The sequence below is a fragment of the Dysgonomonas sp. GY75 genome, from assembly GCF_015234155.1.
Lineage (GTDB): Bacteria > Bacteroidota > Bacteroidia > Bacteroidales > Dysgonomonadaceae > Dysgonomonas > Dysgonomonas gadei.
In genome coordinates this window covers 1-57671 of the sequence record NZ_JADCLQ010000068.1, presented here as the reverse complement: position 1 = coordinate 57671, position 57671 = coordinate 1, and the positions used below count along the sequence as shown (strand labels likewise).

At 39.8% G+C, this 57671-nt stretch carries 51 protein-coding genes (1 of these 51 running past the window's edge); 18 read left to right on the top strand and 33 right to left on the bottom strand.

All coding sequences use genetic code 11. From position 1 onward, the window contains the following. Positions 1–525, top strand: the end of a protein-coding gene (locus IR083_RS24335; RefSeq protein ID WP_006800427.1) for a TlpA disulfide reductase family protein. It extends 585 nt beyond the left edge of the window; 525 of the gene's 1110 nt are visible here — the last part of the coding sequence; its start codon lies off the left edge, out of view; the stop codon is at positions 523–525. Between the two features lie 46 nt (positions 526–571). Here IR083_RS24335 and IR083_RS24330 read toward each other — a convergent pair whose 3' ends face one another. The 7 genes from IR083_RS24330 to IR083_RS24300 all read right to left on the bottom strand — a co-directional run bounded on the left by IR083_RS24330 (position 572) and on the right by IR083_RS24300 (position 6161). Then, positions 572–1132 carry a GyrI-like domain-containing protein gene (locus tag IR083_RS24330; protein ID WP_006800426.1) on the bottom strand — a complete coding sequence of 187 codons (561 nt, stop codon included), beginning with the start codon at positions 1130–1132 and terminating at the stop codon, positions 572–574. Positions 1133–1139: 7 nt separating this feature from the next. Next, on the bottom strand, positions 1140–1562 hold the full coding sequence (locus IR083_RS24325) for a hypothetical protein (RefSeq protein ID WP_006800425.1): 423 nt from the start codon (positions 1560–1562) through the stop codon (positions 1140–1142). Between the two features lie 12 nt (positions 1563–1574). After that, entirely contained in the window at positions 1575–2819 is a 1245-nt protein-coding gene (locus IR083_RS24320; protein ID WP_006800424.1) for an AAA family ATPase, read from the bottom strand. Between the two features lie 99 nt (positions 2820–2918). Then, positions 2919–4673 carry an aspartate--tRNA ligase gene (gene aspS / locus IR083_RS24315; RefSeq protein WP_006800423.1) on the bottom strand — a complete coding sequence of 585 codons (1755 nt, stop codon included), beginning with the start codon at positions 4671–4673 and terminating at the stop codon, positions 2919–2921. A 95-nt stretch (positions 4674–4768) separates the two neighbouring features. Continuing rightward, positions 4769–5059: a putative quinol monooxygenase gene (locus IR083_RS24310; protein WP_006800422.1), complete on the bottom strand. Its 291-nt coding sequence runs from the start codon at positions 5057–5059 to the stop codon at positions 4769–4771. Positions 5060–5211: 152 nt separating this feature from the next. After that, a complete protein-coding gene (locus IR083_RS24305; RefSeq protein WP_006800421.1) occupies positions 5212–5628 on the bottom strand; it encodes a putative quinol monooxygenase in 417 nt (138 codons plus the stop codon). A gap of 20 nt (positions 5629–5648) precedes the next feature. Continuing rightward, positions 5649–6161 carry a hypothetical protein gene (locus tag IR083_RS24300; protein ID WP_006800420.1) on the bottom strand — a complete coding sequence of 171 codons (513 nt, stop codon included), beginning with the start codon at positions 6159–6161 and terminating at the stop codon, positions 5649–5651. Between the two features lie 193 nt (positions 6162–6354). Between IR083_RS24300 and IR083_RS24295 the strand changes: the two genes are divergently transcribed. Together IR083_RS24295 and IR083_RS24290 are read left to right on the top strand one after the other, a co-directional pair. After that, positions 6355–7020 carry an MIP family channel protein gene (locus IR083_RS24295; RefSeq protein ID WP_006800419.1) on the top strand — a complete coding sequence of 222 codons (666 nt, stop codon included), beginning with the start codon at positions 6355–6357 and terminating at the stop codon, positions 7018–7020. A gap of 271 nt (positions 7021–7291) precedes the next feature. After that, complete coding sequence (locus IR083_RS24290; protein WP_006800418.1) at positions 7292–7882, top strand: sigma-70 family RNA polymerase sigma factor; 591 nt, start codon at positions 7292–7294, stop codon at positions 7880–7882. A 122-nt stretch (positions 7883–8004) separates the two neighbouring features. On the opposite strand, the gene IR083_RS24285 is transcribed toward IR083_RS24290, so the two are convergent. Then, positions 8005–8958 (bottom strand): aldo/keto reductase, encoded by a 954-nt coding sequence (locus IR083_RS24285; protein WP_006800417.1) that lies wholly within the window; start codon positions 8956–8958, stop codon positions 8005–8007. Positions 8959–9151: 193 nt separating this feature from the next. Here IR083_RS24285 and IR083_RS24280 point away from each other — a divergent pair, with 193 nt between their 5' ends. Further along, entirely contained in the window at positions 9152–9850 is a 699-nt protein-coding gene (locus IR083_RS24280) for a carbonic anhydrase (RefSeq protein WP_006800416.1), read from the top strand. Between the two features lie 124 nt (positions 9851–9974). Continuing rightward, a complete protein-coding gene (locus tag IR083_RS24275) occupies positions 9975–12332 on the top strand; it encodes an ATP-dependent helicase (RefSeq protein WP_194226236.1) in 2358 nt (785 codons plus the stop codon). Between the two features lie 73 nt (positions 12333–12405). On the opposite strand, the gene IR083_RS24270 is transcribed toward IR083_RS24275, so the two are convergent. Both IR083_RS24270 and IR083_RS24265 read right to left on the bottom strand, forming a co-directional pair. Beyond that, positions 12406–13608 carry a DUF6348 family protein gene (locus IR083_RS24270; protein WP_194226235.1) on the bottom strand — a complete coding sequence of 401 codons (1203 nt, stop codon included), beginning with the start codon at positions 13606–13608 and terminating at the stop codon, positions 12406–12408. Between the two features lie 4 nt (positions 13609–13612). Next, positions 13613–14056: a hypothetical protein gene (locus IR083_RS24265; RefSeq protein ID WP_006800413.1), complete on the bottom strand. Its 444-nt coding sequence runs from the start codon at positions 14054–14056 to the stop codon at positions 13613–13615. A 429-nt stretch (positions 14057–14485) separates the two neighbouring features. Here IR083_RS24265 and IR083_RS24260 point away from each other — a divergent pair, with 429 nt between their 5' ends. Together IR083_RS24260 and IR083_RS24255 are read left to right on the top strand one after the other, a co-directional pair. Beyond that, positions 14486–15991, top strand: a complete 1506-nt coding sequence (locus IR083_RS24260) for a hypothetical protein (protein ID WP_194226234.1) — start codon at positions 14486–14488, stop codon at positions 15989–15991. 95 nt (positions 15992–16086) lie between these two features. Continuing rightward, positions 16087–17679: an OmpP1/FadL family transporter gene (locus tag IR083_RS24255; RefSeq protein ID WP_006800411.1), complete on the top strand. Its 1593-nt coding sequence runs from the start codon at positions 16087–16089 to the stop codon at positions 17677–17679. Positions 17680–17756: 77 nt separating this feature from the next. Here the strand turns inward: IR083_RS24255 and IR083_RS24250 are convergent, their stop codons facing one another. From IR083_RS24250 to IR083_RS24210, 9 genes are all read right to left on the bottom strand, one after another. Next, positions 17757–18710: an N-acetylornithine carbamoyltransferase gene (locus IR083_RS24250; protein ID WP_194226233.1), complete on the bottom strand. Its 954-nt coding sequence runs from the start codon at positions 18708–18710 to the stop codon at positions 17757–17759. After that, positions 18710–19609 carry an acyltransferase family protein gene (locus IR083_RS24245; protein ID WP_194226232.1) on the bottom strand — a complete coding sequence of 300 codons (900 nt, stop codon included), beginning with the start codon at positions 19607–19609 and terminating at the stop codon, positions 18710–18712. The genes IR083_RS24250 and IR083_RS24245 overlap by 1 nt, the downstream gene beginning before the upstream one ends. Before the next feature lie 2 nt (positions 19610–19611). After that, positions 19612–20526 carry an acyltransferase gene (locus tag IR083_RS24240; protein WP_194226231.1) on the bottom strand — a complete coding sequence of 305 codons (915 nt, stop codon included), beginning with the start codon at positions 20524–20526 and terminating at the stop codon, positions 19612–19614. Then, positions 20526–20711 carry a hypothetical protein gene (locus tag IR083_RS24235; RefSeq protein WP_194226230.1) on the bottom strand — a complete coding sequence of 62 codons (186 nt, stop codon included), beginning with the start codon at positions 20709–20711 and terminating at the stop codon, positions 20526–20528. Before IR083_RS24235 ends, IR083_RS24240 begins: the two co-directional genes overlap by 1 nt. Next, a complete protein-coding gene (locus IR083_RS24230) occupies positions 20711–21961 on the bottom strand; it encodes a glutamate-5-semialdehyde dehydrogenase (protein ID WP_194226229.1) in 1251 nt (416 codons plus the stop codon). The genes IR083_RS24235 and IR083_RS24230 overlap by 1 nt, the downstream gene beginning before the upstream one ends. 2 nt (positions 21962–21963) lie before the next feature. Then, positions 21964–23040: a glutamate 5-kinase gene (proB, locus tag IR083_RS24225; RefSeq protein ID WP_006800405.1), complete on the bottom strand. Its 1077-nt coding sequence runs from the start codon at positions 23038–23040 to the stop codon at positions 21964–21966. Between the two features lie 212 nt (positions 23041–23252). Next, positions 23253–23771: a ribosome maturation factor RimM gene (rimM, locus tag IR083_RS24220; protein ID WP_006800404.1), complete on the bottom strand. Its 519-nt coding sequence runs from the start codon at positions 23769–23771 to the stop codon at positions 23253–23255. Positions 23772–23809: 38 nt separating this feature from the next. Further along, positions 23810–24421, bottom strand: a complete 612-nt coding sequence (locus IR083_RS24215) for a DUF4290 domain-containing protein (RefSeq protein ID WP_006800403.1) — start codon at positions 24419–24421, stop codon at positions 23810–23812. A gap of 345 nt (positions 24422–24766) precedes the next feature. Further along, the gene (locus IR083_RS24210) at positions 24767–26497 is read right to left on the bottom strand and encodes a S41 family peptidase (protein WP_194226228.1); all 1731 of its coding nucleotides are present in this window, start codon (positions 26495–26497) and stop codon (positions 24767–24769) included. A 337-nt stretch (positions 26498–26834) separates the two neighbouring features. Between IR083_RS24210 and rfbA the strand changes: the two genes are divergently transcribed. From rfbA to IR083_RS24185, 5 genes are all read left to right on the top strand, one after another. After that, the gene (gene rfbA, locus IR083_RS24205; RefSeq protein ID WP_194226227.1) at positions 26835–27698 is read left to right on the top strand and encodes a glucose-1-phosphate thymidylyltransferase RfbA; all 864 of its coding nucleotides are present in this window, start codon (positions 26835–26837) and stop codon (positions 27696–27698) included. Between the two features lie 14 nt (positions 27699–27712). Further along, positions 27713–28261, top strand: coding sequence for a dTDP-4-dehydrorhamnose 3,5-epimerase (gene rfbC, locus IR083_RS24200; RefSeq protein ID WP_194226226.1), 549 nt, complete (start codon positions 27713–27715; stop codon positions 28259–28261). Positions 28262–28271: 10 nt separating this feature from the next. Continuing rightward, entirely contained in the window at positions 28272–29063 is a 792-nt protein-coding gene (locus IR083_RS24195; RefSeq protein ID WP_006800398.1) for a glycoside hydrolase family 25 protein, read from the top strand. Positions 29064–29083: 20 nt separating this feature from the next. Continuing rightward, positions 29084–30085, top strand: coding sequence for a S41 family peptidase (locus tag IR083_RS24190; protein ID WP_194226225.1), 1002 nt, complete (start codon positions 29084–29086; stop codon positions 30083–30085). A gap of 937 nt (positions 30086–31022) precedes the next feature. Further along, complete coding sequence (locus IR083_RS24185; RefSeq protein WP_194226224.1) at positions 31023–33311, top strand: NADP-dependent malic enzyme; 2289 nt, start codon at positions 31023–31025, stop codon at positions 33309–33311. A 59-nt stretch (positions 33312–33370) separates the two neighbouring features. Here IR083_RS24185 and IR083_RS24180 read toward each other — a convergent pair whose 3' ends face one another. Genes IR083_RS24180 through IR083_RS24155 form a run of 6 tightly spaced genes read right to left on the bottom strand, consistent with a single transcriptional unit; the run spans position 33371 to position 39652 of the window. Then, on the bottom strand, positions 33371–34738 hold the full coding sequence (locus IR083_RS24180; protein WP_006800392.1) for a DUF58 domain-containing protein: 1368 nt from the start codon (positions 34736–34738) through the stop codon (positions 33371–33373). Beyond that, positions 34702–35676: an AAA family ATPase gene (locus tag IR083_RS24175; protein ID WP_194226223.1), complete on the bottom strand. Its 975-nt coding sequence runs from the start codon at positions 35674–35676 to the stop codon at positions 34702–34704. The genes IR083_RS24180 and IR083_RS24175 overlap by 37 nt, the downstream gene beginning before the upstream one ends. Before the next feature lie 10 nt (positions 35677–35686). After that, on the bottom strand, positions 35687–37066 hold the full coding sequence (locus IR083_RS24170; protein ID WP_194226222.1) for a DUF4350 domain-containing protein: 1380 nt from the start codon (positions 37064–37066) through the stop codon (positions 35687–35689). Beyond that, positions 37056–37805, bottom strand: a complete 750-nt coding sequence (locus IR083_RS24165) for a hypothetical protein (RefSeq protein ID WP_317174795.1) — start codon at positions 37803–37805, stop codon at positions 37056–37058. The genes IR083_RS24170 and IR083_RS24165 overlap by 11 nt, the downstream gene beginning before the upstream one ends. A 10-nt stretch (positions 37806–37815) precedes the next feature. Then, a complete protein-coding gene (locus IR083_RS24160; protein ID WP_006800388.1) occupies positions 37816–38703 on the bottom strand; it encodes a hypothetical protein in 888 nt (295 codons plus the stop codon). After that, entirely contained in the window at positions 38690–39652 is a 963-nt protein-coding gene (locus IR083_RS24155) for a stage II sporulation protein M (RefSeq protein WP_006800387.1), read from the bottom strand. The genes IR083_RS24160 and IR083_RS24155 overlap by 14 nt, the downstream gene beginning before the upstream one ends. A gap of 211 nt (positions 39653–39863) precedes the next feature. On the opposite strand from IR083_RS24155, the gene IR083_RS24150 reads away from it, so the two are divergent. After that, on the top strand, positions 39864–40613 hold the full coding sequence (locus IR083_RS24150; RefSeq protein ID WP_194226221.1) for an RDD family protein: 750 nt from the start codon (positions 39864–39866) through the stop codon (positions 40611–40613). A 63-nt stretch (positions 40614–40676) separates the two neighbouring features. Here the strand turns inward: IR083_RS24150 and IR083_RS24145 are convergent, their stop codons facing one another. The 4 genes from IR083_RS24145 to IR083_RS24130 all read right to left on the bottom strand — a co-directional run bounded on the left by IR083_RS24145 (position 40677) and on the right by IR083_RS24130 (position 45848). Further along, the gene (locus IR083_RS24145; protein WP_006800385.1) at positions 40677–40874 is read right to left on the bottom strand and encodes a hypothetical protein; all 198 of its coding nucleotides are present in this window, start codon (positions 40872–40874) and stop codon (positions 40677–40679) included. 94 nt (positions 40875–40968) lie between these two features. Next, a complete protein-coding gene (locus tag IR083_RS24140) occupies positions 40969–42510 on the bottom strand; it encodes a polysaccharide deacetylase family protein (protein WP_194226220.1) in 1542 nt (513 codons plus the stop codon). A gap of 16 nt (positions 42511–42526) precedes the next feature. Next, positions 42527–43786, bottom strand: a complete 1260-nt coding sequence (locus IR083_RS24135) for a glycosyltransferase (RefSeq protein WP_006800383.1) — start codon at positions 43784–43786, stop codon at positions 42527–42529. 94 nt (positions 43787–43880) lie between these two features. After that, positions 43881–45848, bottom strand: a complete 1968-nt coding sequence (locus IR083_RS24130) for a glycogen debranching enzyme N-terminal domain-containing protein (RefSeq protein ID WP_194226219.1) — start codon at positions 45846–45848, stop codon at positions 43881–43883. Between the two features lie 468 nt (positions 45849–46316). Here IR083_RS24130 and lgt point away from each other — a divergent pair, with 468 nt between their 5' ends. Beyond that, positions 46317–47372, top strand: a complete 1056-nt coding sequence (gene lgt / locus IR083_RS24125; protein ID WP_044216408.1) for a prolipoprotein diacylglyceryl transferase — start codon at positions 46317–46319, stop codon at positions 47370–47372. Between the two features lie 80 nt (positions 47373–47452). Then, positions 47453–48655: an FprA family A-type flavoprotein gene (locus IR083_RS24120; protein ID WP_006800380.1), complete on the top strand. Its 1203-nt coding sequence runs from the start codon at positions 47453–47455 to the stop codon at positions 48653–48655. A gap of 60 nt (positions 48656–48715) precedes the next feature. On the opposite strand, the gene IR083_RS24115 is transcribed toward IR083_RS24120, so the two are convergent. After that, complete coding sequence (locus tag IR083_RS24115; RefSeq protein WP_006800379.1) at positions 48716–50362, bottom strand: sulfatase-like hydrolase/transferase; 1647 nt, start codon at positions 50360–50362, stop codon at positions 48716–48718. A gap of 223 nt (positions 50363–50585) precedes the next feature. Between IR083_RS24115 and IR083_RS24110 the strand changes: the two genes are divergently transcribed. Both IR083_RS24110 and IR083_RS24105 read left to right on the top strand, forming a co-directional pair. Next, on the top strand, positions 50586–51662 hold the full coding sequence (locus tag IR083_RS24110; RefSeq protein WP_194226218.1) for a magnesium and cobalt transport protein CorA: 1077 nt from the start codon (positions 50586–50588) through the stop codon (positions 51660–51662). 68 nt (positions 51663–51730) lie between these two features. Continuing rightward, the gene (locus tag IR083_RS24105) at positions 51731–52891 is read left to right on the top strand and encodes a tetratricopeptide repeat protein (RefSeq protein ID WP_194226217.1); all 1161 of its coding nucleotides are present in this window, start codon (positions 51731–51733) and stop codon (positions 52889–52891) included. 23 nt (positions 52892–52914) lie between these two features. Here IR083_RS24105 and IR083_RS24100 read toward each other — a convergent pair whose 3' ends face one another. Then, positions 52915–54330, bottom strand: a complete 1416-nt coding sequence (locus tag IR083_RS24100; RefSeq protein WP_194226216.1) for a DHA2 family efflux MFS transporter permease subunit — start codon at positions 54328–54330, stop codon at positions 52915–52917. A gap of 63 nt (positions 54331–54393) precedes the next feature. Then, positions 54394–54867: a carboxypeptidase regulatory-like domain-containing protein gene (locus tag IR083_RS24095; RefSeq protein WP_194226215.1), complete on the bottom strand. Its 474-nt coding sequence runs from the start codon at positions 54865–54867 to the stop codon at positions 54394–54396. 804 nt (positions 54868–55671) lie between these two features. On the opposite strand from IR083_RS24095, the gene IR083_RS24090 reads away from it, so the two are divergent. Beyond that, entirely contained in the window at positions 55672–57006 is a 1335-nt protein-coding gene (locus IR083_RS24090; RefSeq protein WP_006800374.1) for a deoxyguanosinetriphosphate triphosphohydrolase, read from the top strand. Positions 57007–57204: 198 nt separating this feature from the next. On the opposite strand, the gene IR083_RS24085 is transcribed toward IR083_RS24090, so the two are convergent. Further along, entirely contained in the window at positions 57205–57657 is a 453-nt protein-coding gene (locus tag IR083_RS24085) for an RpiB/LacA/LacB family sugar-phosphate isomerase (RefSeq protein WP_194226239.1), read from the bottom strand. Between the last annotated feature and the right edge of the window lie 14 nt (positions 57658–57671).

Below are 57671 nucleotides of genomic sequence, written 5' to 3'. Positions count from 1 at the left end.
ACAGGTCAGATAGATACTGCTGTTGCCAAATTAAGTAAAGATATTGCTTCCTTGGAAATGGTGAAGAAAATTGTAGGAACAAATGATGCTCTGAAAAAGACTGCTGAAGGTCAGAAATTTAGTGACTTTACAATAGTGCAGCCTGATGGCACAAAAGTATCACTGTCGGATTATGCAGGAAAAGGCAAATGTATATTGGTAGACTTCTGGGCGAGTTGGTGTGGCCCTTGTAGGGGAGAAACTCCGAATATGAAAGAAATATACAAAAAATATAAAGGGGATAAATTCGAGATCGTAGGTGTTGCCGTATGGGATAAGCCGGAAGATACGCAAAAGGCTATTGTAGAAGATAAAGTAGAATGGCCGCAGATAATAAATGCGCAGGAGATACCGACCAAAATGTATGGTGTAAGAGGTATACCTCATATAATACTTATCGGTCCCGACGGAACGATATTGGCCCGTGACCTGCGGGGCGATTATATGAAGAGCAGGGTAGCCCGGGAGTTGGACAAGAAAAATTGATCGAATATAAAAAGAGGAGTACTTGCGTGTACTCCTCTTTTCACTTCTATTTCGATACAGATTGCCTGTATATAATTACTTTAGCCGGTACATCATATATTTCTATCACAGGTCCATCTGCTTTATAATCGGTCGTTTCGATGTATTTGGTCATTGCCGGATATACTTTCATTATTCCTACCATTGTCGATATCATTCCTTTATTGGGGAATTCTCCGACTATATAGTCGCTTTTAGGTAGCGTTTTAACTTTAAATCTGCTTGAGAGTACCACCATCTGCATACTGTCAAGAGGTGTATCGAGTATACAACCTATTTCCGAGCGTAGTTTACTCTTTTCTACTTGTTGAGGATTGTCATAATACATGCCTGCACCCTTTGTTGTTTCTATTTTATAATCGTTGAGCAACGCATAATAAATGCTGTCCATTACTACCGGGCTTTGACTGTAATCTCCTGTAACATTTTCATAGACGAATACTTCCCCGCCTGTTTCTTTTTCTTCAAAGTTTACAGTTCTGAATCCACCATAATAAGCATAAACAGCAGTCAGAAGGATGATTATTCCGATTACGAGAGCTAGTAAGATCTTGACGAGCTTTTTCATAGATGTTTTATAAAGTATGAGAGCCTGGTGAGCTTTTCATAATAAGTTCAGCATTGTATTTTTTCTTATAACTTTTCGCTATATTTTGAATTTGAGTGGAAGACATTGGAGTACGGACAGATATGATGAAACAATATTTCTTCTGTTGTCTCATATCTTTGCTTAATCTTGGAATAGTCGCTTCTATTTGTTCCAACGCTCTGTTTATATCATGTCCTTTCAATTCTACGAAATACTCCGTATTTTCATCGACTTTTATCAAAAGATAGTCACATCGGGGTCTCTCATCTGTAATTTGACAACCATCAACAGTTATTTTATTTATTTCTATCCTGTTTTTATTTTCGAATACTATTTTGCTTTTCTGCTCTTCCAGTACAATCAAAGGATAGCTTATTAATTCAGAACACTCACATTTTATATCTTCCATTCTGACAGCCTTTTATTCTTCACCAAACTCTAAATCAACAAGTTTTCCAAATTCCTCTGCTATTTCGTTGGATGCATCATCCAGCATATTCTGAGAAACAAGGTTGGTTTCTTCATTTATCAATACTTCCTTCTTCCCATCTTTGATGGAATAAGCAATAAAGTTTTCTATATCCAGAACTTCTTCTTTCGGTATAATTTTATATACTTTTTCTGCTAATTCAGGTTTTTCCTTGATGATATTGCCTGCTTCCAGCAGGTTATTGAAAGCTGCAAGGATATAAGGCGAATGAGTAGTGATGAATAGTTGTTTGTTTATGAGTATATTAAAAAGTCGAGACAATACTTGAACAATTTGTTTTTGTGCCACTGGATATAAATGTGTTTCCGGTTCTTCTATATATAATACAGGATCCTTAGGTTCTTTATTTGAAGGAAAAAATAGTGTTTGGATAAACATCAATAAAGGAAACGTTTCTTGTTGTCCAGAAGAAGCGTTTAATAGTGAGATTTTCCTTTTGTCTTTCTGAACTAGATAGTCAATTTGATTATCTCTAATGTAAATGCCTTTTAATATTTCTGAACAAAGTTTACTTAGCTTATTGTGAGTCCTGAAAATATCACTTGATTTATTAAATACTACTTTTGCTTGTTCATAATTAGCTCCAAATTCGATAATAAATGGATCAATTGTATTATTACTTTGCAAAAGAGCAAAAATATTAGATTGTATGTTAGAAAAGAAACTTCTTCCTGCTGGTATAAAGTACTGTTTGCTTTGTAATACTGATTTATATTTTACTTTTTCTTTTAGTTCTCTAAGGTTTCTAGCAGTTGAGAAATTTATCATTTGTGGATCCAAATTATTTTCCAATATCTCAGTTAGAGATTCTATTATTTCTCTTATGTCTTTCGAAAATTTCACTTCAATATACCAATCTTTTGCTTTTCTGGAGCTAGAAATAATAATAAATGATTTGTCTAAAATATATTTTATTGTAAAGTTTTTATTACTCCATGATTCTACGGGAAAGTAACTATAAAAAAGATCATTATACCTATCTATGAGTTCACTTGGCATATGTATTCTATCAAATTTATATAAATCATTCAAATACGACTTAAAATAATATGCCAACTTCACCACCACACTTTTTCCCGCCGCCTGTGGCCCTATAAAAATATTTATAGGTTTAAAATCGAATTCGATATGCTCAAATCCTGCAAAGTTTTTTATAATGAGTTTTTCTTTCACCATTTCATTAAACTATTTGTTATCAAAGATAAAGTTTTTCTCTAAAAATAACGCCTTAACCGGAAAAGTTAAGGCGTTATATCTTTTATTATCTATTTGATATTATTTCTTTATCTCCACCTTCAGATTCAATTCATCCAATTGTTCCTGTTCAAGGACAGCTGGTGCGTCGATCATAACATCACGCCCCGAATTGTTTTTAGGGAATGCAATACAGTCGCGGATACTGTCCAGACCTGCGAAAAGGGATACTAAACGGTCAAGGCCAAATGCCAGACCTGCATGCGGAGGCGCTCCGTATTTAAATGCATTCATCAGGAAGCCGAACTGAGCTTGCGCCTTTTCTTCGGTAAACCCGAGTACATGGAACATCTTATTCTGCAACTGGCTGTTGTGGATACGAACCGAACCACCACCAACTTCAACACCGTTGATCACCATGTCGTATGCATTGGCACGTACAGCTCCCGGATCTGATTCCAGCATGGGAATATCCTCTTCCTTCGGACTCGTAAACGGATGGTGCTTCGCAAAGAAGCGTCCCAGTTCTTCGTCCTTTTCCAACAAAGGGAAATCGATAACCCAAAGGCAATTGAATTTATTTTTATCGCGGAGTCCCAATTGATCTCCGACTTCAAGACGGAGTTCGCATAGCTGTTTCTGCGCCTTTTCTGTTTCACCGCATATGATAAGGATAAGGTCTCCCGGTTCTGCCTGACAACGTTCCGCCCATTTTTTCAGGTCTTCGGCTGTATAGAATTTGTCTACAGACGATTTCAGAGAGCCATCGGCTTCATAACGTACATATACAAGTCCCTTTGCACCGATTTGCGGGCGTTTTACATAGTCGGTAAGCGCATCCAGTTGTTTGCGGGTGTATGATACCGCACCTTTGGCACAGATAGCTCCTACATATTCGCATGAATCGAATACAACGAAATCTTTACCTGTAGTCAGGTCTTTAATTTCCACGAATTCCATCCCGAAACGAGTATCCGGCTTATCCGAACCGTAATATTTCATCGCGTGGGCATAGGTCATACGCGGAAAGTCGGGTATGTCTATACCTTTTACCTTCTTGAACAGGTGCTTGGTCAGCCCTTCAAACATATTCAACACGTCTTCCTGACTGACATACGACATTTCACAGTCTATCTGGGTGAATTCCGGCTGACGGTCGGCGCGAAGGTCTTCGTCGCGGAAACATTTCACAATCTGGAAATAACGGTCAAATCCAGATACCATCAGCAATTGCTTGAATAGCTGAGGGGATTGTGGCAGGGCATAAAATTCTCCCGGATTCATACGTGATGGCACAACAAAGTCGCGCGCTCCTTCTGGCGTAGAACCGATCAATACCGGAGTTTCCACTTCTATGAACTGGCGTTCATCCAAAAAACGGCGTGTTTCGAAAGCAATTTTGTGGCGCAGTTCCAGATTTTTGCGTACAGGAGTACGGCGTAAGTCCAGATAGCGGTATTTCATGCGCAGGTCTTCACCTCCGTCGGTTTCGTCTTCGATAGTGAAAGGCGGAACTTCCGATGTATTCAATATAACCAGCTTGTTGACTATGATTTCTATCTCGCCGGTCGGTATATTCATATTCTTGCTCGAACGTTCCTGTACTGTACCTGTTACCTGTAATACATATTCGCGCCCGAACTTATTCGATTGTTCATACAAATCTGCGTTTACATCTTTGCTGAATGCCAACTGGGTAATTCCATAGCGGTCGCGGAGATCGACAAAGGTCATTCCGCCACCAAGTTTACGCACTTTTTGTACCCATCCCGCAAGGGTTACTTCTTTATTTACATCAGCAAGAGTCAGTTCTCCGCAAGTATGATTTCTGTACATTTTTTTAATATTTGATTTCAGGTTTCAAGATTTCAGGTTTCAAGATACTAACGTTATCTTGAGATTTTGAACTCATGAGATTTTGAAATAGTATTTTAATATATTTTCTTTATTACGTCCACAGTCAGGCTATCCACTTTACCTTCTATTGCAGTTACAAATGCTTTAAAATGCGCACTTGCGTTGTGTTCGTCGATGGCTGCCTGCGATTTCCATACTTCGAGGATTGTGTATTTCAATGGGTTTTGGCAATCCTGATGCAAATCGTAAGATACATTTCCTGTTTCTTTACGGGTTTCATCTACTACGGTATGGAATACCTTTTCCAACTCTTCCTGATATGCAGCTTTTACTACAATAACGGCAACAATTTTCAGTTCCATCATAACCTTATCGTTTTATATTATTTGAGGTTACAAAAGTATGTATTTTATTTGTGTTTTACAGATTGCTCGTATATAAAAACATCATTCTTTAAAGATAAAAGTCCCGGACAAATAATGCAGGGACTTTTACCTTTTTTGATAGGATGTATATTCTAATATACGAGTTTCATTTTTATTACTTCTTTCTTTACAACCATATCTTTCGATGCTTTCTGGTATGTTTTGAAGTGGTCGGTATTACCGTGAAAGTCGATGGCGGCCTGTGATTCCCATTCTTCGAGAATAATAAACCGTGTAGAATCGCTGGTATCCTGGTGTACGTTGTAGGAAATACAACCGTCTTCTTCCTGACTGCCTTGTACTACAGCCTGGAATATAGGAAGTATATCTTTTATAGCCTCAGGCTTAACAGTTATGATAGCAGCTATCTTTAGTTCGTCGCCGGTTCTTTCTTCGGCCTCCAAGCCTGTTTTTATAATGATGGTGTCATCCTGTGCCGTTTCTGCTTTTTTGCTGCAACTAACGATGCATAGTAACCCGAATAATACGGCGAATACAATTTTTTTCATGATTTCCTTTTTTTGTATAATTATTTCTTATTTAGTTTTTTATTTATTTCGGTTTCGAGTTTCCCTTTTTCCATCAATTTCTCATATTTCTCTATATTACCATCTTTTTTGAGATAACCCCTGTTCTTTCTGTAAAAGGTGATAACTGTTTCTACTCCCGCCTTTGTTCCTTGCACCACATCTTCCGAATAGTCATTATCCAGCGAATATTTAGTCCATCCGGCAGTGAAAGGCATTACCAACTCAGGATTGATTTTGATGAAATTCATCATAAAGTCGGCATCTATTTTTAAATGTACATCCGGTGTTCCGGTGAGCCATGCCATAAGAAACGCATTTGCTTCCTGCCGTTTGTTTGCATCTTTACCCAAAGGTGTTTGCAGGAGCCAGTCTATCGTCTCTTTTATCTGAGGCTCATAAGTCTTATAAGACTCCTTGTTTTCAAGTTTATAGTTCTTTGGGACATTATAGTCCTGCCCGGATACATATATACAGATAAAAAAGGCCAAAGATGAAAACAATAACTTCTTCATATGTGTTAGATTTAATGTTTATTAATTGAGTGTTACAAATATAGGGAATGATAGCAATAATGGAAATGGAAGAACTAAAAAAGTGTTGGCCTTTTTATCTTTTATCCGATTTTATATTTAACTTCGCCATATCCTATATAGTTAACACAAAATTACACAAGTAGCACAAATGTTTAATTAAAATAGAAATTCAATGAAAAAGTATTTAGCAGAAATGATCGGAACTATGGTTCTGGTGCTTATGGGTTGTGGTGCTGCAGTATTTGCAGGAGCCGGACAACCGTTTGCTTCGGTCGGTACACTTGGTGTAGCATTTGCATTCGGATTGGCAGTATTGGCTATGGTTTATACCATCGGTAAAATTTCGGGTTGTCATATCAATCCGGCAATCACTCTGGGCCTGTTGTTATCTAAAAAAATATCAGCTAAAGATGCGGGCTTGTATATGATCTTTCAGGTAATAGGCGCTATTATCGGTTCAGCAATATTATATGTACTGGCAAAGGATTCCGGTTCAACAACCACTTTTACCGGAGCTAACGGCTATACTGATCTGCTACCTGCATTTGTAGCTGAAACAGTCTTTACCTTTATCTTCGTATTGGTTGTTTTGGGTGTTACATCTAAAGGTGCCAACAATCAGTTTGCCGGTGTTGCTATCGGTTTGGCTTTGGTTTTGGTGCATATCGTATGTATCCCTATTACTGGTACATCAGTTAATCCGGCACGTAGTATCGGTCCTGCTATTTTTCAGGGAGGAGAAGCTTTATCGCAACTATGGCTATTTATTGTTGCTCCGTTCTTAGGTGCTGCAATTTCGGCTGTAGTATGGAAAGTTATCGATACAGAACAAGAATAAGCATATATTATTATATATAGCATAGAGTTTCCGAAAACCTGGAAGCTCTATTGCTTTAAAAGATTTTATATCTTTTAGTAAACCAATAGGTTTATATATAAAATTAAGCAAAATCACATCACACTGTTAAATAATCTTTTAGATATTGTCAATTCCATAAATTTGTCTTTTATTTGCATCATTAACGCAAGATTATTAAAAAAAACCTCTAAAAACTTTTTGCCTATAGAATAAACATTACTCTTTTTATAACTTTAAAATATAAGAGATAATGGATACATTAATAACCATGACCGACGAACAATTGGTCACCGATTATTCTAATGGTAACAATCAGGCATTTGATATCCTACTGTCACGACACAAAATCAGTGTCTTCAACTATATCTATTTCACTGTGCGCAACAGGGAACTGGCAGAAGATATCTTTCAGGAAACTTTCATCAAGGCTATTGTAACGATTAAACAAGGCCGCTATACCGAGACAGGAAAATTTCGTGCCTGGATATCCCGCATCGCCCACAATCTTATTATAGACCATTTTCGTCAGGAAAAGAATGAGAATACAATTTCTAATGACGAGGCCCCGGTCGATTTGTTGAACAATCCGTTGCTGTGTGATGGTACGATAGAGGACGAGATAATCCGTATGCAGATTACATCGGATATCCGTAAGCTAATCTCGTACCTGCCCGATAGCCAGCGCGAAGTATTGGAAATGCGCTATTATCAGGATTTGAGTTTTAAGGAAATAGCAGACCATACAGGCGTCAGTATCAATACAGCCCTGGGACGTATGCGTTATGCTATACTCAATATACGCCGCATGGCAGATGAAAATAACATCGTGCTGACGATGTAAATATAACTGATAATTGTATTGATTCTTAATGGAATAGTAAATAGGTCTGAGACCTTATTGTAGTTTTTAAGTTATAAGGATTGAAAGTGGATAAGCATCCCTGTGGTTAGGATGCTTATTTTTTATGCCAGAATCATTTCTATCAGAGCCAGTTCTTCACCTGTGAAATGTGAATTATCCTTTGCTTTCAGATTATCTTTCAGCTGATTCAATGAACTTGTACCTATTATGACAGATGTTACATGCTTGTTGTGCAGCAGCCATGCCAGAGCCATTTCGGCAAGTGTTTGACCACGTTGACCGGCAAGGTCGTTCAGCGCCTTCACTTTCTTTATCACCTCAGGTGTAATTTCACTCTCTTGCAGGAAGCCGTGACTCTTGTGAGCACGAGAATCTTCAGGAATGCCGTTCAGGTATTTATTCGTGAGTACGCCCTGAGCCAGTGGAGAGAAAGCAATGAAGCCCACCCCGTATTTCTCGTTGATGTCCATATGCTCAATTTCAGGTTCGCGCACGAGCATGCTGTATTTGTCCTGATAGATAAGGCAGGGCACATGTTGCGATTTCAGAATATTGTATGCCTGAATCAGTTTTTCGGGAGGATACTTTGATATGCCTACATATAATGCCTTCCCCTGACGTACAATATCCACCAGAGCCTGCATGGTCTCTTCCACAGGGGTTTGAGGATCATAGCGGTGCGAATAGAATATATCGAAATATTCCAGACCTGTACGTTTCAGGCTTTGGTCTATACTGGCCATGATGTATTTGCGGGAACCACCATCTCCGTAAGGCCCGTCCCACATAAGATGACCTGCCTTGGATGAAATAATGAGTTCGTCGCGATGACCTTTCAATTCTTTAGCCAGTATCTTGCCAAAGTTAGTTTCGGCACTACCCGGAGGTGGTCCGTAGTTATTAGCCAAGTCGAAATGTGTAATGCCACTCTCGAAAGCGTGTAAAATCATGGATGTAGCCATTTCGAAGCTATCCACATCCCCGAAGTTATGCCACAAGCCTAATGAAATTTCGGGTAATTGTAACCCGCTGTTTCCACAAAAATTGTATTTCATGATAAATCGTTAATTTGTTGCTGATAAAGTTAATTGAAATTTTGTTTAACATAAATAGGAAATCATATTATTATTTACAGTAATATTCCCTTTGCATTATTTAACATTATTGTACTATAAAATATATTCAAGAAAGAACCTGAAACTGATTCTTTCTCTACTTTTGTCCGATTTTTTTTTAATAACAACTATAATGAAAACAAGCTACTTATCTAAGCACTTTCTGCTGATGGCTATTCTTAGCTTATCTGCAGCTATTTCTTATGCACAAGATCAAAAGCCGGAGGAATCTTTGAATGCGCTCAAAGACGGGAATAAACGCTTTTGCTCAGGTCAGTTATTGCACACTCATCAGGATTTAAGCAGAATAGACGAACTCAAAACGGGACAGAAGCCTTTCGCGATCGTAGTTAGTTGCTCTGATTCGCGTGTGACACCCGAAATTGTTTTTGATCAAGGGTTGGGAGATATATTCTCTATCCGAACAGCCGGGAATGTAATGGCCGATTATGAAGAAGGTAGCATCGAATATGCAGCCGAACATCTCGGTACAAAGCTGATTGTAGTGATGGGACATACAAGCTGCGGGGCTGTAAAAGCATTCATGGATATAAAACACAGCCATGAAAACCACGATGCCCATCATACCGGGAAACTTGGGCATATCGAGTCCATTATCAAAAAACTGGATAGCGAAGAAGAGGAAGATGAAGTTTTCAAGACCGAAGGCGATGTTTACAACCGGGCCATCATAGCTAATGTGATACACGGAGTAAAGCAACTGAGAAAATCAGAACCATTCCTCAAAGAAATGCATGAAGATGGTGATGTACAAATTGTTGGAGCCATTTATCATATCGAGTCGGGAGAAGTTGAATTTCTCGATATTTGATTATCTCATACATCAAATAAATAAAGCCGGACGAAACTCTTTCTTCCGGCTTTTTTGTTTGCCCGAAGTTATAACCTCACATTCCTAAAAAAGACTTATCTTTGTTACCCTATCACTGATTTTTATGGACAATTTGCTGGATCATCTAAATAAACAGCAGCGTGAAGCTGTTGAATACATAAGCGGGCCTTCCCTGATTATTGCAGGGGCCGGTTCGGGCAAGACACGGGTACTTACTTATAAAATAGCATACCTTCTCCAACAAGGCTATATGCCTCACAGCATACTTGCACTTACATTTACTAATAAGGCGGCGCGTGAAATGAAAGAGCGTATTGCGGAGATAATCGGATGGAAGTATGCCCGCTATTTATGGATGGGGACTTTTCACTCGGTGTTTTCCCGTATTTTGCGTACCGAAGCCGAAAAAATAGGATTTACCTCCAATTTTACCATTTTCGACTCGGCCGACTCCCGGAATATGATAAAGACCATTATCAAACAGTATCAACTGGATGATAAAGTCTATAAGCCGGCCAGAGTACAAGCTATAATATCAAATGCTAAGAATGCGCTGATTTCACCCCAGATGTATGCTCAGAACAAAGAACTGCTGGAGTATGACCAACGGTCAAAGATGCCTGTATTGAAAGATATTTACAGGGATTACAACAATAGGCTAAAAGCTTCTAATACAATGGATTTCGATGATTTGTTGTTCTACACCAATGTCCTGTTTCGTGACCATCCCGATGTGTTGAAAAGTTATCAGGAACGTTATCAGTTTATCCTCGTAGACGAATATCAGGATACGAACTTTGCACAATACCTTGTTGTAAAGCAGCTTGCCGATGCGCACCACCGCGTATGTGTAGTGGGTGACGATGCACAGAGTATCTACTCGTTTCGGGGAGCGAATATAGATAATATACTTAAATTTAAGGAAGTTTACTCCGAATCGAAGTTGTTTAAGCTGGAGCAGAATTACCGTTCCACACAAAATATTGTTAATGCGGCTAACAGCCTTATTCAGCAAAACCGTGAACAGATAAAGAAAACAATATATTCAGAGAACGACGAAGGGGAACGTATCGAAATATCCAGTGCTTTCTCCGATTTTGAAGAAGGGGTCATTGTATCGAATAAGATATGGGACATCCGCCGCGATAAGAAAGCGGCATATAGTGATTTTGTAATTCTGTACCGTACCAATGCCCAGTCGCGTATCTTCGAAGAGGCTTTGCGGAAAAAAAATATCCCGTACCGTATCTATGGCGGTTTGTCGTTCTACCAGCGTAAGGAAATCAAAGATGTTATCGCGTATTTCCGGATGGTGGTGAATCCCTTCGACGAAGAAGCTTTCCGGCGTATCATTAATTTTCCTGCGCGGGGAATCGGGAATACGACATTAAATAAAATTGCAGATGCAGCCCGTTTGCATAATGTGAGCTTGTGGGAGGTAATTGGTGACTCGTTAGGATATAATCTGAATGTGAACACAGGTACAGCTAAAAAGTTAAGTGAGTTCCGGGAACTTATCGAAAGTTTTATTGCGCAATTACGCGAATTATCAGCTTATGAACTGGCATCCCGGATTGTAAAACAAAGCGGTATTGCTACTGAAGCTTATCAGGATCAGACACCCGAAGGCATGAGTCGTCAGGAAAATTTACAGGAACTGTTAGGCGGTATCCATGAATTTTGCGAAAGCCGCAAAGAAGAAGGTCTGGGGGGGATAGGATTGATGGATTTCTTATCCGAAGTGTCGCTACTTAGTGATCAGGATACAGATAAAGAGGCCGATCAGGAAAAAGTGACAATGATGACCGTTCATGCATCTAAAGGATTGGAATTTAAAAATGTATTTGTTGTAGGTATGGAAGAAGACCTCTTTCCGTCGTCAATGGCAAAGAATGAATTCCGGGGCTTAGAAGAAGAGCGTCGCTTGTTCTATGTCGCTATTACCCGCGCAAAGGAATACTGTATGATTACATATGCTAAAAGCCGTTTCCGGAACGGGCAGATAAATGCTTCCAATCCAAGCCGTTTCCTTCGTGATATAGATACTTGCTATCTGAATGTAAACGGTGGAGTGCTCGGTGGTGGCGGATTCGGAGTGCTCAATCGACCCGAAACGTATACAAACGATTTGTATGATTACACCAATACACCCCGTACAACATACCCGGAACGCCCGCTAACTCAGCGGCAACCAACTGCTCAGCGGCAGGAAGCCAGTCTTCCATCTGCATCTCCCCGTTCCAATTTTGTGAATGCGCGCAACGCTACGCCGAAAGCTTCCGCAGGAGTGAATTCAGGAGAAGTACAAGTAGGGGCGATAATAAAACACGAGCGTTTCGGTATAGGTAAGGTGACTGCTGTAACAGGTGATCCTGATAGCCGGAAAGCTACCGTAGAATTTGAAAACTCGGGAGTGAAGCAATTGTTGCTGAAGTTTGCCCGGTTTGAGGTTCTGGGATAGGAAGTGAAACATAACTGTTGTGATGATGAAAGCAGAATATGAAAATTTATTTTTTAGTCCACTTAGAGAAAAATTATTTTTTCCAGAATTTCCATGATGGCTTTTTCTTTTCTTTACCGGTCTTTTCAGGAATAATATTTTCTGTAGTTTCTTCCTTTTTTTCGGCAGGCTGATAGTGTGGCATGTATATTACCGGTTCTCCAAATGTGGCATTGTTCATATCTTCGGCTTTAGCACCGTCTTTCAGCGCATTGTTGTAAGCATTGAATTCCGCACTTTGTATGAATAAGTTTTGAAAGTGCTCTTGATTCACGCATCCCTCCTTTATTATTTTCTCAGCCAACTGATATGCGGATGTATAGATGGGTTCGTCGCTAAGCTTTATAGTCGCTTCCTTTTCAGTTTCGTCTGTAACAATGGCTTCATCTGAAAATTTGGCCGTTGTAATTCCTTTCAGAAATACACGCCCGAAAGCTAAAGGGATAAATGTATTTGCTTTCTCGGCATCGGATAGAGACAGGCCTTCTGCCATCAGTTGTTGTTCTATTGCATCGTCATTTTCACCTACCATCCAGGCCATAGTAGCAGCCATGCGGCTTATGTCGAAATGATCTTTCAGTACCATGAAGACCCGCATCGAGAAGAAGTCTTTGTAGGTGGGGAAATCAAATGTGCGGACGAATTTCTCTATACCGGTCCAAACTTCGTTATCTAGAAGTATTTCACCTGAGATCAATTCGCTTTCCGATTGTGCATAGTAGAATCTTACCCAATGAGTACCTTCTGTCAAGGGTTGGACTTTTATAGTCTCTTCAAGCTGTTCGAGCCAACGTAAAGGAAGCGGATCAGGATGACTTCCTCTGGTGGTTACATTGCTTATGGTAACATTATAGGTGCGTCCGTCAACTACCCATTGCTGATTATTGACCTGATGGTCAAATTCTTTAGTGAAAAATGCGGAAAGTAAGGTGTGAAAAGAATTTGTAAGGAAGTTTTTCCATGCGTCTTTTATTGCAGTATTTTCGTCCACTCCCATTCCTGCGCACGATTCGATAATGGTTTTACCCAGACCTATTTCGAGATGTATATCTAATTGTAAAATCACAGCCATAGACGAAGATGAGCGATTGAATATGTGTGCCCATGCAGTCATGTACTGATGAGGAAATATAATCAGGTCTTTCTCTATATTGCATTCAATATTGTGCCTGCGGAAAGTCTCAGCCAGAAAATTATTGAGTTGCAATTCGTGTTGTATCAGTTTGTTGTCGTTCATTGGACTAATATTTATTGTCGTTAAGTTTCTTTGTCAAAAATGAATAACTTGCTTGATATTTCTTTAGCCTTTGTATATCCTTGTCTGTGATTTCAGGTAATCTTGACGTATCCATATTATCCTTCAAGTCGGCAAGCTTAACAGTTGTGGCTATTGGAAATTTGGCTATATGCTCTATGTATGTATTATATTCAATATCGGGAGAATGAGCCAGTATAAGAAGTTGATTTATTAATTCTTCGGGAATAGCTTCAGCCATCAGATCATCAACAGTAATATCAGTATCTTCCAAAATATCGTGCAGAACGGCTACAATTTTTGCTTCTATTGTATTTACACTATTCATCACTCTCAAGGGATGGAATATGTATGGCTTACCACCTTTATCTGTTTGTCCGTAATGTGCATTTACTGCAATCCGGATTGCTATTTCTAATATGCCATCCATTATCGATGAATGAATCGTGTTAATCTTCGGTTACTATTTAATTATATGGGCATTACAAATCTAAATAAAAATAGGAAAAACAGCGTTGTTCAGACCCATTTTAACATGGACAAGAGCGTAATTAAACTGAAAAAATTGCAATCCTTATGTTTTATTCGATTTATGGGCTATGAGTACACTCGTTTTTTATATTTTTTTTAACATAATATAGAGCAGCAAAAAGGTCTTTCGTTGCATCTTTCATATATAAAATATTGAATCGAAAAGATAAATATCGTATATTTGTTTATTCTCTATTAATATTTTATCAATGTTTGTATTAAACCTTTTACAGGTTAGTCAGTCTAAGATTTATAAAGATAACTAAAACGCTGTCAATAAACACAAAGCATTGTAGATTATAAACAATAAACAATAGGAGAGCAGATTATGAAAGTAAAAAATTTAGTACTGATGTTTCTGATGTCTGTATTGCCATTTATCGCTTTTGCGCAAGATGACTGGGATGACATTTATGCTACTTCTAAATCAAAAGATAACAAGAAGAAAGAGGTAAAAGTCAAAAATACAGTTTCTCAGAAACAACAACAGAAACCAACTCAGGTGTTGGTAGTTCGCGACAACGGAGACGTTACTCTGGAGACAGAAGGTAACGTAAACGTAGATGTGGATACCTATAACCGTAGAGGAGGAGATGTGTCTGTATACCATAATGAACAATACCCTGAAGATTCGGTAGCCTATACCGATGAATATCAGGATTATCAGTATACAGATCGTATAGTGAAATTCCATGAGCCAGAAAACAGTGTTAAGATATCCAGTGATAACGAGATAAATGTATATGTTACCAATGACTTGTACAGCAATTATTATCGCAATCGTGGCTGGAATTTTAATGTAAATCTTGGCTGGGGCTGGGGTGGATATTACGGTAGCTATTATCCGTTTTACGATCCATGGTATTATAGCGGTTACTGGGGCGGATATTACGACCCTTGGTATTACGGCAGCAGCTGGGGCTGGGGTTGGAGCAGACCTTGGTATGGCTATGGCTGGGGAGGCTGGTACGGTGGCGGTTGGTATGCCGGAGGCTGGTATGGAGGACATCATCATCACGGATACTACGGTAGTAGTTCACGTTACAACTATTCCGGACGCCCTCGGGCTAGTTACGGATCCGGTCGGTCAGGTTATGGCTATAATTCGGGTCGCGGTTCGTACGGATACAGCGGCCGTGAATCAAGTGTAGGTAGTTCCCGTCCTAGTTATGGTGGCAGAGGCTCATCTACCGGAAGTGTAGGAACGAGACCATCTACCCGTCCTAGTTACGGTACGTCTACAGGTCGTGGTTCTTCATCAGGTAGTGTAGGCACAAGACCATCAACTCGTCCGAGTTATGGTACATCTACAGGTAGGGGATCTTCATCAAGTGGAGTAAGCACAAGGCCAACAACCCGTCCTAGTTATGGAACATCAACAGACAGAGGTTCTTCTGGCGGAGTAACAACTCGTCCTACTACCCGTCCAAGTTATAATAGCAGCGGTTCAAGTACAGGTCGCGGTTCATCCGGTAGTGTTACTACAAGACCAACAACTCGTCCAAGTTACAACACTTCAGCTGGTAGCAGTTCAAGTTCACGTCCTAGTTATGGTAGTGGCTCATCAAGCAGTTCACGTCCTAGTTACAGCGGATCATCCAGTAGTTCAAGTTCACGTCCTAGCTATAGTGGTTCATCAAGCTCAAGTTCTAGTTCACGCCCTAGCTATAGCGGGTCATCAAGTAGCAGTTCGAGCTCACGACCAAGTTATAGCAGTGGTTCATCCAGCAGTTCTTCTTCCAGAGGTTCATATAGCTCAGGCTCATCATCCAGTAGCCGTTCTTCCGGAGGTGGAGGAAGCAGTAGCGGAAGAAGCGGAGGCGGACGCAGATAAAAAGGTAAAATAAGGACAACTAAATAAAAGCTGTTTCAATATTAATTTTTGAGGCAGCTTTTTTGAAAAGATATAGAAATATTAAAAATTACATTATGAAACATGTATCATTACTACTGTTAACAGCTGCATTGACGTTTGGGGCTGCCCAGGCCCAAAATGAAATGGATGCATACAGATATTCAAAGAACGATCTTACCGGTACTGCCCGTTCCGTTTCTATGGGGGGAGCTTTTGGCGCTTTGGGAGGTGATATATCCGGCGTATCCATAAATCCGGCAGGTATAGGAGTTTATCAAACATCCGAAATAGTTACTACACTTAATTTTCAGAATTCGAAGGTTCAGACAGAAATGAATGCCGGAAAAGTTGATGAAAGTAAATTTAAAGTGAACTTTGATAATCTGGCGTTTGTGAGTGTATTCCCTATATTTGATAATGATGTGGTTCGTAGTATCAATATCGGGTTTTCGTACAACAGATTGAAAAATTTTGACAGGAAATATAATGCGATTGGCAATAACCTGTCGTATGATTTGTCGGCTTATATGGCTGATAGAGCAACAAATAATGGACGTCCTGCCTCGGCTATTGCATTAGGTGATGGAGGGAATGACTGGAGAGATATCTGGCGCAATCAGGACTGGCTGAGCGTACTAGCTTTTAATGGACATATTATAGATGAGAAAACTCCTGTGGGTTCAGGGCAATATGTCCCGGCTTCCCCCGAGTATGCGGCTTATAGTGACTTATTTGTAGAAGAAAAAGGTTCTGTCAGTACATATGATTTTAATATAGGAACAACTTTTTCGGATATTGTTAGTGTTGGGGCAACATTGTCCCTTACCGATATAAATTATCGTATGTATTCTAGTTATATTGAAGACTATCAGAATAGCGGTTCATTTTGGGGTGGTCAGGAATTACAAAACTGGATGAGAACAGATGGTACAGGGTGGCAGGTTACTGCCGGTGTAATTGTAAAGCCTGTACAAGAATTACGAATTGGAGTTTCATACCATTCTCCTACATGGTATAATATGACCGATTATTTCGCTGCGGATCTGTCTTCCGATTTTGCCGATGGAACAAGTTCCTATATAGCTAGCTTCAGTGATCCCAATTCAGATCGGAGTGAAGATGCCATATATGATTATAAGATGCGCACTCCTGACAAGTGGACATTGAGCCTTGCAGGCGTTATCGGCGGTAAAGCAATTATCAGCGCCGATTATGAATTGACTAACTATGCCAATAATATGAAATTGTTCGATGACCGGGGTAATGCTCTTGCTACAGGTACAGGCGATCCTAACGCTTATATAAAGAATGATTTCAGAAATGCATCTACTGTTCGCGTTGGGGCTGAATATCGTATTACAGACCAGTTTTCGGCTCGTGTAGGTTATTCATGGATGCAAAGCCCATTCAAAAATGAAGTAATAGATTTCCCGGGCGACCATGAAGTTGTTACCGATAGCCGTGCAGCTACTCAGTATGTATTGGATGGAACTACAAACTATTTCACTTATGGTATGGGATACAGATTTTCACGTCATTTCTATACAGATATCGCATTTGTAATGAAATCGCAGAAAGATGATTTGTATGCCTTTACAGGAGCAGATAAAACTACATTCAAGACAAATAATTTTCAAGGGCTGCTGACATTGGGATATAGATTCTAATAAGGCATAGTAACAAAATAAAGAAGCAGCGCATCTCTTTCGGAATGCGCTGCTCTTGGTTATAAACGGATTGTATTTTAAAGATTTTCCAGCATTCTCTTTATAACTGTTTGAGCTGATATCTCACGATTGGCTGCTTCCTGTATAACAATCGATTGTGGACTTTCTATCACATCGTCGCTTACAATCATATTGCGGCGTACAGGCAGACAATGCATAAAGTAAGCGTTATTTGTCAGCGCCATCTTTTGAGTTGTTACAGTCCACGACATATCTTTGCTTAATATTTTGCCATAATTAGGATCATTGTATGCAGCCCAGTTTTTTGCATAAACAAAGTCCGCCTCTGCGAGTGCTTTATCCTGATCATACTCTACTTTTGCTCCGCGTACAAATTTAGGATCGAGGTCATAACCTTGCGGGTGTGTGATAACAAAATCTACATCAGCCTCGTTCATAAAGTCAGCAAATGAATTTGGTACTGCCTGTGGCAGGGCTTTCGGATGTGGTGCCCATGTAAGGACAACTTTTGGGCGAGCAGTTTTCTTATATTCCTCTATTGTGATGAGATCGGCAAAAGCCTGTAAAGGATGTCCTGTTGCAGCCTCCATGCTAAATACGGGACGTCCCGAATACTTAATAAACTGATTGAGTATCTTTTCCTGGTAATCGTCTTCCTTATTTTCGAATTGAGCAAACGCGCGTACTCCGATAATGTCGCAATAACTGCCCATCACAGGGATGGCTTCTAGTATATGTTCCGATTTGTCGCCGTCCATTATTACTCCACGTTCGGTTTCCAGTTTCCAAGCTCCCTGATTGATGTCGAGTACCATTGTGTTCATACCCAGGTTCATCCCGGCTTTCTGTGTACTCAGGCGGGTGCGCAGGCTGGAATTGAAAAATACCATCAGCAGCGTTTTGTTCTCACCGAGGCTTTTATACCCGAAGCGGTTTTTCTTTACTTCAAGAGCTTCTTTTACTGCGGCATTAAGATCGCCGAGGTCTTTGACATTGGTATATGTTCTCATTACAAAAGTATTTTAATGCGTTTATTGATTAAGACTATAAAGATAGCTAATAGTACGGAGACTATCATAATGAACGGCAACCTGTAAATATTATTTGTTTCCGCTATCGGGATTATTTGCCCTGCAACGAGGATGTGGACAAAATAAATTCCTGCGGCCAGTTTTGATATATCGTATTTTTCAACAGAGTGATTTACTCCTTTCTGTATGCAGATAATTAATACGGGGCAAAGGATGTATAGAGACAGAAATAAATTATGGTAAATATTCGTTTTATATCCTTGGTATGATTCTATTAATAATGTGATAAGACTTATAAATAGAATCATATATAGATATAAAGGCCTTATATTTACATATCCCTTCTTTTGAATATAATATCCTAGTACGATAAATGGGAAACCAAAGAAAATACCATTACAGAATGCTCTGTAAGGCAATCCGCAATTCTCCAGTATATATCCGGTAATGAAGAGAATAATGCCGGAAAGCAGTAGTAGGTTATTATTCTTTATAAACTTCTTTAATGCCAACAGCATCAGTATGCCCAAGAGGAGTGCAGGCAGAAACCACAGGTGATAATACCCCATAATGGCAAATGTAACCAGTGAATGCGCTTCTACTGTATTATAATAGGTGGGCAGATAAATGATCAACCATACGACGTAGACAATGAAAATATGTAATAAATATTTTTTTATGGCCTTATTGTTATCTATTTTAGAATGGAGATAATATCCGCTAATAACGAAAAAACATGGTACAGCTATCCGCGCTATCCCGTTAGAAATGAGCCATCCGGTTAATGAATCATTGCTAAAAAGAGACTGCGTGTGTACCGTGATAACCAACAGACTGAGTATAATCCTGAAGTAATCGAGTCTTATATTGCGTTCCATGGTTAAAAGAATATTTTTACCCGTTTATTTATCAAATAAACAATGTAAGATAATGCTATAGAAAGTATGACTACCAGAGGTAATTTATATATCATATAAGTCTGTGGCATTCCTATGATATTCATAGCCAGTGGATGTATAAAATAGATACCGGAAAATAAAATAGCCACAAACTCTTTTCCAGATGATATTACCGCGTGTTTTTGGATATATAGGAATATGGCAGGGCAGATAATCAACAACGCGAGTCTGAAATCCTGATATGGATTGAAACCTCCGGAATTTATATACTGAAAATAAGACTCCCCAACAAGTAGAACTAAACCAATAAAGATACCAATCAATAAATAGCTGTTTTTCACTTTTTCCGCATAGTTATATTTTTGCAGATAATATCCGAGAGCTATAAAAGGAAAGCCCATAATAATCCCGTTCCGGTAATAATAGACTCTTGCATAATCCAGACTGCAATAAAATCCAAACAGAAATAAGGACAGGGCGATAACTAGTATGCAGATATGGTTCTTAACATATTTGTTGATGATGAAAAAAAATACGATTCCGCTAATCAGTGCCGGTATATACCACAGATGGTGGTACCCTATAACTACAATACGTATGGTATTTTTTATATTATAAAAGGCGCCATAATAAAAAGGGAGATATATCACCATCCAAGTGACATAAACAATAATCAGATGTATCAGATACTTCCTAATCTTTTTCGGGTCATTAAGTTTAGGCCCTATATAATATCCGCAAATAATGAAAAATATAGGGACTGCAATTCGCGCCAATCCATGGGAAATTATCCAGCCTGTAAATTCCCCGTTTCCGAATAGTGGCAGCATATGTATGCAGATAACCAATATAGAAAGGATTATTTTGAAATAGTCGAGAAAGACGTTGCGTTCCATTATTCTTCTGTAAAGTTCTTTCTTTGTGTTTTGCGATTATATAGTTTCTTATTTTTATGTACCGATGTAATACGTTTCCATCCCGCCGACAGGGAGAGTTCCTCATCCCTGTCGGCCATTTTAATCGCTTTTATATAATCTTCGACAGTTATTTTTCCTGCTGTCTTTTTCTTTTTTTTCTTCATTATCTGATTTGCCCATTGCCTTCTATTATCCACTTGTAGGTGCATAATTCATCCAAAGCCATGGGACCTCGTGCATGCATTTTTTGGGTGCTGATGCCTATTTCTGCTCCAAGCCCGAACTGCGCACCATCGGTAAATGCGGTGGATGCATTGGAATAAACGCAGGCTGCATCGACCATTTTCTCGAATAGTTTGATCGCTTCACGGTCTTCGCTTATGATGGCTTCACTATGTTTTGAACTATAAGCAGCTATATGCCGGATGGCTTCATCTATACCCGAGACAGTTTTGACTGCCATCTTATAATCAAGAAATTCCGTACCGAAACTGTCTTCATTTGCTTTCTTCAGTAAATCGTAGGAGTAGTATTGAAACAGAGCCTCATAAGCGTGTTTATCGGCATATATTATAACATCCTTTTTTTCCAGATCTTCGCAAAGATAATGCAAATCGTCCAAACGGTCTTTGTCTATTATCAGGCAGTCCAGCGAATTGCAGACACTTACTTTGCGAGTTTTAGCATTGGTAACAATATCCTTACCTTTCTTTACATCTCCTTCTTTATGGAAATAGGTATGACATACACCTGCGCCTGTTTCTATGACCGGAATACGGGAGTTTTCGCGTACATAATTAATCAATTCCTGCCCTCCGCGCGGAATGATAAGGTCTACATAGTCACGGGCATTAAGCAGTTCCTCTGTTGCTCCCCGGTCGTTAGGCAATAGTGTACATACATTTGGATTTACCCCGTTTTCATCCAATACATTGCGAATGATATCTATAATGGCTTCGTTCGAAAAACGTGCGTCCGAGCCACCTTTCAGTATACAGGCATTACCCGATTTCAGGCATAGGGAAAATACATCGAAACTCACATTTGGACGGGCTTCGTATATAATACCGATAACTCCGAACGGAACGGTTATTTTGGATAGACTCAGTCCATTCTGTAACGTTTTTTGCATGAGGGTTTTTCCTACGGGGGAGGGTAGGGAGGCTACATTGCGGATATCTTTCACAATATCCATTATCCGCTGTTCATTTAATAACAAGCGGTCGTATTTAGGATTACTTGTATCCATCCGTTGTAAATCCTTCTGGTTTTCGGCAAGGATGTAATACATTTTCGACTCGGTTTCTTTGGCAATAGCTTCCAATATTGCGTTTATTTCCTTTTCTTCCAGCAAGTTCAGGCTTTTACCTGCTTCCATAACCAACTGGAACGTATTCTGGTGATAATCGTCCATTTTTATTTTTCAATATATAAATAGTCGTAATGCACAATTGCTTTTTTATTATTTTTTCCTATCGTTTCTTTAGCTTTTTCACTGCTGTACGAGGTGCGGCCGATGCCGACCTGTTTTCCTTTTTCGTCGATAATACGTACAATGTCGTCAGCTTCAAAATTGCCGGAAATTTTTGTTACACCCACAGGCAGCAGGCTCACAGCCTTATCGCTCAGAAGAACTTCTGCCGCACATTTGTTGATGTGTATCTCCCCTTTGGTAAAACCGTCGGAGTGAGCTATCCATTTTTTTATACTGTTTGTTCCTTTACCCGATGGTTTGAAACGGGTAGATACAACGTCCTTTCCTTTTATAAGGTCTACCAGTATATTATCCCTGCGTCCATTGGCAATAATGACCTCGATCCCTTCTTCGGCTGCTCTGCGGGCCACATTGTATTTTGTGGTCATCCCTCCGCGTCCTGTTGCCGATTTGGATGACTGGATACAGTTTTCGATGTCGTCTTTCTTTATGTCTATTTCCCGGAATATGTATGCTTCAGGTTTACTCGGATTGTCACTATAAATCCCGTCTATGTTGCTGAGTATTATTAGCTTTTTTGCTCCCATCATGGCTGCTACAAGCCCCGATAATTCATCATTGTCTGTAAACATGAGTTCATTAACCGAAATGGCATCATTTTCGTTTACAATAGGGATGACCTTATTGTCGAGCATTACGGACATACAATTCCTCTGATTGAGGTAATGGCGGCGTGTGGCAAAGTCTTCCTTGGTAACGAGTATCTGTCCGCAGATAATACCCTGCTGCTGAAACAAATCATAATAACGGTTGATTAACTTCACCTGACCGATAGAAGAGTATAACTGACGTGCCGAAATAGTGTCTAACTTTGCTTTTGCCTTGATTTCAGATTTTCCGGATGCTACGGCGCCCGATGAAACCAGAATAACCTCTATATTGTTTTTATGCAATTCGGCTATCTGATCTACCAATGCCGACATACGGGTGAGGTCCAGCATCCCGTCTTTACGGCTCAGTATTTGGCTACCTATTTTTACAACTATGCGTTCTTTCATCGAAATATAAGTAAAAGAAAGTATTTAATGCAACATTCGTTAATTTTAACCGGCTATTGTTATTGCAGATATAAAAGTAATAAACAGGCCGATGACCTTACCTAAAAAGCAAAGTTATAATTTTATTTTAAAGTAAAATGTTCGTTTGTAGTGAAAATGGATGGAAAAATGGATTCAAAGATCAGAATAATACATCAATGTGGTATCGGCGCTTAAATCAACCCTTCGGGAAGAGCAAGGTACAACATCTTTTTCCTGGCATCTACTTTTTCTATAAAATCTTCTGTGGCAGGAATTATAAGTTCGTCCTCTCCATCTTTTATCAGAAAGAGAGTGTTTATAGTTTTATCGTCTATATCTTCAATTATACCCAGCTTGCCGGCTGTTTTATCTATAACTGAAAAGCCTATAAAGAAATTCCATGAGTATTCAATATCGTCATTGCTCTCTTCTTCATAATATTTGCGTGGAAAATACACTTCCAGGCCGGACATCCGTCTGGCTTTTTCCTCATTGTCTATATCTTCAAATTTTATGAGAGCTGTTTCTTTGCCCTTAAACCGATACTCTTCAATAAAGAAAGGAACAAGGATATTGTCTATACGGCAAATAAGATACGGACAGTCTACCCGGTCGAATACATCATTCTCGAAAGAAAAATTCATCTCCCCTTTTATTCCGTGAGGTTTGATAAATTTCCCTATTTTGAAAACTTCATTTTCTTTTATCATATTTTATAATGCCTTAATATAAAAATGAAGAGTTAGCCTTATTTCTTCTTTTGCTGTTGGTTTTTCTTTCCTCCGCTATTATTGTTATTATTGTTCCTCTGTCCGAGGTCTTTCATTTCGGGAAGTTTTATGTTGGAACTGCGTATGTCTATTTTATGATTCGACAAATCATAGAGGTCGATAAATATTTTCATATCATCCACTTCCTTATTCCACTGTATATATGATTTTTTCATGTGAGTGGCAACAAGCAATATGAATTGCTCTTTTTCTTTCGGGTCTTCCAATTCGGTAGCCAGTTTCACCATTTTTTCAAGAGTTTTACCATAGTGGCGATACTCCATATCGGGGCGGCTGTATTCAATTTTGCCGGGCTTGGAATAAAGGTCTTCCTTCTTTACTATTTCATAAGGGTAGTCGATATCCAGTTTGAAATCGGCCATGATAGCAAGGTGATCCCACAGGATGTGTTTAAAATCATTCACATCGCGCAGGTGAGGGAACATATTTCCCATTATATTGATAATAGTATTGGCACAGCGTTTACGTTCATTCCGGTCAGGTACTGTAAGGCAGTAGTCGACCATATTCTGTATATTCCTTCCATACTCGGGAAGAGCTAGTTTTTTCAGTTGAGTATTATATTCCATTTTTTGTATTGGGTTATTATTCTTAATTTGATAATGTGCTGAAATCAGTTTGTAGGCCTTATAATTTAAAATAAGTATTTAGTGTCGTGTTTAAAGCTATAACTATCAATTATTGTTATACTCGGGTGGACAATAAATAGGTCTGCGCCCTTGGTTTTTCTATCGCATTGGCGATTTCAGCCCTAACAGGACTGCAAAGATAATCTTTTTAGTTGAACTCGTTGATACTGTCTTTAAAAATATTAAATAAGAATGTAATTTTAAGTAGATTAAGCCTGATTTTACAGCAGTCTTAAAACAACAAAGCACCCGTTGTCGGACGGATGCTTTATTGTTTGTTTTATATTAATTCATAGCTACTTCGCTTTCTTCAACCGGGGCAGACAATGTCTTTTTGTATAATTCGAGATCATTTAATACTTCCACGGCTTTAGCCAGCTCTTTATCATTTTTCAGAGTATAGAGGTATTCTCCTTTCTGATAATGATAGCGCCTGATGATTTCAGTGTTTATCTGGCGTGTGATATCATCTTTAAATGTTTCCAGGTCACGGTCTAGGTTCGGTACAAGCATTGCCTCCAAGGCCTTGAATTCTGCATCCGCATATTTCATATATCCTTCAAACTCCATTACTTCTTTGAGCGAAGCCATCGATTTTTCACTCATACGGTCATACTGGAAATCTTTTGACTTAACAAATGCTTTGAAGCTTTCATAGTCTTCGTCCGAAATAGAGAATGTTTCGGGAGAAGCAATTGATTTGTGTTTTGCAGCCCAGTCTGTAACCCAGTCGAAAACGATGAACTGATTGGCAAGATAGTATGTGATGGTAGGAGTTTTCTCTTCCTCGAATGCAATATCCGGCGAAACACCACCACCATCTCTTACCGGACGGCCGATTTCGGTTTTGAATACAGTTGTCAGGCTATCGGGAATGCGTCCTACACTACCATCGGCGTTGCGATGGGTGTAATCTATGGCTTGTATACATCTTCCACTCGGGATATAATACTTGGAATTGGTAACCTTTACACCGCCTCCGTAAGGAATTTCCCTTGTCGACTGTACCAATCCTTTACCAAAAGTACGTTCCCCTATAAGTACAGCTCTATCCATATCCTGTAATGATCCGGCAACGATCTCTGCCGCAGAAGCCGAGCCTCTGTCTATAAGTACGACAATCGGTATTTCAGTATCGATAGGTTCGAGTGTGGTACGGTATGTCCTGTCCAGTTGTTTCAGTTTTCCTTTGGTCGACAGAACGACTTTTCCCTTTGGTACAAAAAGGTTTACAATCTGTACGGCTTCTTCAAGTATTCCGCCTCCATTCTGGCGAAGATCGAAAATTAACGATGTTACTCCTTGCTTTTTCAGATCGAGGAATGCCTTTTTCACATCCATCGCACTTTTATCGGTAAAAGTAGGGCTGAAATTAATATATCCTGTCGATGGAGTTATCTGGCCATAATACGGTATAGGATCGATAGTGATTTTCTCACGTACTACCTTTACTGTAAACGGCTTTTTTTCGCCGGGACGCTCTACTTTTATTTGTATCGGTGTGCCCGGCTGCCCTTTCAGGTTAGAGCTTACAAAGTTACTCAGTGTACGGCCAAAAGCTTCTCCTTCTACCTGATCACAGGTAGTCATGTCTTTACCGTCTATTTCGAGTATATAGTCACCTGCTTTTAAGCCTGCTTTGTCGGCCGGTTTTCCTTCAAAAGGTTCTGTTATGGCAACTTTCCCGTCCTTGAAAGCAATGCTGGAACCTATGCCCGCATATTCGCCCGAAATCTGGGTGCTGAACTCCTTCATGTCGTCCTTGTTGAAATAAGTCGTATACGGATCGAGGGTGTTGAGCATATTGTCAATTCCGCTGCGGATAGTTTTATTCAGGTCCAGAGTGTCTACATAGAACATGTCTACTTCCCGTACTATGGAATTGAATATTTCTATATTTTTATTTATGTCGAAATAGCGTTGCTGCTGATTCTTATCAGGAACGTTTTGCGCTTGAATAAAAGAAACTCCGGCGAGGATGGAGATTGCTGAAAATGTGATGAATCTGTATTTCATTAATTCTATCTGTTATAGTCGCAGACTTATTTACTACTCTATTTAGTGGAACAACAAGCATAAATCGTGATTCGATGATACATCATTGAATCCTATCCGTTACTCATTATTCTAAAAAACAACACAAAGGAATACTTTTTTTTATAAATAGCGAAATTTGGCAGGGTTATATATGTCTTATTTTTAACAAAAAAACATAAAAGGATAACTTGGGCTGTAAGTTGCAAGCAGGCAACATATATAAACGGAGCGAAGCGATGAAAAACACATGTTTCATAATTCATTACTCCTAAATTATTATCTTATATTTGCAACTGAATAAATAAACAGAGCAAGCATGAAAGGAATTATCCTCGCAGGCGGGAGTGCCACACGACTTTACCCTTTATCCAAAGCAATATCGAAGCAGATAATGCCGGTATATGATAAGCCAATGATTTACTATCCTTTATCCACACTGATGCTGGCCGGTATCCGCGAAGTATTGGTTATTTCCACGCCGCGCGATTTACCGATGTTTGAGGCGTTGCTGGGTACGGGCGAAGAGTATGGGATGAAGTTTGAATATGTAATACAGGAAGTTCCTAACGGTTTGGCTCAAGCCTTTGTACTGGGCGAAAAATTTCTCGAAGGAGATGCCGGGTGTCTCATTCTCGGAGATAATATGTTTTACGGGCAAGGCTTTTCCAAAATGCTGAAAGAAGCTGCGACAATAGAAAAAGGTGCATGCATTTTCGGCTATTATGTGAAAGATCCCCGGGCATACGGGGTTGTTGAGTTTGACGAAGATGGCAAGGTGATGTCATTGGAGGAAAAACCTGAAAATCCTAAGTCCAATTACGCTGTGCCCGGACTTTATTTTTATGACAAGACCGTCTCGGCAAAGGCAAAAGCATTGGAGCCATCGGCCAGAGGAGAATTTGAAATCACCGATCTCAACAAGTGTTATCTGAACGAAGGGACCTTGAAGGTGCAACTATTCGGACGTGGCTTTGCTTGGCTCGATACCGGAAATTGCGATAGCTTGCTCGAAGCCGGGAACTATGTTGAGACAATACAGAACAGGCAAGGCTTTTATATATCATGCATAGAAGAAATTGCATGGCGTAACAAGTGGATTGATAATGAGCAGTTGCAGGTTTTAGGCAAACGCCTTGATAAAACAGCATATGGACAATATATACTTAGCTTACTAGACTAAAGTTTTTTTATCGTATGAAATTTACAGAGCAGAACATAAAAGGAGTCTGGATAATAGAGCCCCATGTATTTACCGACGAAAGGGGCTATTTTATGGAATCGTACCGGAAAGATGCGTTTGAAGAGCATGTCGGCAGAGTTGAGTTTATACAGGACAATGAATCGAAGTCGACCCGTGGCGTGTTGCGCGGATTGCATTATCAGACGGGTAAGTATGCGCAGGCTAAGTTAGTCAGAGCGCTGAAGGGGAGTGTCCTCGATGTAGTGGTGGATTTACGTAAATCCTCACCCACCTTCGGCAAATCTTTAGCGGTAGAACTTACCGAAGATAATAAAAAGCAATTATTCGTACCCAGAGGTTTTGCCCATGGATTTCTTGTGCTTAGCCCCGAAGCCATTTTTTCTTATAAAGTCGATAACATGTATGCCCCGGGATATGAAGTCTCGCTTTTGTGGAACGACCCGACAATAAATATAAATTGGGGCATAAAAGAAGAAGAGCTGATTCTGTCGGCAAAAGATAAAGCCGGTAAGCTTTTTACCGAAACTGTTGTTTTCGATTAAGGGTAAGCCAATGGCTAAGAGAGTAATAAGAAAGCGAACCCGGAAAAAAACAGGCAGGAAGAAAACGGCGAAATTTGAACCGAAAAGGCTTATTCTGCCATTTGTGATAGCTGCGTGCCTGTGTGTCGCCGCATTCTTCATTATAAAGGATTATTTTGGAGAATCCGAATCTTTCGATTCCAGTAAGTATTTTGTAAAGGGGGTAGATGTATCCCACCACAACCCGATTCTTAACTGGGAGAGCGTTCTGGAACAAAATATTACTTTCGCTTACCTTAAAGCAACAGAAGGCACTTCCCACGAAGACAGGAATTATCCCTACAATTATGATTTGGCAAGGGAAACAAATATAAAGGTGGGTTCTTACCATTTCTATACATTCGGCTTGTCTGGGAAGGAACAGGCACAGCACTTTCTGAAAATAGCGAGGTTTAACACCGGAGATATGCTTCCGGCTATCGATGTGGAACATTCACCGGCCAATCCTTACAGTAAGGATAAAGACTATATTGAAGTTGTTGTGAGCGAATTGAAAGTGCTGGAAAAGGAATTGTATGAGCATTTCGGAATTCATCCGGTCATTTATACCAACAAAGATTGCTATAAATTATATATCAAAGATAATTTCCCTGATAACCTGATCTGGATGTGTGACCTGCATAATGAGCCGTCCGATGATGTGAAGAACTGGCGTATATGGCAGTTCTCGCATAAAGGGGAATTACCCGGGGTAGATGGCGATGTTGATTTGAACTACTACCGTTATTCATTTCAGGAGTTTAAAGAATTATTATTACCTTGAGGGCTTAAAAAAAATACTGGATGAAATATATACTTATTATATCTCTTGCATTCGTTTTCAGCTTTTCATCATGTTTTGATGAAGATAAATTCGAGAATACCAGACAAGGGAACTTTGAGGCTTTGTGGAAAATAATGGATGAGCATTATTGCTTTTTCAGTTATAAGGATGTGGACTGGAACGAAGTTCATACCCGATACGCTGCACGTATCAGTGAGAATATGACGAATGATGCCTTGTTTACCGTACTCGGCGAAATGCTGGCTGAGGTAAAGGATGGGCATGTGAATCTGGTGGCAAGCCATGATGTAGCCCGTTATACTAAATGGTACGACGACTATCCTTATAATTTTGATACAAAAATACAGGATAATTATCTGGGTACAGATTATGGCATAGCCAGCGGCTTGAAATACAAAATACTGGACGATAATATTGGTTATATTTATTATGGCAGTTTTTCGAGTGGGATAGGTGATGGCAACTTGTCGCAGGTATTCGACCGATTTGCGGTATGTGATGGTGTCATCCTCGATGTAAGGAATAATGGAGGCGGAGAGTTGACAAACAGTGAAAAACTGGCATCATATTTCTTTAATGATAAAACGCTGGTGGCTTATATGCTACACAAAACAGGCAAGGGACATGACGATTTTTCGAAACCGTACGAAATATATGTAGAGCCGGCTAATGGATTGCGTTTTCAGAAAAAAGTCGTTGTGCTGACCAACCGCAGATGTTATAGTGCAGCTAATGACTTTGTGAATATGATGCGCTATGCACCTAATGCCATACTTATGGGGGACAAGACGGGAGGAGGCTCCGGATTGCCTTTCTCTTCCGAATTGCCGAATGGCTGGTCGGTACGATTTTCAGCATCACCCATTCTGGATGCAGAGAAGAACCATATAGAATTTGGTATCGACCCCGATATATCTCAGGACATGACAGATGAAGATATGGCCAAGGGATTGGATACAATGATAGAAAAGGCCAGAGAATTACTGAAGGCTAATAAATAGCATGAATTAAAGATTGAAATAATCTTGAATCAGAAATCACTTTTTGCAAAATACTTTATCTATGTAAGTTAGCTGATAACTTATGGTTCTTTGAAATTTTGATAGGCCCCCGATCCCGAAAGGGGACTTACAGAGAGGGAAAAAGTGACAGATAAAAAATAGTGGAAAATGTGTCTAGTTTGTCAAGTTTTGTACATAAGTTATTGACTGGCAACTATCAGCTAATAGCTAAAAAGGTGTTACTTTTGTTACCTTTTTGCTCCTTAGTGTCTTTGTTGAGTTTTTTAACCACGAAGTAAAAGGAGTAACACGGAGTTTTTTTGTTAACGGAATGCTTCGCTCTGCTCAGCATGACAAGATAATTATTAATTCTTAATTCTTAATTGTTTTCAGTGTTTTCAGTGTTACCTTTTAACTATATATAGTTAATAAGTGTGAAATATACAAGGTAAAAATAATGAAAAAGCTGTCAGATGTGTCAGGTTTTAACTAAACATAGTTAATAAACTTAAATGTGGTGAGAGGTGATGGATTATAAGTTTTAAATAATAAGTTGAAAGACCTGTGTTTCTGTTAACTGATGACTGCTAACTGTAAATGTTGAGTGTCGCTTATAATGCTTTTATCGTTAAAATGAAAACTGTGTAAAAATTGAGCTGTTACCTATTATTATACTTTCTTCATCATCCTGTGTCAAATTATTGTATTAAAGCTAAATATCTAATTTTATTATATTGTGTTTTGACTTTATGATGTTAACGAAGTTGAAAAGGTTTGTTCTTAGACTGTATTTTATGTCATTTTTATGTTGAAAAACACTTTTTATTGTCATAACGATTAACCTAAAATCTGCCTGTATCAGATTCCTTTTTTGTAACTTTGTTTCTAAATCATGCTAGTTGATATAATTAGTAAAACTTATAAAAATCTTAAGATTATGCCTAAAGTTACAAGAGAAGCTGCTTTAAAGTATCACTCATCAGGCAGACCGGGAAAAATTGAAGTTATTCCCTCAAAACCCCACAGTACTCAAACCGATTTAGCTTTGGCATATTCGCCCGGTGTAGCCGAGCCATGTCTGGAGATAGAAAAATATCCTCAGACAGCTTATGATTACACAGCTAAAGGGAATCTCGTAGCTGTTATATCTAATGGTACGGCCGTTCTGGGATTGGGAGATATCGGTGCTCTGGCGGGCAAGCCGGTAATGGAAGGTAAGGGATTGCTATTTAAGATATATGGAGGAATCGATGTCTTTGATATTGAGGTGGATGAAAAAGATCCGGAAAAATTTATACAGACAGTAAAAGCAATTTCCCCTACATTCGGAGGAATCAATCTGGAAGACATAAAAGCTCCGGAATGCTTCGAGATAGAGCGACGCCTGCGCGAAGAGCTCGATATTCCGGTAATGCATGACGATCAGCATGGCACGGCTATTATATCGGCGGCGGCGTTGCTGAATGCACTGGATGTAACAAATAAGGACATTTCGAAAATAAAGCTGGTTGTGAACGGAGCAGGAGCTTCGGCAGTTGCCTGTACCAACCTCTATATGAAATTCGGAGTAAGGAAGGAAAATATAATTATGTGCGATAGTAAGGGGGTACTTACTACAAGACGTAATGATCTGAGTGATATAAAGAAATGTTTTGCGACCGATAGAGATATAACAACGCTGACTGAAGCCTTAGAAGGTGCCGATGTGTTTTTAGGTTTATCTAAAGCTGATGTGCTGACAAAGGAGATGATTCGCAAAATGGGTTCCGATCCGATTGTATTTGCTCTGGCGAATCCCAATCCTGAGATTTCATACGAAGAAGCAATGGCTTCCCGTGGGGATATCGTTTTTGCAACAGGCCGTTCCGATTATCCTAATCAGGTAAATAATGTGCTGGGATTTCCTTATATATTCCGTGGCGCGCTCGATGTGAGGGCTACAGGTATCAATGAAGAAATGAAACTAGCAGCGGCACGTGCTATTGCCGATCTGGCAAAGGAACCTGTTCCGGATGTTATTAATACAGCCTATGAGTTGAAGCGTCTGTCTTTCGGCAAAGAATACATTATACCTAAGCCCCTTGATCCGCGTTTGCTGACTACCGTTTCTGTTGCAGTAGCCAAAGCGGCTATCGAAAGCGGTGTTGCACGTAAACAGATTACCGACTGGGATACATATGCGAATAAGCTATCGGAGATGCTGGGTTACAGCAATAAGCTTATACACCGTCTTACTCATTTGGCTAAGAGTGATCCTAAACGGGTTGTATATTGCGAGGGTAACCATATCAATATGATAAAGGCTGCAATTTTCGCACATAAAGATGGTTTGTGCCATCCTATCCTGTTGGGAAGTGAAGATCGTATCAGGAATATTGCCGGTGAAAACGGACTTGAACTGAATGGAATACAGATTATAGATCATCGTAATATATCGGAAGATGTGAGGCGTAGCCGTTATGCAAAGATATTAAGTGAAAAGAAGTCGAGAGAAGGTATCCGTTATCAGGAAGCCTTCGAGAAAATGAGCGACCGTAACTACTTTGGTATGATGATGGTGGAAACAGGTGACGCCGATGCTGTGATAACAGGAATTTACAGCCATTATCGTGAATTTGCCCGTACTGCTCTGGAAGTTATCGGATTGCGGCCGAATTATAAGCACTTTGGAGCAATGCATATTGTACAAACAAAGAGAGGCCCTTATTTTCTGGCCGATACATTGATTAATCGCTGGCCGGAAGAGGATACTCTGATCGAAATAGTGAAACTGACTCACGACGCTGTAAAATATTTTGCTACAGAGCCGGTAATGGCCATGTTGTCATTCTCAAATTATGGTGCTGATGATAATGGTAGCCCTAAGAGTATTGCAAATGCTGTACGGTACTTCCATGAGAATTATCCTGAATTCAAGATTGACGGCGAAATGCAACTGAACTTTGCAATGAACAAGGAGCTAAGGGACAGGACTTTCCCTTTCAATGCACTAAGAGGTAAGGATGTAAATACATTGATATTCCCGAATCTGAGCTCTGCGAATATATCCAGTAAGCTGCTTATGGAACTCGGTATTGCCGGCGAAAGTATCGGGCCTATCCAGATGGGACTGCGCAAACCTGTACATTTCACCGATATTGAAAGTTCTGTACGGGATATTATAAATCTTACCACTATTGCTGTGGTGGATGCGATTGCGTCTCAGGGCGGAGAATTGCAGGAGTAGAAGTAGTAGGTACTAAGTATTGGGTAATGACTTACGACTTATTACTCAATACTTACTACTCATATCAGGCCTCTCGATTTGAACTCCAGATATTTATTGATGGAGTCGATTGTCAGATTCTCGGGCTTTGACAATATTGTATAAATCCCGTACCTGTTCAGTTCTTTTACAATAAGCAGTTTGTCATACGACAGTTTTTCAGCCATCCCTTTGCGGAAAGTTTCTTCCAGATTGGAAGGTGAGGTATCCAAAACTTCGTTAAACTCCGAGTTGAGGAAGAAAGCAACCAGTACCAGGTGATCTTTGGCCATACTGCTCAGGTATTTCAATTGGCGGCGCATGCTGTTTACTGTTTCGAAGTTGGTATATAGGATTATCAGGCTTCGCTGTGTCAGTTTACGGCGTACGGTGACATACAGGCGTTCATAGTCGGCTTCCTTGAAGTCGGTTTGCTGTGCGTACAGTGTTTCCAGTATCTTGTTTCGTTGACGGCGATGCTTATCGGCAGGCAGTATTTCGTCTATTCCTTTCGAGAATGTTATCAGCCCTGCTTTATCGCCTTTGTTAAGTGCTGTACTGCATACCATTAAGGTCGAATTGATAGCATAATCGAGCAATGTAAGCCCATTAAACGGCATTTTCATTGTACGCCCTTTATCTATAAGGCAATATACAGGCTGAGACTTCTCTTCCTGATATGTATTCACCATGAGTTGGTTCATACGGGCTGTAGCTTTATAGTTGATTGTGCGGGGGTCGTCTCCGAGTGTATAATGTTTTATATGGTCGAACTCCGTAGCATGTCCTATCCGCCTGATCCTTTTCACCCCGTAATCGGTAAGGCGGTGCGATGCAGCCAGCAATTCATATTTATGCATCTCGATAAACGAAGGATATACCGCCACATCCTTATGGTTGTCGAAGATATAACGTCTGCTGACGAAGCCGAACAAACCTGACACATAAACATTCAGAGCGCCAAATTGATATACTCCCCGCCGGGTAGGGCGTAAGTCGTAATAAAAGACCTCTGCTTTGTCTACTCCCAGGGAAGTTCTGAATATCAGATCTCTTTTCTGAAATTGGAAAGGTACTTCCTCTACTATTTTTATCCTGACTTTGAACGGATATCTGTTTGTAATAGAGAAAGATATTGTATTTTGGTCACCATTTGATAGCCTGTCGGGACAATTACGCGAACCTATTATTCCTTTCTTTTGACGAAAGACGGTGAATATATCCAGCAGGATGAATACGCAGAATACACCCAATACGAGCTGCATCAGGTAGAAATATTCATCGAAAATAAAGCATGCGAAAAGTCCTATCACACATAATGCCAGTGTAATAAAGAGCAGGTTTGTAAGATAGAGACTCTTAATAAACCGTATTACCGGGGAACCTCCGCTTTGTCTATCAATTGCCATATGATTGTATCGGTAGATGTACCGTCCATTTCTTTTTCGGGTGTTAATAATACTCTGTGACGAAGCACAGGCACTGCCATTTCTTTTATATCGTCAGGCGTAATAAAATCACGGCCTCTGATCGCAGCCAATGCTTTTGACGCATTCAGTATGGCCAGGGAAGCACGAGGCGAAGCACCTAATGTTATCCATGGACTCTGACGGGTGGCAGACACTATTTGTGCGATGTATTCGAGTAAATGATGTTCAACCAATACTTTTTCCACTGACTGACGCAAGCGGTTGAGTTTCCCGGCATCCAGTACGGCGTTTATACCTACATCTATAGTTAGTTCACCTTTGTTCTGGCGGTCTAGAATAGCGATTTCATCGACGATATTAGGATAATCCACTACTATCTTGAAGAGGAAACGGTCTAGCTGTGCTTCCGGCAGACGATAAGTACCTTCTTGTTCGATAGGGTTTTGTGTGGCTATTACGAGGAACGGATAATCCATCTTATATGTGGTACCGTCATTTGTAACCTGACGTTCTTCCATCACTTCGAACAAAGCGGCCTGAGTCTTGGCAGGAGAACGGTTAATCTCGTCTATCAGGACTATATTGGAGAATATAGGCCCTTTCTTGAATTCGAACTTAGCGGCTCCCGGCATGAAAATACTCGTGCCCAATACATCTGACGGCATCAGGTCGGGAGTGAACTGGATACGGCTGAATCCTACATCGATTGTCTTGGCTAAAAGCTTTGCCGATAATGTTTTTGCAACACCGGGCACGCCTTCTACCAGCACATGGCCGTTAGCCAGAATAGCTACAATCATTTGTTCTATCAGCTGATGCTGGCCGACAACAACCCGTCCGATTTCGTTTTTTATGCTTTGAACGCTTTGGCTCAATTCGGAGAAATCTATTCTCGACTGGAATTCTAAATCTGACATATATTTCTGTTTATTTGTTTTTTACGGTTCTGTAAAACTCTTCCAACAAGTTATTGTATCTCAGGAAGGGCTGCGTTTCAATAAAGGCTAAAGTGGATAGATCCTTATAGATATGGAATAATTCACTAAGTTTCTCTTTATTCATTCCCGATTTCGCGCTTAATACATTTACAAATTCGTTATCGATATTTTCGGTTGGCATGTAATAGTGTTTCCTGATGTAATCGAGAAAATATGCATGCCGCTTCGCCAATATTGTATTGAAATCCTTCTTTCGGTAATATAGATTACTTATTGTACCCAAAAACTCTAAGGATGAATTTACCGGGGGCTTAATAATTGGAATAGCTCGTTGGATGCGCTTCGACCGGAATAACATGAACAGCAGAAATCCGATAAGGATAACATACAATGCCACACGTAAAGGCGGATTATTTAACATTACCTTAAAATCGCTTCCTTCACCCAGTGAACCCTGCTTCTGGTATTCGTCCCAGATTATCTTGCTGTTTTTGGGCAGGTACGATAAACACCGGAACCCAAAATCGTACTTTCCGGTTTGAAGCATGTTCACATTTGCAAAAGCTGAAGGCACGGAATGCAGATAAATATGGCCTTTGCCATACTTAACATCGATGAATACGGTATCTTTCTTATTGTTAAAGGCCAAAGGTCTGACAGAGAGTTTACAGCTATCTGTATTGAATTTTACCTGTCCCTGAATACTGCCGAAACTGTATTTTTTTGCGGAGTGATCGGTAAGGTTGTAGACTGTATCTGTCTGGAAATATTTAGCATCCGTCTTTATTTTCAATGTATCCATTAGCTTTCTGTCTATTGTTTCGGCAGAAATAAAGACATTATTACCCAATCCTACAAAGTCCAGCATATACTCCATGTCAAGTTTATCAAGCGTAAAACTTGTATTTATGAATATATATGAAGTGGTGTCAGATATATTATCCAGATCGGCATACCATGAAGTGGGGTCATATTCTAACTCGGGTGTACTGTTGATTCCCACTTGCTCTTCTATATGACCTGTTGTGGAGTCGGTCTCATAGTCCGGATAATCCGAGACTGTTGATTCCTCGTATGTGTCAGAATAATCATTGTCTTCGTATGAGTATGAATCATCATAAGTAAGGTATTCTCCCACATTTTTATTCAGATTGTTATAAACTGGCATACGGGTGACACGTATATTCTTTTTATCGAAGATATCACTTAGTAACTGGTATGTAATATATGTGCCGTAAGGTCCTGTTTTAGAATTAATGAAAGTAGGAGACCAATCTACAGGCTTCGGAGCCTTAGACCTTGCGAATGAGAGTCCGAATAGTAAGAGGACAATCACCACAATAAGTGTTATCATCTTCTTATCTTTCATTGGCTATCGTTTTAGAGAAAGACTCCATCCGGTTATATATTACAGGAAAGTTCGTTTCGTCAGGGATAAATTCGCCGTACCATATATAGTCGAAAATGAGTGTCGTTTCGATAAAGAGGGAACGTACAGTCTGATTTTCTATCTCATACTGGTAACTGTAGTTGGTCTTATTTGGTTTCCACTCTATAATTTCCTTATCTGTCAGAAGTTTCAGATTTTTCAGATATAGGAAGCGTATAACAAGACGGTAATCTTTATTTTTCAACGCATTCGCTATCAGCGAATCGAAATCCATGTTGTGTACATTCTCAGTATAAATGTCGATTTCGGGCGTATCCATCTTTTTCTTCCCAAACACTGTTCTGAAATCCACGCCGGCAAGCTTCAATATAATCAGGCATATGATAACAATCAGCGCTATCAGGACTATAACTCCCGGAAAGCCAGATCTTGCTACAGCTGAGAATATATCGGCAAAGAGGTTGAAAAACCAATTTTTAACTTTATCCCACCATGATGGAGCTTTTTCTATTCTTTTGTACTGGAAGCGATTATCGTTCTGGTATTCTTTTATTTTAGCTTCATCGGGGATTCTGAAATCTACAGCTTCCTGTGCAGGAGGTGATGCTGTAAAGGCTTGTATAGTGTCGGTCTGCGCCGGAAGATATGAGAAAAGGCATACGAAGAATATAAATAATATACTCTTTATAAATGTTATATCTATCTTATTATTCAACACAGAGACCGGATTAATATGGGATGCTTGGAGGTGTATCGTTCTGGTTTCCTATACTGTCTATCTCAAATTCCAGATCGTTGCCTTCTATCTTGTTGCGATGGCTGTAATACATCACACCCATAGCTGTATACATGATTATATATGAGAATATAGATCCCACAAAGAGAATCATCATGGATAAGATGAAGAAGAAATCGTTGGCAAAAAATTGGACCTGAAACGTACTTGCTATCAACCCTATATAATAGGGTATGGCAAATACAGAACTAATTAAAGAGAGTATAATGACAAACACCAAGCCATAACCTAATGTTATCCAGAAATTATTCCTTACTAATTCGATGCTTCGTTGGAAACTATCCATAATACCTAGTTCTTCGTTGATATATGCATATAGATAAAATCCCAGATAAACCATAACAATAATACATGGTATAATGCACAGAACGAAACCTATCAAGAACGCCAGCCCAAAAAGAATTGAAGCGCCGAAAGCAGGCAGTGCTGTTTTGGCTACCTGTCTCCATACTTCTGCGTTGTTGACCACCCCGTCTTCCGACTTTACATAGTATGCTATATAGGTTATGGTAAATAGTCCCATGAGGAACATAGTAACTAGTAATAATATATAGGCTATTATTCCGCCAACGACAGAGAGGAAAGAATATTCATCGAAGAGCATATCCATCGCTCTCGTATTATAACTACCGGCTCCCATCGCATAATATATTTTGAACAGGTTCGGAAGCATAAATACCGCTATTAGCAATACTGGTATCAGATAGACCAGCCCTCTGGCAATAGGCCCAAAATTCTGCTTAATAAATTTTATTGCCATATCGAAATTGCCGCTAAAATCGCGGTTTCCGTTCAATCTGATTTTTTCATGTGTCTCCATTCACTTTTTTGTTTACGAGGTAAGGATAATAAATAAAATACCATATAATAAATAAAGCCGACAGGCATATTATTGTCAGTTTAAGATATACAGGCATATCTGTCAAGCGGGTAATATAGCTTTCTATAAAGGCAGCTACTACAAAGACAGGAACTAAACCTACAACTATTTTTACTGCATCTTTTACTGCTTTCTGCACGGCATCTATCCGTTTGTAGGTGCCGGGGAACAGGATACTGTTTCCCAAAACCATACCTGCGCCTCCGGCGATAATAATAGCCGATATTTCCAACGTGCCATGCAACCATATGATAGACGCTGATTCGCCAAGTAACCCGTATTGGTAGAAGAAGTACTGAAAAACACCCAGCATTACTCCATTAGAAAACATTATGTAAACTGTACCCACCGAACAAAGTATGCCGAAAATGAAAGCATAGAATGCTACTCTGATATTATTGGTTCCTATGCCAAAAAACATCCACCCTTTAGCATCATCTTTATATACGGCCATCGGATCACCGTTTTCTATGTTTTCGAGAGTCATGTTCACGTATCCCTGCCCGAGTACTACGCTTGCAAAGTTAGATTCCTGTTGCAGGGAGAAGATTCCTAGCAGTACACCTGCGAACATGAACAAGAACGCATAGAGCATATTCTTTCTGTACCTGTACATGATAAGCGGCAATTCGGTTTTCCAAAAACGAAGGAAACGGCCGTTCTCTTTTTTGCGGTATTGGTATATATTAATAAAGTAGCGACCTGCAAGCTGATTGAGATATCTTACCGTCTGCGATTTGGGATAGAAAGTACGTGCATACGAGAGGTCGTCTGTAAGTTCTATGAAGTTGTCAGCAAGTGTTTCAGCCGGAATATCTTTATTTTTGGTCTGACTGTCTATCTGCTGCCACTTATTCCTGTTTTCCTTAACAAAGGCGGCTTCTCTCATTAGTTTGTAGTTCGTATTTTGAATTATTATCGCAAATATAAGTCTTTGCCTAAAAAGAAAGAAAGAAATACCGTAATAATCATACAAAAAAATTAAATTTGTCAATTATAAATGATAGAGGGTATCTGGTGTTATGGTTTCTGGCTGTTATAAATAGAACACAAAATAGATACTGGTACCAACAGCTTGACACTTTATTTTATTTATCGAGATGATTATTGAAGTTCAAACAACACAAAATGTAACTATAGATTATGAAACTGCTGGCGTAGGACAGCGTATACTGGCTTATCTACTCGATCTTATTGCTATTGTTGTGTGGGTCATCGGTTGGTTTTGGATTTTGGGAACGGTGGCTTCTTTTGGTATAAATCAGGCTTTCAACGGGGATATTTTTGCCGTTTTTATTGTTATCATTATCTTTTTTCCTGTAATATTTTACGATTTACTTTTCGAAACGTTAAATAACGGACAGAGCCCCGGTAAAATGGTCATGAAAATAAGGGTTGTCAATGTTGATGGTACAGCTCCTACTTCGAGTTCTTTCCTCATAAGGTGGCTTTTTCGTTTGATAGACTTTTCCATGACAGAAGGTTTTCTGGCGGTAATCATGGTAGCTGTGACTAAAAAATCGCAACGTTTGGGCGACCTCTTGGCCGGAACTACTGTGATAGACCTGAAATTGAATAACCGTAACAGAGAATTATCTATTACTGATCTCGATTTCCATGAAGATTATAAAGTGACTTATATAGACGTTCTGGATAGACTATCCGATAAGGATATTCAGACTATCAGTTCTATAATAGAAGATCAGCGCATGCGCGACAGTGATTACTTCAACCAACGGTTGGCCGAACGTATAAAGTCCATTACAGGATATACTTATAATGGCCCCGACAGGGTATTTCTTCGTAAAGTGGTAAGTGATTACAATTATCTGGCGGTGCAGGAAATGTAAAAGATAAGACTATATGATGTAGGCAGAGTGGGCAAACATACCTTATCCCGTTTCTGGATCTATTTATAAAGCGTCGATCTTTGGAATTTTCGCTATTATTATATTATTCTTTACTATATGTTCTTCAGGCTTTAACCCTGAAACAACCCTTTTCATCCAACCTTTTTCTTCTGAATTGACTGTTGTGCCTGAAAATTCGTCGGCTAGAGATAGTACAGAAAAGCGTACCATTGAATAAACAGAATGCATCTTTGTTTTCATAGCTGGAATAGTTTGTTACTGTGACTAATACGTTCCTATTTATAAAGATGCATTCTGGTTTCCAAAAGTTGCAAGGGTATGAAATATTATTTATTTATTTTTTCGTTTTCACTTTAGTCGCAGGTGCAGGTTTCTTTTCTGCGGCTTTTGGCTTAGCTTCCGATTTTGCCTTTACTGCTGGTTTTTCTGCCGTTTTTTTAGCTATAGGCATAGCTTTATCAGGTTCAGTATTCACGTTGGTTGCCTGTTCAGCCTTATCCTCTGCTTTGACGTCTGCAACAGTAGTTTTTACTTTCGCTTCTTTTTTCGCAGGTGCATGTTTTAGAGGAGGTTTATCTGTAGCTTCGGGTGCTGAAACTTTTTTCTTTGCTTCCAGTTTCTTTATTTTATCTTCCAGCCTGTCTATTTCATCTGCCTGATTGTGAATAGTTGTCAGCAGGGCGTTCAATTCTTCGTTTTCGATCGAGCTAGGGAATTCAGCATCGACTCTTTCCTTGAAGTCACTCAGTACATTCATATAGGTGTTAAATGCTTCGTATGGAGAGCCATAAGGGCTGAACGGAAGGTCATGTTTTGTTCCCATATAGTAGAAGTGGTCACTCGATTGTAGATAATTCCAGTCTTGTAGCAACCTTCTGGATTGACTCATACCCACACGTTCAGCTACTTCGTATAGCTTATGAAAAGCTTCCTGTTGCAATGTATTACCCAACCATGCCGATATATCCCTTTCTTCACCTACCCATGATATCGGGTGCATAGACGAGATGCTGTCTACGGGTTTCAGCATATTAAGCACTTCGGAAGGGGTGGCAAATCCGATATTCTTTTCTGCTGCAAATCGAGGTAATGCTCTCATAAAATCGAATATACCCGAGCTTTTCTTCTGGAAATTACCCAGTGCCTCGTAATTCATAAACAGGTTAACTATCTGCTCTTCCTTAGGAGTGGCGGCAATCCAGTTGATAAATTTATCGGCGGTAAGCGGGTATTCACTCCAATTGTAGTTAGAGAAGCGGGTCGCGATATCGTCACTGAATCGAGGATTACGCATCAACAGTTTCAGTTTCGGTTGCACTGCCGATTTATATACATAGTTAGGGCTTTTCCAACCCAATGTCCTTTTTGCACCGGGAGTTATCATCCCTGCGAACCCCATATCGTAGACAAGTTCAGCAATGTCGTCCGAGTAAATCAGTTCCGTATTACGGAATATTCTTGGACGTTGCCCGAACAGGCTTTCAATTTTATCGTCGTGTTCTTTTACTTGCTTTTTAAACCCTTCGGGGTCGATAAGGGAAGCCAGTGAATGTCCTTGTGTTTCGGATAAGAATTCGACACATCCGGTATCGGCCAGTTCTTTGAATCCGTCGATTACTTCCGGTGCATATATCTCCATTTGGTCTAATGCCACGCCCGAAATTGAGAATGCAGCCTTAAACTTACCATTATATTCCTTTATCATTTCCAGCATCAATCTGTTGGCCGGAACAAAGGAAACTTCCGCTACCCGTTGAATGAAATCCTCATTGGCGAAATCGTCATAATAATAGTGGTCGCCTCCGATATTGAAAAACCTGTACCTTTTCAGGCGGTGCGGCTGATGTATCTGGAAGTAGAAACAAATATTTTTCATAATTTATATCGTTGTTTTATTTACACAAGTTATTATATATATCCCGTACTTTCTGTCCGGCATATTCCCATTTGATATTATCCACCTCGGCTTTCCCCTCTTTGCTGAGAAAATCAGCCATGGCATCATATGTACAAATAGAATATATGGCGTCAGCCATGGCATCTACATCCCAATAATCTGTTTTTATGGCTTTGTCCAGTATTTCGGCACAACCTGACTGTTTGGATATAATGGTAGGGATGCCGCACTGCATGGCCTCCAGCGGGGAAATACCGAAAGGCTCGGATACCGATGGCATTACATATACATCGCTGCGTTTCAACATTTCATATACTTGTTTTCCTTTTAGGAATCCTGTGAAATGGAACCGGTCCGATATACCCTTTTCGGCAGCCAGATACAGCATGCGTTCCATCATATCGCCACTGCCTGCCATAACAAACTGTATGTGCTTGGCTCTTTCCAGTACGCGGGCAGCTGCTTCCACAAAGTATTCCGGGCCTTTTTGCATGGTGATACGTCCGAGGAAAGTAACGACTTTGTCTTTTATCCCTTTTTCGGTGTTAATGGCAAGTATTTCAGGACTTAAAGGTTCTACGGCATTGTGTACTGTGGTTACTTTTGCCGGGTCCTGATAGTATTTTTCAATTACCGTCTGCCGGGTAAGATTACTTACACAAATAATATGGTCGGCATGATCCATCCCGTTTTTCTCCATCTGGTATACCTGCGGATTTACATTCCCGCGACTACGGTCGAAGTCTGTCGCATGTACATGTATAACCAATGGTTTGCCCAAGATGTTTTTGGCATGTATGCCTGCTGGATATGTAAGCCAGTCGTGAGAATGAATAATGTCATAATCGTGGGTGCGGGCTATTACTCCGGCCATAATCGAATAGTTATTTATCTCTTCGAGGAGATTGTCGGGATAACGTCCCGAGAATTCGATACAACCCAGATCATTGGTGTACATATAACTGAAATCGGCATAAATGTGATCCCGCATGTTATAATATTCCTGAGGATCCATATATTTTGAAAGCCTTTCGCTTACATAATCCCAATAAACATCTTTCCATACAACAGGGGTATTGCATGCCCCGATGATTTTCAGAAAACTCTGGTCTTCATCCCCCCTTGGCTTGGGTATTACAAATGTGATATCCATATCAGGCTGCATAGCCATACCTTTGGTAAGGCCATAGCTTGCAGTTCCGAGCCCTCCTAATATATGAGGAGGAAACTCCCATCCAAACATTAATGCTTTCATATAGTTTCAAAATTAAGCATTAATGAAACAGAGAAAATAGCAAGTGTCAATTTTCCTTCTCTCATTAATATTTTTTATACGGTTAATACTTTTCTTAATATTCATCTGCAAACGCTTTTTGTAGGTTTAATGCCCTGATAACCCCTGCCACACTGATGGAGTACGATATAGGTCCGTGCCCAAAATATGGGATACTGCCATCATAGAGAGCCGAGAGTGAGGCGATACAATCGTTCGACATCTCATCTTCTATCCCGATGAGCAGACGGTCGAGAAATGAATAGCCGCTCCGTTGGAATATTTTCAGGTATGCTTCCATATAGGGACCAAGCAGCCAAGGCCATGAGGCTCCGTTGTAGGCACTATGAAGTTTGTCGGTTATGGAACCTTCACAGCGCGGTCTGAATCCGATACTCTTTGGACTGAGTGATCGTATGCCTTTAGCTGTCAGCAACTCTTTGGTGACAATGTCTATTATGGATTTACTTTGCCGTTTGTCCAGAAGCGGGTAATCCTGTGATATAGCCAGAAGCATATTGGGTCTTACACTCCAGTCTACATAATTGCCTACTACATAGTCGTACAGGTAACCGCCATCGTTATAAAATACTTCCACAAATGAAGTTTTTACTATTTCGGCTAATAAGCCCATCTTCTTTTCTAGTTTGGCGTCTTCCTGATGACGGGCGATATCCTGATTAAACATTAAGGCGTTATACCAGAAAGCATTGACTTCCACCAGACAGCCGGTACGGGGTAGGGCATAGTTGCCTGCTCCTGCAGCATTGTTCATCCAGCTCGGGAACCCTACGCGATTGTCTATGCTTAGCAATCCGTTTGTCAACGGAGTAAGATTAGGGTGTTTCCCTTCTTGTATAAAAGCTACAATTTTGTTGACTAGAGATGCGTATTTGCTATAAAAACGTTCTTTTTCTGTATCCGAAAACCGTTTCAATCCCCAAAGTACCCAAAGCAGTACATCTGCATTATTTATATCTTTGAGAAAACCCGTCAGAGGTTTCCCTTGCATAAATGCCTCTATGGTAGGTATGGCAGTATCCATCACTTCTTCGAATGCATCGAGCTTGCCAAGACCGAGAGTAAGACCTGGGAGAGACATAAATTGTTCTCGTGCGGTAACGTTACCCCAAGGATATCCATTCAGTAGATATAATTCGTCTTTAGACGGACGGAAATAGAATTGGTGGCCGGAATTCTTGAGGCAATTGTAGAAGGAAGAACGTGGAGTACGTTCTTTTACACCCTCATCGAATAATGCTGATAATCTGCCTGTATCGGCATGGACGTCACTAGCTGAAAAAATAATGGATTCACCTTTTGTTATAGGTAGTTCGAAATACCCCGGAACGTATAAATCTTCTTTATACGGCAGGCCTTCTTCCTTATCTCTATCATATTCTATACCTTTATACCAATTGGGATCGAAAACAAAGTTCACCTCTTTGTTAAATTGCATGTACAATTCTGGATAACCGCTATACATACACATACTGATGCCGTTTTCTACTTCTTTATAGCCATGCTCGGCCACCGTGTTTTCTACCGTTAGGGTGTTGATCTCACGGAATGCAAGAAATGGTTTGAAACGTATGGTTGTAGGAGAATGTGCATCAAGGAGAGTATACCGGATGAAAATAGTATTGTCTTCGAGTGAAAACATTTTCTCCTTCGACAGGATCACTCCGCCAACCCTGTATATGGTACGCGGCAATGAGTCGCAACTAAACTCGCGGATATATTTGTGTCCCATAGGGCTGTAATTATCCCCGTCGTATTTATGTATTCCCAGATTGAAATCGGCTCCGTGTTGTATGACTGTTTCATCAAAAGAGGAAAGTAATACATGATTCGAATTGTCCAGTTTGGGTACCGGCATAACGAGTAATCCGTGCTGTTTGCGTGTGTTGCATTCTACCAGTGTAGTACAATGATAAGCTCCACGGCGGTTTGTCCTGAGTATTTCCCTGCGCAGAGAATATTCAAGGTTGACCATCCGTGACTTGTCGAATTTGAGATAAGTATTAGTTTTGCTATAATCCATAATTTTTTAACAGTTATACTGTTTATACATAACTGAATAAGTCAGGATACTTTATCCAGAACCTATTTCTGATCTTAAAGATAGCAAAAATGTTAATGAATATTCCAAATTGCGCATAATGTTTATTAACATAAAAACAAATACGAAAATGTACGTTACTTAGTTGTACTTATTTAGAATTATTTTATATTAGATGCGTATTTTTATTTATAACAAAAGATATTAACTTTCAGTTTTTTAATAAAGCAGAATTGAGGTGTTTAGTGCAACTTATTATTTAAACAGGTTTTAAATGAATAGTATTTTTATATCTTTGTAATCCGAAAAAAAAGGTAGCTTAAGGTGGCGGAATTAATTGTTGCTTTGTTAAGTTTATATACAAGAGGTAGCAGAATTGAAACAATGTGTCATTAAATATATTCTTGTATTTATATATATAGAATCCTAATATAATTTTTTATGCTGGACATGCTTTCATTTATAACATGGGATGTAAACCCTGAAGCTTTTTCTCTCTTTGGTAGGGAAATTCGTTGGTATGGCATTTTATGGGCAGCGGGAGTTCTTTGCACAACGATAGTGGTGCAAAGGATGTATAAGTCGGAAAAACTTCCGGAGAAATGGTTCGATTCACTGTTCTTGTATGTGCTTACAGGCCTGGTTATAGGTGCCCGGCTGGGACATTGCCTGTTTTATGATCCAGTGTATTACCTGTCCAATCCCCTTAAGATACTGATGGTGTGGGAAGGCGGACTGGCAAGCCATGGCGGGGCGATAGGTATGACTATTGGTGTATGCTTGTATTCGCTCAAGATAACCGGGCAAAAGATGAACTGGAAACATCTGGGTGTATTTGCTCTCATCGGTCTGGTTTTAGGTGGTCTATGCCAATATATCTATGGGCTGACAGCCAGTTCTTCTCCTTCTTTGGGTTTTGGTGAGTCCGCTTTTATGGGCTTCCTTATCGGGATTTGTGTATCTATGGTGTATACAACAAGAGAAATGACTGTAAAGACTCTGGACCGTCTTGTGGTTGGGGTAGCCATAGGGGCAACGTCAATCCGTCTGGGCAATCTCATGAATTCCGAAATATACGGAGGACCTACGACTCTGCCATGGGGTTTCAATTTTATCAGGGATCCTAAATGGCATCAGCCTCTCAATATGGGAGGATCGGGTGAATTGCCTTGCCATCCTACGCAAATATACGAAGCACTTTTCTATTTGTTTTTATTTGGGTTAGGTTTGTATTTGTATTATAAGACCAATGCAAGAAACAGAACAGGACTTATTCTGGGGATATCGCTTATCGGTATTTTCTTTTCAAGGTTCTGTATAGAGTTTATTAAAAATATTCAGGAACCGTTTGAGATGGAAATGATAGATACATTCGGTATTAATATGGGGCAGCTGCTCAGTATTCCGTTTGTAATCTGGGGTATATGGCTATTGTATAGTGCTCTGACAAAGAAAGAACCGGAGGCTGGCGCTATACCCAAAAACAGTAATGTGAAAAAGAAATAGCATAGAGGGGTTTCGGAACAACAGGTATTTACAAAAAAATAGTTTAATTATAATACACTACACTACTTAATCAAGATAGTATGTTAAAACCAATTCCAATAAAAGATGACTTATTCTATATCGGTGTAAATGACCGGACAAAGCATCTTTTTGAAAATCTCTGGCCACTGCCTAAAGGAGTTTCTTACAACTCCTATCTTATTTCGGATGAAAAAACAGCATTGTTCGATACTGTTGATATTTGCTATTCCGATATTTTCTTTCATAAACTGGAAATAGCTTTGAACGGAAAGTCGCTCGACTATGTGATTATCAATCATATGGAGCCGGATCATTCCGGTTCTCTCGGTCTGCTGAGAAACAGATATCCCAATGTAAAGGTTGTCGGTAACAAGCGTACGGCCGACATGGTGCAAGGCTTTTACGGTATAACTGACGGTGTGATGGTGATTGACGATGGAGACCAGTTATCTTTGGGTAAACATAACCTAGTCTTTAATCTCACCCCCATGGTACACTGGCCGGAAACAATGATGACATACGATACTACCGACAAGATTATCTTCTCAGGAGATGCTTTCGGTACATTCGGTACGCTGGACGGGGGGATAACCGATACACAACTGCATCCGGAACGCTATTATGACGAAATGATACGTTACTACTCTAATGTGGTAGGTAAGTTCGGTTCTCCAGTGCAGAAAGCTTTGGAAAAACTGGGATCACTGGATATAAAAATGATTTGTTCTACTCACGGGCCAGTATGGACTATCGATGAGCAGATTAAAAAAGTGATCTCTATCTATGATAAACTCAGCCGTTATGACGGAGACGAAGGTGTAGTGATAGCTTATGGAAGTATGTACGGAAACACCGAGCAAATGGCCGAAACGGTTGCTTATGAGCTGGCTCAGCAGGGTATAAAGGAAATTATCCTGCACAATGTATCCAAACGTTCGCATTCTTATATCATCCGTGATATCTTTAAGTATAAAGGGCTGATTGTAGGTTCACCTACATATAACAATAAGCTGTTTCCCGAAGTGGAATACCTGTTGTCGAAAGTAGAAGGACGCGATATGAAACATCGTTATTTCGGATATTTCGGTTCATTCACATGGGCCGGGGCTGCCGTGAAACGTTTGGCTCAGTTTGCTTTGGATACTAAGTTCGAAGTGATTGGCGAACCTGTAGAGATGCGTCAGGCAATGCGCCACGATACCTATGATGCCTGTATTTCGTTAGGGAAAGCAATGGCTGACAGGCTGAAACAAGACAGATAAAGTCTTTAAATTATAAGTTATAAATGATGAGTTATGAGTCTCGTACTCGTAGCTCATTTTTTATTCTTTATACTCTTTAAATTTCTCCATTATTTCCTCGTATCTTTTTTCACCCACATAGCGTTCTTTAGCTTTAAATTCTTTGGAAAATAAACTTCTGGAATCGTTATAGTCCTTATAGTCTAAGCCCGCCAGATCTGAAAGGGAATAGATGAAATCTTCGGTAGAATAGGGGCGTTTATCGTCAAATATAAGATCAGCATGTTTTTTTCTGTACGATGGCGACATCCATATCATAAAAGGTATTTCGCTCATGGTTGGTGATACCTTCTCATATGCGTGCCCGGCAAATTCACGATAGTCGTATAATTCTTCCCCGTGGTCGGAGAAGTATATCATCACTGCATCTTCTTTCTGGCGGCCTTTCAGTGTATTTATGATGCTGCTTATTATGTAATCGTTGTATAGAACAGAATTGTCGAATTTGTCAATTGTCTTTTTAGCTTTGTCATCTCTGTAGGGTGCATCTGCAACCAGATTGTCCTTTTTATTATTGTATACAATATATTCTTTAGGGTATCTGAATTCGTAGGCCATATGATTGCCTATCAGGTGTATGAGTATCAGCTTGTTATTTCTGTTATTAGCACTTTCATCGAATATTTTGTCCAATACAGGCAACACAATATCGTCATGTTGCTTATATGTAGCTACATTGTATTTCTTTTTCGCCAGAGTTAGCAGAATATCGTAGCTGGATTTGCAGTCTTCACTGAATTCCTGATTGCTTACCAGATAGGTATCGTATCCGCTGCGGTTAAACAACTCGTAAAGAGATGGTTTTTCTGTGAAGTATTCCGGATGCTTCAGTTCGGACATAGACAGCACGGAACGCATGACCGGAATGGTGTGTACTTGTGGCGCAACAACGTCCTGATATACGATGAGGCTGTCACCAAGCTGGGATAGCAACGGATTGGTATTACGCGGGTAGCCATACAGCGACATATGATGTTTGTTCAGCGACTCGCCTATCACAACCACAATTGTAAGCGGAACAGTATCTTTCCGAAGAGTCTCTACTATATAATCTTCCTTCTGCCGCTCTTTTATTGTTTTTATTTCATAGCTGGTCCTTAGTTTGTAACTGACAAATGTTTTATAGAAGTTGACAAAGTAAACCGAACGGGAAACCCTGTTGATGCCGACAATACATAAGATAATGACAATGCTTAAAGAGAAAAGCAGTTTATTATCTGCTATTTTTAATTTTTTGAACGATTTCATCGTACAAATCATCACAATTGGGATTGCTGCATAAATCAATACGCCGGCAATGACCCATATACTTAAATAATGAGCGACAAATTCTTTACTTTCTTCGGGATTGGTTTCGAACAGGCTGGTTACACTGTTTTGTTCCAGCATCACCCGGGCAAAAAGAAGGTATGCCAGAAAGATAGAACCCGGAATAACCGATATAGCCAGCATTACCGAATATACAATCTTCTCCGATTTGGAACTTAGAAAGAGTGATAATACCCATATCGCTGCAAATAGTAATCCGCAAACCACAAATACAGCCACTTTGTCTATGAAGGTAAAGTTTTGAGCAAGAGGACATAATATTGGCACCAGAAGCAAGATGTAAAACAAGAAAAAGAATTGTATTTTCTTTCGTTTCAGTATATTTAATACCTCCCCCATTAATTGTACAGTTTATTAGGTTTAAATCTTTTAATAGTTAGTTATAGTTCTATATATGAAAGAGCATTTATATGTATCCGAAAATATAACAGTCAGTCATTGTTGTACTTGTATATACAATAAGTACGCTTACGACCTTAAATACCTCTTCAAAGAGTACAAATATAGTATTTTATTCTTACTTTTGATACAGCTAAAAATTGGTAATATCGTATAAATAAATATGAGTAAACGAACACCAAAAAGACTCAAAAATAAGTTACCCAGGAATAACTATCTGTTAACAAAACCTGCATATCTGGGAGATAAAGATATTCCTATGTCGGTAGAGTTGTTGCAATACGATTCTATGAGGATGGAAATAAAGAATATGTCTTTACAGACCCCTTTGAAAAGTAGCATTGACAACTCAAAAGTAAATTGGTTCAGGGTCCAGGGTATTTCTGATGCGGCAGAAGTGAACCGTATCTGCCGGGAATTTGACCTTCATGGATTCGATGTGAAAGATTTACTGGCCGACCAAAGGGTTGTGAAAATCGTAGCTTATGATAAGGTAACCTTTATACTGATGTCCTCTTTTTATCTGGAAAGCGATACTTCCAATATTGATGATATGCAGGTCGCATTTATTTTTGGTGAGAATTTTGTCATTAGTTTTCAGGAAGCTCTTGTCCCTATTTTTGAAGAAGTAAAACAGGATATTGAAGAAAATAATGGAATGATACGGCAGAAGAGTACGGACTTTTTGCTTTATATCCTTCTGAATGCCGTGAACTTATCCAATATCAACACCCTGATGACAGTGGAGGATAAACTGGCCGATATCGAAGACCAGCTGATAATGAGGAAAGATTCTGTCGATATCCTCCAGTTTATGCACCGGTGCAGGGTCAATTATATGCATATCAAGCGTACGGTGATAGCACTCAGGGAAGAATATAGCAACCTGCTGCATAATACCAATAAGTTGATAAAAGAAGAGAATATCGTCTACTTCAATGACTTTGACGACCGTATGCGTACGACATTGGGTGATCTGGCTTCATTCCATGAATCCCTGACTTCGTTGCTAGATTTATATTATAACAATAATAATCTGAAGATGAATGAAATAATAAAGCGTCTGACGATTGTATCTACTATATTTATCCCTCTCACCTTTATGGTCGGCGTATGGGGTATGAATTTTAAGTTTATGCCTGAGATAGAGTGGGAGTACGGTTATTTCTTTTCGTGGATAGTTTTGGCTTTGGTTGCCTTGTGTACCTATCTGTGGATGAGGAAACAAAAATGGTTTTAAAAGCCTGCTAACAGTTAGCTGTAAAATATTCGTAAACTAAAAAACTCGTAACTAATATATAAATAACGATGAAAAAAACAGCTTGTATATTATTAATTTCATTATTTATACTTCCTTTAAGCCATTCAGGTAATACTCTGTTTTCACATGAAAGTCAGGTTGTAAAGCCAAAAGACGACATAAAGAAAATGTTTGAGAAGGGACTCTATACCGAAATAATAGAAGAATATGGAAATACGCCCCGTACATCATCGGCTGAAGAATTATCGTACGTTGCAGAATCTTATGTAAGGCTGAACGACTACCCCAATGCTTCCCGATATGCTGATATGGCAATCCAAAAAGATGCGAAATCTGCACGTGCACTCTATGTAAAAGGCTCTATCAGCAGTGCAAATGGAAATCATACACAGGGTATAACTGATATACAAAAGGCTATAAGTCTCGCTCCGAAACAGGCTGAATACTATACCGGCCTTGGTGATATTTATTTTGCTCAGGATGATTATACAAAAGCTTTGACTAATTACAGAAAGGCGGTAAATATGCCTGATCCATCGGAGAAAGCCTTTTATATGATAGGTGCAGTATATGCTAATCAGGACAATGTAAAACAGGCATTGGATACTTTTTATGTGGCTAAGTCGAAAATAGAGAAAGACAAAGAATTATACGTTACTGTACTGAATAATATCGGAAAGATTGAGTTCGATAATAAAAATTACAAGGATGCATCTGAGGCATACAGGGAACTGACCGAATACTTTCCCGATGATTACTATTCTCTCGAAAAACTGGTCGAATGTTACAATACTTTAGGTTATTACAGTCGTGCAGATGTGTCGAAGGCGAAATTATATACTGCCTACGAGCAGGGCGAACTTTGGAATACCAGCATTGCAGATGCGTTCTGTGTCGACCATTTTACCGTAGGAGATAAAGACGTATCGGCATACGAGCGCTTCGAAGTATCACCATGCCGTACTATTACCAAATATATATTCTACGTGGCGGACAAAGATGGCCGCATCGATTCCACGATTACTCTCGAGTTCACTCCTGCCGAAGAGGAAGGTAAGTCCGGGCGTTTCGATCCTGTGATGCAGAAAGGAGCGGATAAATATGGCTTTAATGTCGTGTATGACGGCAATCTTACTTATACTACACTGCAATCGGTTGTAAAAGATATTATAGATGGTAAAGTTGACCCGAAACCTTATGTGAAGTAAATTACGAGAAGACGATATACTGTTTACTCATTTCTGTCCCTTTTCTTCACTCTCACCACATCTCCGGCGTCAGGGGTCAGTTTCGTATATCCATATAGGGAGACTACGCCTAATATGGCAACAAAGATGAATGCCAGACGGAAATCTGCAACCGAATAATGGCCGGTACTGCCGTTTATCATATTCGAGAATCGGAGGAATACTGCGCCCATAGCTATACCCATACCGGTCGACATTTGCTGTACTGTGCTGTATAGCGTATTGGCGGCTGTCATCCGTGGTTGTGGTATGTCTGCGAAGGCAAGTGTGGTAATGGCGCTGAACTGCATGGAACGGAACATCCCCGACAGGAACATGACCACCACGATTAATACGACTGGCGTAGTCGGTAGCAGGAGTGCCGTGAAGAATGTAAATACGGCAACCATAAATCCGTTGCTGATAAGTACTGTGCGGAAATTATAATGGCGCATGATCCATATCGTAGCAGGCTTCATAACAAGGTTTCCGGCCATGGTGGCAAGAAACAGCGTTCCCGATTCGAAAGGGCTTAGGCCAAATCCTTCCTGAAACATCAAAGGAACAAGGTAAGGTGCTACCCCGATTACCATGCGTGATATTGATCCCGTGAATATCGTAACCCTGTATGTTGGTATCCTGATTACCGAATAGTCTATCAATGGGTTGGATATATGCCGTGAATACCGGATATTAAAAGCCAGCAGACCAATACTGAACAAAATGACTATCCCCGAAACGTAGTATGGCACTTCGGTGCGGCTTAGTAATTCCACTCCATACATAAATCCGGCTAAGGCAAGCCCGCTGAGGACGAATCCCACAAAGTCGAAATGCCGTTTTACAGGAGTGTCGTCTTTTTCTTCGGGGATATGATGCCATGCAAGAACGACACAGACAATACTGATCGGTATATTCAGGTAAAATATCCAGTGCCAGTGCCAGTATGTAGTAAGGTAACCTCCCACCAGCGGTCCGAGTATAGGGGCAACCAGTGCAGGCCATGTGATATAAGCCATAGCGGTCACCAGGTTCTCCTTGGGTGTGGTTTTCAGTACAGCCAAACGGCCTACGGGCGTCATCATAGCCCCGGCCATCCCTTGAAATATGCGAAAGATAACGAACTGAGTCAGGTTCTGCGATGTACCGCAAAGGGTAGAAGCCAGTATAAAAAGAATTATAGATAAGCAGAATACCTTGCGTGTTCCGAAACGGTCGGCAATCCATCCGCTGACAGGGATGAATATGGCCAATGCAATCAGGTAAGATGTTACTCCGGCACTCAGGTGCACGACATCCGTCCCAAACGACTTGGCCATGGCAGGTACAGCCGTATTCACAGCAGTAGTATCAAGCCCTTGCATAAAGAAGGCAATAGCAACAATGAGGGAAACTGTGTAGGACTTGTTTAAAATCTTCATTTGTGAATACCGAATCTTAAAATTCGGGTGCAAAGGTACTACTTTTCAGGGAGAAAGCTTTGGTTAAACCTCTATATTAAACAAGTTTCTGTTGTTATATTTTCCTAAATTTTCGGCATTATACCTGATATCTTCATCATACCAGTCGGCTATATCTATCCCTGTAAGTACAGCGCCTCCTTCTATATCTAATTGGATGAAATTATGGTCGGTACATGTAATATCCAATCCGCAGGGAACAGCATATGTATAACCTCCTGCCGATTCGCCGTCGATATCATCCTGCGGTATAGCATATACAATGTATTTTCCCGGAATCACATTCTCAATCTTGTATTTTACTGTTTCCCCTTCTTCCGACTCATCAGTCAATAAGGTTATAGTGCTGCCTGTTTCTATGTTTTTCAGGCAAACATTCATTGCCGGCACATAATCGCTGGGGTAGTAAATAAATCCTTCTATAGATCCATATTTATTGCAGGATGTACAGATTATAAGTAGTAAACTTATGACAAAGAGGGCTTTTAGAGGTTTCATGGTTCCTGGGTTTTTAGTTTGGATAAAATACAAATGACTTATTAAAGATAGTTTCTTTTTCTATACGGAGGTATAATGGACAGGATAAATGCAAAGAAATTATCGATTCTAATCAATGGAGAATGATTTTTTAGTTTTTATTAACCATGTTTAGTTAAAATCTGACACATCTGACAGTTTTTTCATTATTTTCATCTTGTGTTTTTTATATTCGTTAACTATATATAGTTAAAAGGTAACACTGAAAACAATTAATAATTAAAAATTAATAATTATCTTGTCTCGCTGAGTAGAGCGAAGCATTCCGTTAACAAAAAAACTCCGTGTTACTCCTTTTACTTCGTGGTTAAAAAACTCAGCAAAGACGCTAAGGAGCAAAAAAGTAACAAAAGTAACACCTTTTTAGCTATTAGTTGATAGTTGTCAGTCAATAGCTTATGTACAAAACTTGACAAACTAGACACATTTTCCACTATTTTTTATCTGTCACTTTTTTCCTCTCTGTAAGTCCCCTTTGGGGATCGGGGGCCTATCAAAATTTCAAAGAGCTATCAGCTAACAGCTAAAGGCTACCGGCTAAATATATAGATAAATGATTTAGTTTTTGATAATGTGAATTAGTAGCTTCAATTACTTATTCGCATTCTTAATTAATTTCCGGTTTTCCTTACATTTTAACAATATAAGGTTAATAAATGAAAAACAGGAGGGTAACCTAACTGATAATATTTATAATTGACATAAGCAGAATATGTTATCCTGACTAAATTCGTTATCTTTGGCTACGATAAAAAAGGAAACTCTATGAACTGGCAACAACTCCTCTCTGCAAAACGTTTTGGAATGGAAAAATATCATGATGACAAGCATCATGACCGTACTGATTTTCAGCGTGATTACGACAGGCTTATATTCTCGTCACCATTTCGGCGCTTGCAAAATAAGACGCAGGTTTTCCCCCTTCCGGGCAGCGTTTTCGTACACAACCGTCTGACACATAGTATTGAGGTATCGTGTGTGGGGCGTTCGTTAGGAGAAATAATAGGCAGGGAACAGAGAAAAAAATATCCTGATTCTCCGGCTCATTTCGAAGAGATAAGCTCCATCGTGGCTGCTGCATGTCTGGCGCACGATTTAGGGAACCCTCCGTTCGGACATTCCGGAGAAAGGGCTATTACCAGCTATTTTAGAGAAGGGAACGGCAGGCATCTCGAACAGAAAGTGCGGGAAGAAGAAGGACGATGGGAAGATTTCACCAACTTTGAAGGGAATGCCAATTCGATCAGAATGCTGATACATCAGTTCAAAGGACGTCGTCCCGGCGGGTTTGTAATGACATATTCTACATTGGCATCCATTGCTAAATATCCTTACTCTGCACTTGCTGCCGGCAAGAAGGGAAAATTCGGCTTTTTCCAGGCCGAGGAAGACGATTTCAGAAAGATTGCCGATGGATTGGGAATGCTTTGCTTGCAAGAGTCCCCGTTGAAGTATGCTCGTCATCCGCTTGTATATCTTGTCGAGGCTGCCGATGACATTTGTTACAGGACTATGGATATTGAGGATGCTCATAAGTTAGGGCTGCTTTCTACCGAACAGACAAAGAGTCTTTTTATGAACTTCTTTTCCGAAGAGAAACAGGGAAAGATGCTCCGTACAATGGAGCGTGTGAGTGATATTAACGAGCAGATAGCTTACTTACGTTCAACTCTTATCGGATTGTTGGTAGATGAATGTACAACCGTGTTTCTGAATAATGAAGATATAATATTGGAGGGGCAGTTTGACGGCGCGTTGATCGATCATATATCAGCTTTGCCAAAGGAGGCAAATCAAGTAGCGAATGATATTAGCTATAGAAAGATATATAAAGCAAAGGATGTTGTAGATATAGAACTTGCAGGGCACCGTATCATCGGGTTTCTGCTCGATACGTTCATTACGGCTGCTACTGATGATAATCCAAAAGGTAAATATTCGGAGTTAGTATTGAGTCGCGTATCGGAACAGTTCGAAACCGATGCACCTACTCTCTATGGGCGTATTTTGGCTATATTGGATTTTATTTCAGGAATGACAGACGTATATGCACTTGATCTATATCGTAAGTTGACGGGTATGAGTCTGCCTTCTGTGTAAGTTCTTTTGAAGAAAATACAGCGAATCTGCATTATTTCTAAATTTTGAAGGGGTATTTAAACTTCTAAATAGTTAAAGGTAAAACTTCAATATCCTTTAAATAATTGAAGAATAAAGAAACTAACTTTAGATAATAAGATTGTAGGAAAATGAAAAGCTTGTTACATTTTAATAACAAGCTTTTGATATTCTTTTTCTTTATCCACAAATCTTATCAATCCTTCCCTGATGCCTCCCCCCTTCAAAATCGGTATTAAAGAAGACTTCGATCATATCATATGCTTCTTTCTCTGTGATAAACCTGCCCGGCAGAGTCAATACATTGGCATCGTTATGCATCCTGACGAGCCTTGCTATCTCCGTATTCCAGCATAAGGCGCTTCTTACATGCCTATGATGATTCAGTGTCATATTGATACCGTTGCCCGTACCGCAAATGGCAATGCCTTTGTCGCATTCTCCGCTGTCGATGGCCTCCCCCAGCCGATGGCCGAAGTCGGGATAATCGACACTCTGTGTACCATAAGTACCGAAGTCGGTATAAGGGATGCCCTGTTCCTTAAACAGGCTGATGATATATTCTTTCATCGGGTAGCCGGCATGGTCGCTGGCAAGGCCGATGGGTTTTGAGGGGATGGGAAATAAGCTCATGGGAAGCTCATGGG

What these genes read in the sequence shown, in the direction of transcription:
- IR083_RS24190 (WP_194226225.1), top strand. Translation starts at nt 29,084, where the DNA reads ATGAAATATATACTTATTATATCTCTTGCATTCGTTTTCAGCTTTTCA.
- IR083_RS24215 (WP_006800403.1), bottom strand. Translation starts at nt 24,421, where the DNA reads ATGGAATATAATACTCAACTGAAAAAACTAGCTCTTCCCGAGTATGGA.
- IR083_RS24325 (WP_006800425.1), bottom strand. Translation starts at nt 1,562, where the DNA reads ATGGAAGATATAAAATGTGAGTGTTCTGAATTAATAAGCTATCCTTTG.
- IR083_RS24305 (WP_006800421.1), bottom strand. Translation starts at nt 5,628, where the DNA reads ATGAAAAAAATTGTATTCGCCGTATTATTCGGGTTACTATGCATCGTT.
- IR083_RS24310 (WP_006800422.1), bottom strand. Translation starts at nt 5,059, where the DNA reads ATGATGGAACTGAAAATTGTTGCCGTTATTGTAGTAAAAGCTGCATAT.
- aspS (WP_006800423.1), bottom strand. Translation starts at nt 4,673, where the DNA reads ATGTACAGAAATCATACTTGCGGAGAACTGACTCTTGCTGATGTAAAT.
- IR083_RS24295 (WP_006800419.1), top strand. Translation starts at nt 6,355, where the DNA reads ATGAAAAAGTATTTAGCAGAAATGATCGGAACTATGGTTCTGGTGCTT.
- rfbC (WP_194226226.1), top strand. Translation starts at nt 27,713, where the DNA reads ATGAAATTTACAGAGCAGAACATAAAAGGAGTCTGGATAATAGAGCCC.
- IR083_RS24130 (WP_194226219.1), bottom strand. Translation starts at nt 45,848, where the DNA reads ATGGATTATAGCAAAACTAATACTTATCTCAAATTCGACAAGTCACGG.
- rimM (WP_006800404.1), bottom strand. Translation starts at nt 23,771, where the DNA reads ATGATAAAAGAAAATGAAGTTTTCAAAATAGGGAAATTTATCAAACCT.
- rfbA (WP_194226227.1), top strand. Translation starts at nt 26,835, where the DNA reads ATGAAAGGAATTATCCTCGCAGGCGGGAGTGCCACACGACTTTACCCT.
- IR083_RS24120 (WP_006800380.1), top strand. Translation starts at nt 47,453, where the DNA reads ATGTTAAAACCAATTCCAATAAAAGATGACTTATTCTATATCGGTGTA.
- IR083_RS24195 (WP_006800398.1), top strand. Translation starts at nt 28,272, where the DNA reads ATGGCTAAGAGAGTAATAAGAAAGCGAACCCGGAAAAAAACAGGCAGG.
- proB (WP_006800405.1), bottom strand. Translation starts at nt 23,040, where the DNA reads ATGAAAGAACGCATAGTTGTAAAAATAGGTAGCCAAATACTGAGCCGT.
- IR083_RS24210 (WP_194226228.1), bottom strand. Translation starts at nt 26,497, where the DNA reads ATGAAATACAGATTCATCACATTTTCAGCAATCTCCATCCTCGCCGGA.
- IR083_RS24240 (WP_194226231.1), bottom strand. Translation starts at nt 20,526, where the DNA reads ATGGAACGCAACGTCTTTCTCGACTATTTCAAAATAATCCTTTCTATA.
- IR083_RS24160 (WP_006800388.1), bottom strand. Translation starts at nt 38,703, where the DNA reads ATGGAGACACATGAAAAAATCAGATTGAACGGAAACCGCGATTTTAGC.
- IR083_RS24265 (WP_006800413.1), bottom strand. Translation starts at nt 14,056, where the DNA reads ATGGATGGCATATTAGAAATAGCAATCCGGATTGCAGTAAATGCACAT.
- lgt (WP_044216408.1), top strand. Translation starts at nt 46,317, where the DNA reads ATGCTTTCATTTATAACATGGGATGTAAACCCTGAAGCTTTTTCTCTC.
- IR083_RS24170 (WP_194226222.1), bottom strand. Translation starts at nt 37,066, where the DNA reads ATGAAAGATAAGAAGATGATAACACTTATTGTGGTGATTGTCCTCTTA.
- IR083_RS24090 (WP_006800374.1), top strand. Translation starts at nt 55,672, where the DNA reads ATGAACTGGCAACAACTCCTCTCTGCAAAACGTTTTGGAATGGAAAAA.
- IR083_RS24285 (WP_006800417.1), bottom strand. Translation starts at nt 8,958, where the DNA reads ATGAAATACAATTTTTGTGGAAACAGCGGGTTACAATTACCCGAAATT.
- IR083_RS24250 (WP_194226233.1), bottom strand. Translation starts at nt 18,710, where the DNA reads ATGAGAACATATACCAATGTCAAAGACCTCGGCGATCTTAATGCCGCA.
- IR083_RS24275 (WP_194226236.1), top strand. Translation starts at nt 9,975, where the DNA reads ATGGACAATTTGCTGGATCATCTAAATAAACAGCAGCGTGAAGCTGTT.
- IR083_RS24085 (WP_194226239.1), bottom strand. Translation starts at nt 57,657, where the DNA reads ATGAGCTTATTTCCCATCCCCTCAAAACCCATCGGCCTTGCCAGCGAC.
- IR083_RS24235 (WP_194226230.1), bottom strand. Translation starts at nt 20,711, where the DNA reads ATGAAGAAAAAAAAGAAAAAGACAGCAGGAAAAATAACTGTCGAAGAT.
- IR083_RS24180 (WP_006800392.1), bottom strand. Translation starts at nt 34,738, where the DNA reads ATGGCAATTGATAGACAAAGCGGAGGTTCCCCGGTAATACGGTTTATT.
- IR083_RS24245 (WP_194226232.1), bottom strand. Translation starts at nt 19,609, where the DNA reads ATGGAACGCAATATAAGACTCGATTACTTCAGGATTATACTCAGTCTG.
- IR083_RS24320 (WP_006800424.1), bottom strand. Translation starts at nt 2,819, where the DNA reads ATGGTGAAAGAAAAACTCATTATAAAAAACTTTGCAGGATTTGAGCAT.
- IR083_RS24290 (WP_006800418.1), top strand. Translation starts at nt 7,292, where the DNA reads ATGGATACATTAATAACCATGACCGACGAACAATTGGTCACCGATTAT.
- IR083_RS24155 (WP_006800387.1), bottom strand. Translation starts at nt 39,652, where the DNA reads ATGAGAGAAGCCGCCTTTGTTAAGGAAAACAGGAATAAGTGGCAGCAG.
- IR083_RS24230 (WP_194226229.1), bottom strand. Translation starts at nt 21,961, where the DNA reads ATGGACGATTATCACCAGAATACGTTCCAGTTGGTTATGGAAGCAGGT.
- IR083_RS24255 (WP_006800411.1), top strand. Translation starts at nt 16,087, where the DNA reads ATGAAACATGTATCATTACTACTGTTAACAGCTGCATTGACGTTTGGG.
- IR083_RS24280 (WP_006800416.1), top strand. Translation starts at nt 9,152, where the DNA reads ATGAAAACAAGCTACTTATCTAAGCACTTTCTGCTGATGGCTATTCTT.
- IR083_RS24100 (WP_194226216.1), bottom strand. Translation starts at nt 54,330, where the DNA reads ATGAAGATTTTAAACAAGTCCTACACAGTTTCCCTCATTGTTGCTATT.
- IR083_RS24115 (WP_006800379.1), bottom strand. Translation starts at nt 50,362, where the DNA reads ATGGGGGAGGTATTAAATATACTGAAACGAAAGAAAATACAATTCTTT.
- IR083_RS24105 (WP_194226217.1), top strand. Translation starts at nt 51,731, where the DNA reads ATGAAAAAAACAGCTTGTATATTATTAATTTCATTATTTATACTTCCT.
- IR083_RS24185 (WP_194226224.1), top strand. Translation starts at nt 31,023, where the DNA reads ATGCCTAAAGTTACAAGAGAAGCTGCTTTAAAGTATCACTCATCAGGC.
- IR083_RS24145 (WP_006800385.1), bottom strand. Translation starts at nt 40,874, where the DNA reads ATGAAAACAAAGATGCATTCTGTTTATTCAATGGTACGCTTTTCTGTA.
- IR083_RS24175 (WP_194226223.1), bottom strand. Translation starts at nt 35,676, where the DNA reads ATGTCAGATTTAGAATTCCAGTCGAGAATAGATTTCTCCGAATTGAGC.
- IR083_RS24135 (WP_006800383.1), bottom strand. Translation starts at nt 43,786, where the DNA reads ATGAAAGCATTAATGTTTGGATGGGAGTTTCCTCCTCATATATTAGGA.
- IR083_RS24300 (WP_006800420.1), bottom strand. Translation starts at nt 6,161, where the DNA reads ATGAAGAAGTTATTGTTTTCATCTTTGGCCTTTTTTATCTGTATATAT.
- IR083_RS24260 (WP_194226234.1), top strand. Translation starts at nt 14,486, where the DNA reads ATGAAAGTAAAAAATTTAGTACTGATGTTTCTGATGTCTGTATTGCCA.
- IR083_RS24270 (WP_194226235.1), bottom strand. Translation starts at nt 13,608, where the DNA reads ATGAACGACAACAAACTGATACAACACGAATTGCAACTCAATAATTTT.
- IR083_RS24110 (WP_194226218.1), top strand. Translation starts at nt 50,586, where the DNA reads ATGAGTAAACGAACACCAAAAAGACTCAAAAATAAGTTACCCAGGAAT.
- IR083_RS24095 (WP_194226215.1), bottom strand. Translation starts at nt 54,867, where the DNA reads ATGAAACCTCTAAAAGCCCTCTTTGTCATAAGTTTACTACTTATAATC.
- IR083_RS24150 (WP_194226221.1), top strand. Translation starts at nt 39,864, where the DNA reads ATGATTATTGAAGTTCAAACAACACAAAATGTAACTATAGATTATGAA.
- IR083_RS24140 (WP_194226220.1), bottom strand. Translation starts at nt 42,510, where the DNA reads ATGAAAAATATTTGTTTCTACTTCCAGATACATCAGCCGCACCGCCTG.
- IR083_RS24330 (WP_006800426.1), bottom strand. Translation starts at nt 1,132, where the DNA reads ATGAAAAAGCTCGTCAAGATCTTACTAGCTCTCGTAATCGGAATAATC.